63 protein-coding genes and 1 tRNA gene are annotated in these 55,189 nt (G+C 61.2%); 43 read left to right on the top strand and 21 right to left on the bottom strand.

Annotated features, from left to right (window positions below; all coding sequences use genetic code 11):
- Positions 1-1,916 (top strand): hypothetical protein (locus NCN05_RS09625; protein WP_250397908.1); only part of this gene is annotated, 1,916 nt, incomplete at its 5' end.
- A gap of 190 nt (positions 1,917-2,106) precedes the next feature.
- Positions 2,107-2,775, top strand: coding sequence for a hydantoin utilization protein A (locus NCN05_RS09630; RefSeq protein ID WP_250397909.1), 669 nt, complete (start codon positions 2,107-2,109; stop codon positions 2,773-2,775).
- Here the strand turns inward: NCN05_RS09630 and sodX are convergent.
- Genes sodX through NCN05_RS09650 form a run of 4 tightly spaced genes read right to left on the bottom strand, consistent with a single transcriptional unit; the run spans position 2,758 to position 4,637 of the window.
- Complete coding sequence (gene sodX, locus NCN05_RS09635) at positions 2,758-3,090, bottom strand: nickel-type superoxide dismutase maturation protease (RefSeq protein ID WP_250397910.1); 333 nt, start codon at positions 3,088-3,090, stop codon at positions 2,758-2,760. The two genes, NCN05_RS09630 and sodX, sit on opposite strands and share 18 nt — an antisense overlap.
- A gap of 50 nt (positions 3,091-3,140) precedes the next feature.
- Complete coding sequence (gene sodN / locus NCN05_RS09640; protein WP_250397911.1) at positions 3,141-3,614, bottom strand: superoxide dismutase, Ni; 474 nt, start codon at positions 3,612-3,614, stop codon at positions 3,141-3,143.
- A 42-nt stretch (positions 3,615-3,656) separates the two neighbouring features.
- Positions 3,657-4,256 carry an FKBP-type peptidyl-prolyl cis-trans isomerase gene (locus NCN05_RS09645; RefSeq protein WP_115008753.1) on the bottom strand — a complete coding sequence of 200 codons (600 nt, stop codon included), beginning with the start codon at positions 4,254-4,256 and terminating at the stop codon, positions 3,657-3,659.
- A 51-nt stretch (positions 4,257-4,307) separates the two neighbouring features.
- A complete protein-coding gene (locus NCN05_RS09650) occupies positions 4,308-4,637 on the bottom strand; it encodes a phasin family protein (RefSeq protein ID WP_006850663.1) in 330 nt (109 codons plus the stop codon).
- A 53-nt stretch (positions 4,638-4,690) separates the two neighbouring features.
- Between NCN05_RS09650 and lnt the strand changes: the two genes are divergently transcribed.
- Positions 4,691-6,106, top strand: a complete 1,416-nt coding sequence (lnt, locus tag NCN05_RS09655; RefSeq protein ID WP_250397912.1) for an apolipoprotein N-acyltransferase — start codon at positions 4,691-4,693, stop codon at positions 6,104-6,106.
- Here the strand turns inward: lnt and mnmA are convergent.
- A complete protein-coding gene (gene mnmA / locus NCN05_RS09660; protein WP_186495704.1) occupies positions 6,058-7,209 on the bottom strand; it encodes a tRNA 2-thiouridine(34) synthase MnmA in 1,152 nt (383 codons plus the stop codon). The two genes, lnt and mnmA, sit on opposite strands and share 49 nt — an antisense overlap.
- A gap of 50 nt (positions 7,210-7,259) precedes the next feature.
- On the opposite strand from mnmA, the gene NCN05_RS09665 reads away from it, so the two are divergent.
- Both NCN05_RS09665 and NCN05_RS09670 read left to right on the top strand, forming a co-directional pair.
- Positions 7,260-8,783 carry an NAD(P)H-hydrate dehydratase gene (locus NCN05_RS09665; RefSeq protein ID WP_250397913.1) on the top strand — a complete coding sequence of 508 codons (1,524 nt, stop codon included), beginning with the start codon at positions 7,260-7,262 and terminating at the stop codon, positions 8,781-8,783.
- Between the two features lie 178 nt (positions 8,784-8,961).
- Positions 8,962-9,900: an RpoD/SigA family RNA polymerase sigma factor gene (locus NCN05_RS09670; RefSeq protein WP_250397914.1), complete on the top strand. Its 939-nt coding sequence runs from the start codon at positions 8,962-8,964 to the stop codon at positions 9,898-9,900.
- 45 nt (positions 9,901-9,945) lie between these two features.
- Here NCN05_RS09670 and pdhA read toward each other — a convergent pair whose 3' ends face one another.
- Complete coding sequence (gene pdhA, locus NCN05_RS09675; RefSeq protein ID WP_250397915.1) at positions 9,946-11,031, bottom strand: pyruvate dehydrogenase (acetyl-transferring) E1 component subunit alpha; 1,086 nt, start codon at positions 11,029-11,031, stop codon at positions 9,946-9,948.
- A 101-nt stretch (positions 11,032-11,132) separates the two neighbouring features.
- On the opposite strand from pdhA, the gene NCN05_RS09680 reads away from it, so the two are divergent.
- The 5 genes from NCN05_RS09680 to NCN05_RS09700 all read left to right on the top strand — a co-directional run bounded on the left by NCN05_RS09680 (position 11,133) and on the right by NCN05_RS09700 (position 16,995).
- Entirely contained in the window at positions 11,133-13,148 is a 2,016-nt protein-coding gene (locus NCN05_RS09680) for an ARC6/PARC6 family protein (RefSeq protein ID WP_250397916.1), read from the top strand.
- 68 nt (positions 13,149-13,216) lie between these two features.
- On the top strand, positions 13,217-14,704 hold the full coding sequence (gene ffh / locus NCN05_RS09685; protein WP_250397917.1) for a signal recognition particle protein: 1,488 nt from the start codon (positions 13,217-13,219) through the stop codon (positions 14,702-14,704).
- A gap of 79 nt (positions 14,705-14,783) precedes the next feature.
- Positions 14,784-15,191, top strand: coding sequence for a 30S ribosomal protein S16 (rpsP, locus tag NCN05_RS09690; RefSeq protein ID WP_115133001.1), 408 nt, complete (start codon positions 14,784-14,786; stop codon positions 15,189-15,191).
- Between the two features lie 8 nt (positions 15,192-15,199).
- Positions 15,200-16,195, top strand: coding sequence for a PhoH family protein (locus NCN05_RS09695; RefSeq protein ID WP_186495699.1), 996 nt, complete (start codon positions 15,200-15,202; stop codon positions 16,193-16,195).
- Positions 16,196-16,263: 68 nt separating this feature from the next.
- Positions 16,264-16,995 (top strand): Bax inhibitor-1/YccA family protein, encoded by a 732-nt coding sequence (locus NCN05_RS09700; RefSeq protein WP_250397918.1) that lies wholly within the window; start codon positions 16,264-16,266, stop codon positions 16,993-16,995.
- An 85-nt stretch (positions 16,996-17,080) separates the two neighbouring features.
- Here the strand turns inward: NCN05_RS09700 and NCN05_RS09705 are convergent, their stop codons facing one another.
- On the bottom strand, positions 17,081-17,602 hold the full coding sequence (locus NCN05_RS09705; RefSeq protein WP_114988416.1) for a sll1618 family protein: 522 nt from the start codon (positions 17,600-17,602) through the stop codon (positions 17,081-17,083).
- A gap of 88 nt (positions 17,603-17,690) precedes the next feature.
- Between NCN05_RS09705 and era the strand changes: the two genes are divergently transcribed.
- Genes era through larB form a run of 5 tightly spaced genes read left to right on the top strand, consistent with a single transcriptional unit; the run spans position 17,691 to position 21,459 of the window.
- Complete coding sequence (gene era / locus NCN05_RS09710; protein ID WP_250397919.1) at positions 17,691-18,632, top strand: GTPase Era; 942 nt, start codon at positions 17,691-17,693, stop codon at positions 18,630-18,632.
- Between the two features lie 38 nt (positions 18,633-18,670).
- Positions 18,671-19,132, top strand: a complete 462-nt coding sequence (locus NCN05_RS09715) for a phycobiliprotein lyase (RefSeq protein WP_250397920.1) — start codon at positions 18,671-18,673, stop codon at positions 19,130-19,132.
- A 6-nt stretch (positions 19,133-19,138) separates the two neighbouring features.
- Positions 19,139-20,344, top strand: a complete 1,206-nt coding sequence (trmD, locus tag NCN05_RS09720; protein ID WP_250397921.1) for a tRNA (guanosine(37)-N1)-methyltransferase TrmD — start codon at positions 19,139-19,141, stop codon at positions 20,342-20,344.
- 48 nt (positions 20,345-20,392) lie between these two features.
- The gene (locus NCN05_RS09725) at positions 20,393-20,788 is read left to right on the top strand and encodes a TIGR03792 family protein (RefSeq protein WP_250397922.1); all 396 of its coding nucleotides are present in this window, start codon (positions 20,393-20,395) and stop codon (positions 20,786-20,788) included.
- Entirely contained in the window at positions 20,785-21,459 is a 675-nt protein-coding gene (larB, locus tag NCN05_RS09730) for a nickel pincer cofactor biosynthesis protein LarB (protein WP_250397923.1), read from the top strand. The genes NCN05_RS09725 and larB overlap by 4 nt, the downstream gene beginning before the upstream one ends.
- A gap of 4 nt (positions 21,460-21,463) precedes the next feature.
- Here the strand turns inward: larB and NCN05_RS09735 are convergent, their stop codons facing one another.
- The 5 genes from NCN05_RS09735 to NCN05_RS09755 all read right to left on the bottom strand — a co-directional run bounded on the left by NCN05_RS09735 (position 21,464) and on the right by NCN05_RS09755 (position 25,040).
- A complete protein-coding gene (locus tag NCN05_RS09735; protein ID WP_170951347.1) occupies positions 21,464-21,622 on the bottom strand; it encodes a DUF8633 family putative protein in 159 nt (52 codons plus the stop codon).
- Between the two features lie 98 nt (positions 21,623-21,720).
- Positions 21,721-22,665 (bottom strand): DUF1517 domain-containing protein, encoded by a 945-nt coding sequence (locus tag NCN05_RS09740; protein WP_250397924.1) that lies wholly within the window; start codon positions 22,663-22,665, stop codon positions 21,721-21,723.
- 18 nt (positions 22,666-22,683) lie between these two features.
- Positions 22,684-22,902 (bottom strand): sulfur carrier protein ThiS, encoded by a 219-nt coding sequence (gene thiS / locus NCN05_RS09745; protein ID WP_114988409.1) that lies wholly within the window; start codon positions 22,900-22,902, stop codon positions 22,684-22,686.
- 3 nt (positions 22,903-22,905) lie between these two features.
- Positions 22,906-23,964, bottom strand: coding sequence for a thiamine phosphate synthase (locus tag NCN05_RS09750; RefSeq protein WP_250397925.1), 1,059 nt, complete (start codon positions 23,962-23,964; stop codon positions 22,906-22,908).
- Between the two features lie 134 nt (positions 23,965-24,098).
- Complete coding sequence (locus NCN05_RS09755; protein WP_284500594.1) at positions 24,099-25,040, bottom strand: bifunctional riboflavin kinase/FAD synthetase; 942 nt, start codon at positions 25,038-25,040, stop codon at positions 24,099-24,101.
- Between the two features lie 54 nt (positions 25,041-25,094).
- On the opposite strand from NCN05_RS09755, the gene NCN05_RS09760 reads away from it, so the two are divergent.
- Positions 25,095-25,655, top strand: coding sequence for a DUF3611 family protein (locus NCN05_RS09760; RefSeq protein ID WP_006849623.1), 561 nt, complete (start codon positions 25,095-25,097; stop codon positions 25,653-25,655).
- Here the strand turns inward: NCN05_RS09760 and surE are convergent.
- Positions 25,640-26,449 (bottom strand): 5'/3'-nucleotidase SurE, encoded by an 810-nt coding sequence (surE, locus tag NCN05_RS09765; protein ID WP_250397927.1) that lies wholly within the window; start codon positions 26,447-26,449, stop codon positions 25,640-25,642. The two genes, NCN05_RS09760 and surE, sit on opposite strands and share 16 nt — an antisense overlap.
- A gap of 71 nt (positions 26,450-26,520) precedes the next feature.
- On the opposite strand from surE, the gene pheS reads away from it, so the two are divergent.
- The 4 genes from pheS (at position 26,521) to NCN05_RS09785 (ending at position 29,649) form a co-directional block, all read left to right on the top strand.
- On the top strand, positions 26,521-27,528 hold the full coding sequence (gene pheS, locus NCN05_RS09770) for a phenylalanine--tRNA ligase subunit alpha (protein ID WP_115081995.1): 1,008 nt from the start codon (positions 26,521-26,523) through the stop codon (positions 27,526-27,528).
- Positions 27,529-27,616: 88 nt separating this feature from the next.
- Entirely contained in the window at positions 27,617-28,525 is a 909-nt protein-coding gene (locus tag NCN05_RS09775) for an NAD(+) kinase (RefSeq protein ID WP_006851915.1), read from the top strand.
- Positions 28,522-29,199, top strand: a complete 678-nt coding sequence (locus tag NCN05_RS09780) for a winged helix-turn-helix domain-containing protein (RefSeq protein WP_250397928.1) — start codon at positions 28,522-28,524, stop codon at positions 29,197-29,199. Before NCN05_RS09775 ends, NCN05_RS09780 begins: the two co-directional genes overlap by 4 nt.
- 6 nt (positions 29,200-29,205) lie before the next feature.
- The gene (locus NCN05_RS09785) at positions 29,206-29,649 is read left to right on the top strand and encodes a DUF192 domain-containing protein (protein ID WP_250397929.1); all 444 of its coding nucleotides are present in this window, start codon (positions 29,206-29,208) and stop codon (positions 29,647-29,649) included.
- On the opposite strand, the gene cbiE is transcribed toward NCN05_RS09785, so the two are convergent.
- Positions 29,633-30,916: a precorrin-6y C5,15-methyltransferase (decarboxylating) subunit CbiE gene (gene cbiE / locus NCN05_RS09790; RefSeq protein WP_250397930.1), complete on the bottom strand. Its 1,284-nt coding sequence runs from the start codon at positions 30,914-30,916 to the stop codon at positions 29,633-29,635. The genes NCN05_RS09785 and cbiE overlap by 17 nt on opposite strands.
- Positions 30,917-30,948: 32 nt before the next feature.
- Between cbiE and NCN05_RS09795 the strand changes: the two genes are divergently transcribed.
- The 3 genes from NCN05_RS09795 (at position 30,949) to NCN05_RS09805 (ending at position 34,833) form a co-directional block, all read left to right on the top strand.
- On the top strand, positions 30,949-32,022 hold the full coding sequence (locus NCN05_RS09795; protein ID WP_250397931.1) for a sulfotransferase family protein: 1,074 nt from the start codon (positions 30,949-30,951) through the stop codon (positions 32,020-32,022).
- A complete protein-coding gene (locus tag NCN05_RS09800) occupies positions 32,019-32,261 on the top strand; it encodes a DUF8678 family protein (RefSeq protein ID WP_114988399.1) in 243 nt (80 codons plus the stop codon). The genes NCN05_RS09795 and NCN05_RS09800 overlap by 4 nt, the downstream gene beginning before the upstream one ends.
- A gap of 73 nt (positions 32,262-32,334) precedes the next feature.
- Positions 32,335-34,833 (top strand): GH116 family glycosyl hydrolase, encoded by a 2,499-nt coding sequence (locus NCN05_RS09805; protein WP_250397932.1) that lies wholly within the window; start codon positions 32,335-32,337, stop codon positions 34,831-34,833.
- Here NCN05_RS09805 and NCN05_RS12595 read toward each other — a convergent pair.
- Positions 34,752-35,174: a helix-turn-helix domain-containing protein gene (locus NCN05_RS12595; RefSeq protein WP_250397933.1), complete on the bottom strand. Its 423-nt coding sequence runs from the start codon at positions 35,172-35,174 to the stop codon at positions 34,752-34,754. The two genes, NCN05_RS09805 and NCN05_RS12595, sit on opposite strands and share 82 nt — an antisense overlap.
- Positions 35,175-35,301: 127 nt before the next feature.
- Between NCN05_RS12595 and NCN05_RS09815 the strand changes: the two genes are divergently transcribed.
- The 4 genes from NCN05_RS09815 to ribD all read left to right on the top strand — a co-directional run bounded on the left by NCN05_RS09815 (position 35,302) and on the right by ribD (position 37,357).
- Positions 35,302-35,472: a hypothetical protein gene (locus NCN05_RS09815; protein WP_250397934.1), complete on the top strand. Its 171-nt coding sequence runs from the start codon at positions 35,302-35,304 to the stop codon at positions 35,470-35,472.
- Between the two features lie 6 nt (positions 35,473-35,478).
- A complete protein-coding gene (locus NCN05_RS12540) occupies positions 35,479-35,613 on the top strand; it encodes a hypothetical protein (RefSeq protein WP_284500580.1) in 135 nt (44 codons plus the stop codon).
- A gap of 191 nt (positions 35,614-35,804) precedes the next feature.
- Entirely contained in the window at positions 35,805-36,293 is a 489-nt protein-coding gene (locus NCN05_RS09820; protein WP_115133018.1) for a DUF3122 domain-containing protein, read from the top strand.
- On the top strand, positions 36,293-37,357 hold the full coding sequence (ribD, locus tag NCN05_RS09825) for a bifunctional diaminohydroxyphosphoribosylaminopyrimidine deaminase/5-amino-6-(5-phosphoribosylamino)uracil reductase RibD (RefSeq protein ID WP_250397935.1): 1,065 nt from the start codon (positions 36,293-36,295) through the stop codon (positions 37,355-37,357). The genes NCN05_RS09820 and ribD overlap by 1 nt, the downstream gene beginning before the upstream one ends.
- Positions 37,358-37,359: 2 nt before the next feature.
- On the opposite strand, the gene NCN05_RS09830 is transcribed toward ribD, so the two are convergent.
- Both NCN05_RS09830 and NCN05_RS09835 read right to left on the bottom strand, forming a co-directional pair.
- Complete coding sequence (locus tag NCN05_RS09830) at positions 37,360-38,073, bottom strand: potassium channel family protein (protein ID WP_250397936.1); 714 nt, start codon at positions 38,071-38,073, stop codon at positions 37,360-37,362.
- A gap of 63 nt (positions 38,074-38,136) precedes the next feature.
- The gene (locus tag NCN05_RS09835; protein WP_250397937.1) at positions 38,137-38,793 is read right to left on the bottom strand and encodes an SOS response-associated peptidase; all 657 of its coding nucleotides are present in this window, start codon (positions 38,791-38,793) and stop codon (positions 38,137-38,139) included.
- An 84-nt stretch (positions 38,794-38,877) separates the two neighbouring features.
- On the opposite strand from NCN05_RS09835, the gene ftsH reads away from it, so the two are divergent.
- From ftsH to NCN05_RS09890, 11 genes are all read left to right on the top strand, one after another.
- Positions 38,878-40,752: an ATP-dependent zinc metalloprotease FtsH gene (gene ftsH / locus NCN05_RS09840; RefSeq protein ID WP_006851758.1), complete on the top strand. Its 1,875-nt coding sequence runs from the start codon at positions 38,878-38,880 to the stop codon at positions 40,750-40,752.
- Between the two features lie 45 nt (positions 40,753-40,797).
- Positions 40,798-41,754 (top strand): ornithine carbamoyltransferase, encoded by a 957-nt coding sequence (argF, locus tag NCN05_RS09845; RefSeq protein ID WP_250397938.1) that lies wholly within the window; start codon positions 40,798-40,800, stop codon positions 41,752-41,754.
- Complete coding sequence (locus NCN05_RS09850) at positions 41,751-42,074, top strand: hypothetical protein (protein WP_250397939.1); 324 nt, start codon at positions 41,751-41,753, stop codon at positions 42,072-42,074. Before argF ends, NCN05_RS09850 begins: the two co-directional genes overlap by 4 nt.
- A gap of 11 nt (positions 42,075-42,085) precedes the next feature.
- Complete coding sequence (locus tag NCN05_RS09855) at positions 42,086-42,310, top strand: hypothetical protein (protein ID WP_250397940.1); 225 nt, start codon at positions 42,086-42,088, stop codon at positions 42,308-42,310.
- 67 nt (positions 42,311-42,377) lie between these two features.
- A complete protein-coding gene (lexA, locus tag NCN05_RS09860; protein WP_186494920.1) occupies positions 42,378-43,001 on the top strand; it encodes a transcriptional repressor LexA in 624 nt (207 codons plus the stop codon).
- Positions 43,002-43,061: 60 nt separating this feature from the next.
- Positions 43,062-43,134: transfer RNA gene (locus NCN05_RS09865), tRNA-Ala, on the top strand.
- 408 nt (positions 43,135-43,542) lie between these two features.
- Positions 43,543-43,770 (top strand): hypothetical protein, encoded by a 228-nt coding sequence (locus NCN05_RS09870; protein WP_250397941.1) that lies wholly within the window; start codon positions 43,543-43,545, stop codon positions 43,768-43,770.
- A gap of 50 nt (positions 43,771-43,820) precedes the next feature.
- Positions 43,821-44,972: a VapE domain-containing protein gene (locus NCN05_RS09875; protein WP_250397942.1), complete on the top strand. Its 1,152-nt coding sequence runs from the start codon at positions 43,821-43,823 to the stop codon at positions 44,970-44,972.
- A gap of 1,140 nt (positions 44,973-46,112) precedes the next feature.
- Positions 46,113-46,358 carry a hypothetical protein gene (locus NCN05_RS09880; protein ID WP_186542099.1) on the top strand — a complete coding sequence of 82 codons (246 nt, stop codon included), beginning with the start codon at positions 46,113-46,115 and terminating at the stop codon, positions 46,356-46,358.
- Positions 46,358-47,542, top strand: coding sequence for a chromate efflux transporter (gene chrA / locus NCN05_RS09885; protein ID WP_250397953.1), 1,185 nt, complete (start codon positions 46,358-46,360; stop codon positions 47,540-47,542). Before NCN05_RS09880 ends, chrA begins: the two co-directional genes overlap by 1 nt.
- 208 nt (positions 47,543-47,750) lie before the next feature.
- A complete protein-coding gene (locus tag NCN05_RS09890) occupies positions 47,751-48,068 on the top strand; it encodes a DUF3303 domain-containing protein (protein ID WP_011364204.1) in 318 nt (105 codons plus the stop codon).
- Between the two features lie 843 nt (positions 48,069-48,911).
- On the opposite strand, the gene NCN05_RS09895 is transcribed toward NCN05_RS09890, so the two are convergent.
- Positions 48,912-49,334 carry a glycine zipper 2TM domain-containing protein gene (locus NCN05_RS09895; protein WP_250397943.1) on the bottom strand — a complete coding sequence of 141 codons (423 nt, stop codon included), beginning with the start codon at positions 49,332-49,334 and terminating at the stop codon, positions 48,912-48,914.
- Between the two features lie 290 nt (positions 49,335-49,624).
- On the opposite strand from NCN05_RS09895, the gene NCN05_RS09900 reads away from it, so the two are divergent.
- On the top strand, positions 49,625-49,897 hold the full coding sequence (locus NCN05_RS09900; protein WP_250397944.1) for a DUF1651 domain-containing protein: 273 nt from the start codon (positions 49,625-49,627) through the stop codon (positions 49,895-49,897).
- A gap of 39 nt (positions 49,898-49,936) precedes the next feature.
- Here the strand turns inward: NCN05_RS09900 and NCN05_RS09905 are convergent, their stop codons facing one another.
- Positions 49,937-50,101, bottom strand: a complete 165-nt coding sequence (locus NCN05_RS09905) for a DUF4278 domain-containing protein (protein WP_250397945.1) — start codon at positions 50,099-50,101, stop codon at positions 49,937-49,939.
- 229 nt (positions 50,102-50,330) lie between these two features.
- A complete protein-coding gene (locus NCN05_RS09910; RefSeq protein WP_250397946.1) occupies positions 50,331-51,545 on the bottom strand; it encodes a site-specific integrase in 1,215 nt (404 codons plus the stop codon).
- 527 nt (positions 51,546-52,072) lie between these two features.
- On the opposite strand from NCN05_RS09910, the gene NCN05_RS09915 reads away from it, so the two are divergent.
- The 4 genes from NCN05_RS09915 (at position 52,073) to NCN05_RS09930 (ending at position 54,715) form a co-directional block, all read left to right on the top strand.
- Positions 52,073-52,396 (top strand): hypothetical protein, encoded by a 324-nt coding sequence (locus NCN05_RS09915; protein ID WP_250397947.1) that lies wholly within the window; start codon positions 52,073-52,075, stop codon positions 52,394-52,396.
- Positions 52,397-52,405: 9 nt separating this feature from the next.
- On the top strand, positions 52,406-52,627 hold the full coding sequence (locus tag NCN05_RS09920) for a hypothetical protein (RefSeq protein WP_250397948.1): 222 nt from the start codon (positions 52,406-52,408) through the stop codon (positions 52,625-52,627).
- 274 nt (positions 52,628-52,901) lie between these two features.
- Positions 52,902-53,219, top strand: a complete 318-nt coding sequence (locus tag NCN05_RS09925) for a DUF3303 domain-containing protein (protein WP_250397954.1) — start codon at positions 52,902-52,904, stop codon at positions 53,217-53,219.
- A 659-nt stretch (positions 53,220-53,878) separates the two neighbouring features.
- Positions 53,879-54,715 carry a hypothetical protein gene (locus NCN05_RS09930; protein WP_250397949.1) on the top strand — a complete coding sequence of 279 codons (837 nt, stop codon included), beginning with the start codon at positions 53,879-53,881 and terminating at the stop codon, positions 54,713-54,715.
- Here the strand turns inward: NCN05_RS09930 and NCN05_RS09935 are convergent, their stop codons facing one another.
- Positions 54,716-55,072 (bottom strand): hypothetical protein, encoded by a 357-nt coding sequence (locus tag NCN05_RS09935; RefSeq protein ID WP_250397950.1) that lies wholly within the window; start codon positions 55,070-55,072, stop codon positions 54,716-54,718.
- Positions 55,073-55,189 lie beyond the last annotated feature (117 nt).

The raw sequence follows: 55,189 nt of genomic DNA on the forward strand, positions 1-55,189 counted from the left end.
ATCCAGAAGCTGCAGATATTACGATCACAAATAATGGATATGGAAATGGATTCGATTCTCTTGCCGAGGGTGAAACTGCTACTGCAACACTAAGCTTTGAATCAGTAGATGGAACAGCATCTGAATCCTATGAATATAAGATTGTAGGATTTAATGATGATGTTTCTATAATTAGTCTCGATCCAGGCGGAAAGATTCTTGATTCAGCATTTAGTAGTGAACTGCCAGATTCATATAAATATTCGCTTGAGGTTTTTGATGTTGATCGCTCGGACAACATTCAGATTACTAAGTCTGGTGGCGATCAGTACGGTCATCTTGATCTTCCTGGTCCAATTAGCTATGACAGTTCTTCTGGTACTAGAGACGGCTACTTAACTTATAATATCGATCAAGGAAATGTCCCGCTTTCAGCTAATTCAATAGAAGCTTATCAAATTTCTGCTTCTGATAATAATGGATCGGTTGCTACTCAATCTTTGGGTATCAATATTGTTGCCGCTGGTGCTTCCAACGTTCTTGTATCAGAAGGAGACGGTACTGGTTCAATAGACGAGGTTTCTTTCAATAATCTCTCAAATGTTGCTCTCCATGAAGGCGACGATATAGCCATAATCGATTTTGAGATTAATACTCAAGAAGACAAGTCATTTATAGACGGTGGTGATGGCTTCGATACTCTGAGTCTGAATGCTTTTGGATTGAAAGATGCCGCCTTGATGGCTCGCCAAGGTGAGTTGGGTGATTTTGTTGCCTTTGCGTCTTTCTCGGAGGATGGAGTTTGGGAATCTGATCTTTTCAACCTGACAGCTACTAATTTTGAAAATGTTGATTGGGAGAAAGCTTCACAAGACTCGAACGCAGTATCGGAGTCTAGTCTTGTCGGTGTTAGTGATGCAATTATCGATGTTGATGATGATCTTCTAGTTGATTTCGATGTTCTTGGAGACAGCGTTGCTGATGCAAAAGCGGTCTCTACTGGAGCATCTGCCTACAGTGAATTAATTACCGTTGGTGCCGAGATTTCTGAATTTAGTGCTGCGGATGAAGTCACCTTTCAACTTGATTTTGGTGGCCTGAGTTCTGCGGTCGGTAGCAGCTCGTCAGGTCTTTCCGATGCGGTTGCGGTTGGGTTCGACCTTGGTTTTGAGGGTGTCGAGGGAGTTGCTGATATCATGGGTAGTGAAGTTGACCTCGCAATTTCCAACATATCCAGTGTTATCGCCGATGCTCAGTCGGTAGTTAGTGACGTGATGGCAGTCAGCAGTAATGACATTGTTGATGCGACAGAACTTATGGTTCTTGCAGATGCAAGATTGATGGCTGAATTGAGCGCTGATGTTGAAACTATTGCGGTTGCTACAACAACGAATGGCAGTAGTGAAGCTGTGGGTTGGCAGGAACTTTCGGTGCTTGAGGAAAGTGCGTTCACAAGTAGTGGGCTTGGACTGATTGGAGTCGATGCGCAAGCAGTTAATAATGTTTCGTCAGAATCTGTTGGTCTTGGTATTGTCACAGCTGATGCCTTGTCTCATACAACTGGTATAAGTGAAACTGATTTCAACTTTGTTGATCCAAATAGCAGCATCAGTGCAGATCTAAGTGACAGCGCTACGGCATCTGCTGTATCGGTTCTCGGCAATGCTTTCTCTAACCTGACCTCTAGTATCAAAGGTATTTTTGGAGGTTCTAATGATAGTGAGCCAAACTCTATTGATAATGCCGAATCGATTAGTTCTGTTGTTAGTCAGCAAGGCTTTGCAGAGGCTTCGTCAGTCGGTGGTACGGCGCAGTCCATTGCTGACGAGTCTGCACAAGCAATTTCAACTTATAACATTACAACTACAGAGGATTTGGTTCTGCTTGGTCAAAGCAATCTCTCTTCGGCAGCGTCAAGTGGTGTTACCGAGGTGTGATTCATTTGTCCACGCTGTTAATGCGTCCTGCTAAGTTGTTCTGTTTAGAGCGTGTACTACATTTTGAGAAAAATTATTAGTTCGTTTTAGCGGATATTTACTTTGTCTTGGTTCTAGATTTTTGTGCATCGATTGTGACGCATGTATCTGCACGCTGTCGGGCAGAATTGAGGCACCTCGGGACAGCGACTTGTTCATAAGCCTTTTGACTGGTGTTGCAGCCGGGGCCGTGCATGTGGTGGGTGGTGCTGATCACCTTGTGGCGATGGCGCCATTCTCCTTGAACAAGCCATGGGCCTCCTTTCGTCACGCCTTGGCTTGGGGGGCCGGTCACTCCACCGGAGTTGTGGTTCTGGCCTCGATTGCTATTGGCCTGAAAGACCTTGCCCATGTGGAGGCCATGTCGTCTTGGGCGGAATTTTTGGTGGGTGTTGCCCTGCTGGTGGTGGGTGCCCTGGCCGTGCGCACGGCGTTCGGGTTGGAATTGCACACCCATGAGCACCGCCACGACGGTGCCGCAGAGCATCGTCATCTCCATCTGCATGTGCGTGGCGCCAGCAACCACCGTCGCCACGTCCATGCCTCCTCGGGCCTGGGCTTGCTGCATGGACTGGCGGGGGCCAGTCACCTGCTGGCTGTGATCCCTGCTTTGGCTCTGCCGCCCCACGCCGCTGTGGGTTATCTCGTGGCTTACTTGGTTGGATCCATCGGCGCCATGGTGGCTGTGGTGTCCGTGGTTTCGTTTCTCACACTCCGAAGCGGTGCCCGACTGATGCCCTTCCTTGTTGGCGGTACGGGTTCTCTCTCGATCATCACCGGGGCCATCTGGCTGCAGAAGACCTCACCGGCTCTGTTCTGATTCCCCGAGCGGAAGCCGGCCCACCACCTCGCCAATCAACAGGTTGGTTGGCACCGCTCCGAGTTGGCGGCTGTCGGTGCTCTCAGCTGGGTTGTCTCCCAACAACCAAAGTCCTGTGCTGTCCACTCGGCTGAGGCGTTTGATCAGGCGCAGCCCGCTTCGCTGTGGATGCCAGGTTACGACCACGGATCCCAGGCTGGGTGAGGCCTTCTGTTTCAGCCGTCTGACCAAAACCCGGTCTCCCGGTTCAAGGGTGGGTTGCATCGATCGTCCTTCGATGCGCAGCAGCAGACGTCGCCCACAAAAAAGCAGCAACAGGTCGCCAAGACCTGCTGCTGCGATGGGGGGATTGGTTCTGTTTGAACTCAGGATGCGGTGACCCAGGCGTCGGAACGGCCCTTGGACTGCCAGAACATGCCGTGGATTTTTTCAACCGCGGCCATCAGTTCCTCAGCCTTGGCCTGATCGATGTTCACCTTGCAGGCGCTGCAGAGCTTGGCTGCTTTCCAGAAGGTGTCGTGCAGGTCGGGGAAGGTGGCCAGGTGATCGGGCTTGAAGTAGTCGGTCCAGAGGATCAACAGTTCTTTCTTGGTCTTCTGTGCTTCCTCTTCCTTGATGGCCACGTAGCGGCCGAAGGTGTTGTTGTAAGCGGCCAGGGCAGCGGTGTCACCAGCTGCGGGAGCTTCCATCGCCTTCAGCTTCTTGGTCGTCGACAGCACGGCTTCGGCTGCCACGCGAGCGGAAGCCGGGTCGTACACGCCACAAGGACCGTCGCAGTGGGCTTCTGCCACAGGGGCAGGGAGGGCACATGCAAGGGCAGAAAGGGCCGAGCGCAGCATCGGTTTAGAGCGGAATTGGCTTGAGATGAGCCTAGCTTCCGCTTACTTCTTCACGTCGAGCAGTTCCACCTCGAAGATCAAGGTTGCGTTGGGGGGAATCACACCACCGGCGCCACGGCTTCCGTAGGCGAGGTCGGAAGGGATCACCAGCTTGCGCTTTCCGCCCACTTTCATCCCGGCGACGCCTTCATCCCAACCCTTGATCACCCGGCCAGCCCCGAGGGGGAAGCTGAAAGGGGTGCCCCGGTCGTAGCTGGCATCGAACTGCAGTCCATCTTCCAGGGTGCCGCGGTAGTGCACCACCACCGTTTGGCCGGGGGTGGCCTCGTCGCCGCTGCCCACCTCCAGCTCGATGATTTTCAGACCACTGGCGGTGATGGTGGTGTCTGGTGCATCGAGTGGGCCGCCGAGGGCTGAGGCGTCGGCGGGTGCGGAATCGTTGGCCATGGCGAAAAGAGTCGGGTTGGGGTCGTCAGGGTCGAGTTCGAAGCTCAACGCCTTCTGGGGTTTTGAAGCCTCGCTGCGAACGGCAGCAGGCTGCGCCGGGGCTGCGGAAACGGTGGAGGGGGCCACGATCTGGCTGACCAGGGCCAGGAGCAGGCAGGCCACACAGACCGTTGTGCTGATGATGATGTCGCGCACGGAAAGGCTTCTGTTGCTCTGATTCTGACCTCCGGTCCGCGGCGTCGGCGTTCATTCAGGCCGGTTCATCTGCCGCAGCTGTTGCTCGAGGCGATCAATGCGGCCGCGCAGCTCATCCACTTCCTTCTGGCTTGGAACGCCGAAGTCCTGGAGAAGGTTGTCGCGGTTGCGTTCCAGGTTGCGCCCCATCTGCTGTTCCAGTTCGGGGGTTTCCCCGCGCAGGGCCTTGAGCACGTCGTCCACCAATGCGGACGCTTCGTTCGGATCCAGCCGGCCACTGCTCACCCAGTTCTGGGTGACGCCGCGCAGACGCTCAGCAACGAGGGTGGTGGTGCCCAGGCCGCGGAGCAGCAGTTGCTGAAGAGGATTCGCGGCATCCATGGCGACAGGTGGGCGGGTCCGGTCCAGGATGCCTTTGGCCGGGACTGCTGACCATGGGCAATCACCAACTGCAGGCCGGATCGCGGGCCCTGTTGGGCGGCGTCCTGGCCGGCGTGGCTCCCTCCCTCGGTGGCCCCCTGCTGATGGTCCCTGCCCTGGCGCTGCTCTGGTCCGTGGTGGAGCGTCCCCGCTGGTCGGCGGCCTGGGGACTGTTGGCCGTTTTGTTCAGCCACCGTTGGTTGCTGGCCCTGCATCCACTCACCTGGATGGGCGTTCCCGCCTGGCTCAGCCTGCCGGTGGCGCTGGCCCTCTGGTTGGCCTGCGGGAGCCTTGCCGCTCTGCTCCTGGCCGGATGGTCTGTGCTGTCGCGGCGTCTGCCTCGCCGTTGGCCGCGTCCAGTGCGGCTGATGCTGCTGGCCGGGCTCTGGGCCATGGCTGAACTGGTGCTGTCGGGGTCGCCGTTGTTCTGGATCGGCGTCGGCGGCACCACCCTTCCCTGGGACCGCCCCCTGGCGGGATTGGCCCGCTGGTTCGGTTCAGGAGGGCTGACCTGGCTGCAGTTGTGCTGGGGCTGCTGCCTGCTGGCGCTGTTCGAGCAACCCGCAGCCTGGCGTCGCTGGGGCTTGCTCGGATTGGCCAGTGTGCTTCTGGCCCATGGCTTGGGCAGCTGGCTGTTGTTGGCGCCGCCGGCGCCGGTCGGTTCCGTGGCTCTGGGGGTTTGGCAACCCGCTGTTCCCACGCGAGAAAAGTTCGATCTGGAGCGTCAACAGGCGCTTCCCCAATCTCTGGTGGAGGCGATGCGTCAGCTGGAGCCCACCAGTCCGGCTGCTGTGGTGGCTCCGGAAGGAGCGCTGCCGGCGCGTTTTCAGCTGCCGGTTGAGGCTCCAGCCATTCCTCTGATCAGTGGCGGATTTCGTTGGGTGCGGGGTCAGCAGCGCAGTTCTCTGTTGCTGTTCGAGCCGCCGGCCCGCTTTCCTGTTCCCTTGGCTGACAAGCACCGTCTGGTGCCGATCGGGGAATGGATTCCGCCCTTGCCCGCCGGGCTGACGGCAGGACTGTCTGCGGTGGGTGGGTTGACCCCCGGTCCGGCCCCGAGAACGATGGAGGTCGTTGACCCCCCTGCGGCCGTTGCGATCTGCTACGAGATCGCCGATGGTTTGGCTCTGGCGCGCGCTGCTGCCGATGGCGCCACCTGGCTTCTGGCCATCGCCAATCTCGACCCCTATCCGCTGCAGCTGCAGAAGCAGTTCCTGGCCCTGGCGCAGTTACGGGCGATCGAGACAGGACGGGATCTGCTCAGCGTCGGCAACACGGGCCCCACGGCGCTGATTTCGGCCAACGGGTCGGTGCATTGGTTGCTTGCGCCTGAGGCTCCAGGCGTCGCTGAGGCCCTCGTTCAGGTGCGCCAGCGCGTCACGCCCTATTCCCGTTGGATCAGCCCCCCACCCAGAACGGTGTCGCCGTCGTAGAAGACCGCCGCCTGGCCTGGCGTGATCGAGAACTGCTCCTCCTCAAAGCTGAGGTGGCAGCGGTGGGGCCGCTGCCGCTGCTGATCGGCCTCGGTGGCTGGGAGGGGTGAAAGCTCCGCACGCACCGGCGCACTGCGGTAGCGCACTTGCACCTCAACGGTTCGTGGCGCCTCGATCGGGTCAATCGACACCCAGTTCACCGCACCCACCACGCAGCTGTCTCGGCCGGCTTCAGCCCGGGGTGCGACGACCACTCGATTCATCGCAGCGTCAAGGCGGATGACGTGAAGCGGTTCGCGCCAGGCCACACCGAGCCCTTTGCGTTGGCCAATGGTGAAGTGTTCGATGCCGTCGTGCTCGCCCACAACAGTCCCGTCCGAAAGCACGATTTCCCCCTGCCGTGGGGGCAGATAGGCATCCAGGAACGCCCGCATCGATCCGTGGTGGTCGGCCAGGCAAAGATCCTGGCTTTCCGGTTTTTCTGCGGTGCGCAGACCGTGGCGGGCGGCTTCGAGCCTTGTATCGGGTTTGGTCAGTTCCCCCAAGGGAAAAACGATGCGCCCCAGAACCTCCTGGGGCAGGTCGTAGAGGAAATAGCTCTGGTCCTTGCGGGTATCGAGGCCCCGCAACAGCTGATGGCGCCCTTGATCGCCGCCATGGCGGATCCGGGCGTAGTGGCCGGTGGCGATGCGGGGCAGCTTGCGCTCCTGCAGGGCCCAATCAAGCATCGGTCCGAATTTCACCGATCGATTGCATTGGGAGCAGGGCAATGGCGTGATCCCATCGCGATAACCATCCACCAGCCGTTGCACGATCTCCTGTTGGAACGTCTCCCGCGTGTCCACCACGTGGTGGGGAATGCCGAGCTGCTCACAGATGCCGGCTGCATCCACCAGCCCCTCGGCGCAACAGGCCCCTTTCCCGCTCATCAGCCAGAGCGTCAGGCCTTCCACCTGCCAGCCCGCCTCCACCAGCAGTGCCGCCGTCAGGGAACTGTCGACGCCTCCAGAAAGACCAACGGCCACGCGGTGCTCCCCTGGCCATTGCCGGAGGCGCTCAAGAGCAGCCTCTCCAGCGCGGGTTGTGGTGGATCCAACGGCCATGGGCGGCGCAGGGAGTTCTCTCCATAGTGAGGTCCCGGCAACCGCAACTGGTGTGGCCTTCCGCTGATTCCGATCATCTGCTTGTGGATGCCGCGTCCATGGCCGCCTTTGAACAGAGGTTGTTCGACAGCGGCATGCCTGTTGCGGCCTTGATGGAGAAGGTGGGGCTGGCCATGGCGGCTTGGCTGCTGGCGCGCCGGGATCTGCTGCGCCATGGCGTGGTTGTCCTGGTGGGCCCCGGTCACAACGGTGGCGATGGTCTCGTGGTGGCTCGGGAGTTGCACCTTGCTGGCGTTGAGGTGTCGTTGTGGTGTCCCCTGCCGATTCGCAAGCCCCTCACCGCTGACCATCTGCGCCATGGCGAGTGGCTTGGTCTGCAGCGCCTGGCTGACGAGCCCGACCCCGGCGGAGCCGCACTGTGGCTTGATGCGGTGTTCGGGCTCGGCCAGAGTCGGCCGCTGCCTGAGTTCTTGGCGGATTTGTTCCGGCGTCGGCAGCAGCTGCAGCCTGGGGCGTTGATCAGCCTGGATCTGCCGTCAGGCCTTTGTTCCGACCAAGGAACCGTGCTGGGCGAGCAGGCAGCCTGTGCCTCGGTCACCCTCAGCGTTGGCTGGATCAAGCGCGGGTTGTGTCTGGACCCGGCCCGTCCTTGGGTGGGTGCGCTGGTGCGGATCGATCTGGGCTTGCCGCCTTCGTTGATGGGCAATGCCGCTGCGGTCCTGCCCCGCCGCCTGCCGGTGACAGAGGCCTGCTCGGCCCCGTTACCGCCGCTGCCGCCCACGGCGATGAAGTACGAACGCGGCCGCTGCCTGGTGGTGGCGGGCAGTGATCGTTATCCCGGCGCAGCACATCTGGCGCTGCGGGGGGCAATGGCCAGTGGCTGCGGCTGTGTTCAGGCCGTTGTGCCGCCCCGTCTGCAATCCGGCTTATGGCAGGTGTTGCCGGAGGTGATGCAACTGGAGGACGGGGTGATTCCAGAGCGGCTGGATGCGGTTTTGGTCGGTCCTGGTCTGGGGGCGTCCAGCCATTGGTGGAACCAGTGGTCGGAGCAGATGCTCAGCGTCGCCGGTTTGCTGGTGCTCGATGCCGATGGCATCAATGGTCTGTCGGCCAGTCCGCAGGGGTGGCGTTGGTTGTTGAAGCGGCGGGGGCCGACCTGGCTCACGCCCCATGCCGCCGAGTTTGCGCGGTTGTTTCCAGACTGTGGTGCGGGTGACGCGCTGGAAAGGGCGATGTCCGCTGCCCGCTGCAGCGGTTGCTGCATTTTGCTGAAGGGGGCGCATTCGGTGCTGGTGGATCCATTAGGTGCAGCCGTGGTGTTGACCGGCACGACCCCTCGGGTGGCCCGCACCGGCCTGGGTGACGTGCTGGCCGGTTTTGCCACCGGTTGGGGCGCCCAGGCGGTGGCGGCACAGCAGCAGCCTGGGCTGGAAAGCTTCACTGCCGCTGCGGCTTTGCATGGTTTGGCGGCCGTTCATGCTCGCTCCAGTGATGCTTCTGCGATTGCGGATTGTCTGAAAATCAATACAGCGCGGTGTCAGAAAAAGCAAACAACGATGTTCAACGAAGTCTGAACAAATGATTCGTTTTGATTGCCTCGGCTGGCAGGTCCCAAAAGAGCTTTTCTTGGTTTTAAATCTTTCGCAAATCTGAAATGTTGCGATTTGCTGTTCTGAATCTGAAGGGTTGCTGAAAACACTTCGAGATTCTTTCTGTTCGTAGGAAAGTCAATTCACTTCCGCAGCACCCAAGGTGTCCACAGCTTCCAAGCCGCTGGAGACGCATCGCCGGCGCAGCAGCGACCCCGTCAGTTGGTATCTCGCCACGATCGGCAGGATTCCACTCCTCACCCCAGCTGAAGAAATCGAGCTGGGCAATCAGGTGCAGGCCATGATGGCCCTTACTGAAGACGGTTCCCGTGAGTTCGAGGATGGAGAACTCACCGCGGCACAGCGCCGTCTTCTGAGGATCGGTCGCCGCGCCAAAGAGCGGATGATGAAGGCCAACCTTCGTCTTGTGGTCAGCGTTGCCAAGAAATACCAAGGCAAAGGTCTGGAATTGCTCGACCTGATTCAGGAAGGCTCCCTGGGCCTGGAGCGCGCTGTCGAGAAGTTCGATCCCACCCGTGGGTACAAGTTCTCCACCTATGCCTTCTGGTGGATCCGCCAGAGCATGACCCGCGCCATTGCCTGCCAGTCGCGCACGATCCGGCTTCCCGTTCATCTCAGTGAGCGGCTCACCACGATCCGCAAGGTCAGTCTTGATCTGGCCCACAAGCTCGGCGCCATGCCCAGCCGTGTGGAGATCGCTGAAGCGATGGACATCCCTTTGGATGAGCTGGATTCGCTGCTGCGTCAGGCGCTCACCACAAGCAGCCTGGATGCTCCCGTCAATGGTGAGGAGGGGCGCAGCTTCCTTGGGGATCTGATCGCTGATTCATCCCTCGATGAACCGCTCGAGATCGTCGAACAGCGGATTCATCACGAGCAGCTGGGCCGCTGGTTGAGTCACCTCAGCGAACAGGAGCAGCACGTGCTGCGCATGCGCTTCGGGCTTGAGGGCAACGAGCGTCACACCCTGGCTGAAATCGGACGCCTGATGGAGGTGTCCCGCGAGCGGGTGCGCCAGGTTGAGCTCAAGGCGCTGCGCAAGCTGCGCAACCTCACCCGCCGACTCCCGAGCGGCATCTGAGCCGCCCCGGGAGACGTTGGTTTCAACGGATCCCGTTCGGTTGAATCAGTCTTCAGCCCAGATGTAGCGGGTGAGTTCTGCGGGGTCAGGCTCGGGTGCGGAGAGGGCGAAGTCAACGCAGTCCTGAACGATGCCGTCGATCTCCTTTTCGATGGCGCGCAGCTCTTCGCTGTTCACCAGACCCGCTTGGGTCAGGTCCCGCTCGAGGGCTTTGAGGGGATCACGCTTGGCCCAGAACTGCTTCTCTTCCTCCGCCCGCAATTCGTCCGGGTCGGCCAGGGAGTGACCGCGGAAGCGATAGGTGAGGCACTCCAGCAAGGTCGGACCTTCACCCGCCCTGGCCCGTTCCACCGCGCGTTGGGCCGCTGCCCGCACCGCCAGAACGTCCATGCCGTCCACTTCTTCTCCGGCCATGCCGAAGGAGCTGGCCTTGCGCCAGATCTCCGGGTCACTGGTGGACCGGTCGTGGGCCATGCCAATGGCCCACTTGTTGTTTTCGACCACGAAAATGATCGGGAGCTTCCACAGCTGCGCCATGTTCATGCACTCGAAGAACTGACCGTTGTTGCAGGTTCCATCGCCGAAGAACGCTGCTGTCACGGCGTTGCTGGAGGCATCACCGAGGGCGTCGCGCTTGTAGCGGCTGGTGAAGGCAGATCCAAGTGCCACGGGAATGCCCTCAGCGATGAAGGCAAACCCGCCCAGAAGGTGATGCTCCTTGGAGAACAGGTGCATTGAGCCGCCACGACCCTTGCTGCAACCGGTCTCCTTCCCGAAGAGTTCGCTCATCACTTCGCGGGCCGGCACGCCGGCACTCAAGGCATGCACGTGGTCGCGGTAGGTGCTGCAGAACCAGTCGTGCTGACGCTTCATCGCACCGATCACACCGGTGCTCACCGCTTCCTGACCGTTGTAGAGGTGCACGAAGCCAAACATCTTGCCCCGGTAGTACATCTCGGCGCATTTGTCCTCGAAGCGCCGGCCCAGGGTCATGTCCCGGTACAGCTCCAGACCGGTCTCCCGGTCCACGCTGGCCCGTTGTGCCGTCACCAATTTGGAGAGCCGTTCGGCATGGGGACCAGCAGTCGCAGTGCCAATCGGAGCGGAATCGACAGCGAGGTCCTGACCCATGTCCACCTAAGGGATTGAGATCAACTTTAAGGGCCAACCGACGAGCGATGGGCAAAACCCCTGACACTGACTAAGATCCGCGTCTCCTCGCAGCGGCGCTGTTGGATCTGCCCATCGATCATTTCCGACTTCTGGGCGTCAGTCCATCGGCAGCGCCAGAGTCGATTCTGCGCCGCTTGGAAACCCGCTGCGAGACTCCTCCGGATCAGGGCTTCACCCACGAGGTTCTGCTCCAGCGGGCCGATCTGCTGCGCCGCTCCGCCGATCTGCTGACCGATCCCGCCGACAGGGCCGAGTACGAAGCAGCCCTGTTGCGCCTCAGTGAATCCCATCCCAACGGCACGGTGGGCCTGGACCTTCCCACCAGCAGTGAAGTGGCGGGCCTGATGCTGCTCTGGGAGGCCAATGGCGCTCTCGAGGCCTTTCAGATGGCACGCCAGGGTCTCCAACCCCCTCAGGCCCCCGCCCTCGGCAGTGGCCGTGAAGCGGACCTGACGCTCCTGGCTGCCCTGGCCTGCCGCGATGCTGCCGTGGAGGAACAGGACCAACGGCGCTATGAGTCGGCGGCCCAACTTTTGATCGACGGCATTGAGCTGCAACAACGGATGGGCAAGCTCCCCGACCAGCAGCGCCAGTTGGAAGACGCCTTGCAAGGGCTGACTCCCTTCAGGATTTTGGATCTGCTCAGCCGTGATCTCGGCGATCAGGACTCCCATCAACGGGGGTTGACGCTGTTGGATGAGCTGGTTGTGGCCCGTGGTGGCCTGGAGGCCACCGATGCTGATGGTGATCAGCCCGGCAGCCTCAGCCAGGAGGATTTCGAATCCTTCTTCCATCAGATCCGCCGCTTCCTCACCGTTCAGGAGCAGATCGATCTGTTCAGCCGCTGGTTTGAGGGGGGCGCAGCCGATGCCGGTTTCCTCACGGTTCTGGCGCTCACCGCAGCGGGGTTCTCGCGGCGCAAGCCTGAGTTTCTCGAGCAGGCCCGCGACCGGCTGCAGACGCTTGCCAATGCCGACCTCGATCCCATGCCGCTGCTTGGCTGCCTGGATCTGCTGTTGGGCAACGTCAAGGATGCGGATCGGCATTTCGCCGTCCTGAGAGATCCGGATCTGCAGGCCTGGTTTTTGAACCACCCTGGTGATCGGTTGGCCGCGCAATGCGAATATTGCCGGGCCTGGCTTGAACGGGATGTTCTACCGGGATACCGCGACGTCGATGCCTCCGGTTCTGATCTGGATGCCTGGTTCGCTGATCGTGACGTGCAGGGTTTTGTCGATCGTCTCGATCGCAAGGCGTCGCGCCAGATCGGTGCTGAAGAGATCAGCCTGGCCTGGGCAACGGCAGGCGATGCATCCCTTGCGGCCTCGAGCGGCGCAGCTGAATCAGACCAGGACCTTGACGCCGAAGACGCGGATGCCACGCCGTTCTGGCAACAACGTTTCTGGCAGCAACGTTTTTGGCGGCAAAGTTGGTTCCGTCCCGCTGCTGCCGCTGTTGCCCTGGTCGGGATCACCGTTGCGGGTTTCGGCCTGGTTCGACGCAACTGGTATCCAGCCCCGCTGTTGCCGGAAACCGCTTCACTCTCCGCTGAGCAGCAGGCAGGCGACGAGGTTGACGAGACGCAGGAGCTCGATGCTGCTTCGTCTCCGGCGAATGACGAGCCGGTGGATGACGAGCCCATCGCGAGCCTGAAGCCCGACCTTGAGCCTTCAGCGCCCACAGAACCACTGCTCAGTGAGGCCCCCACCCAAGCTGAGCTTCAGGCTTTGCTCCAGGGATGGCTTGATGCCAAGGCGTTGATGCTCGCCGGTGAGCTGGCAGATCTTTCCGTCGTGGCGAGGGAGCCCCTGGTGAAGCGCGTGGAGCAGGAGAGGGAAGCTGATCAGGCTGCAGGGCGATCCAAGTCGATTGATGCCTCCATCACCAGCATCGAGGTGGTCGACCGCAAGCCTCAGAGGATTGAACTGCTGGCCCAGGTGGCCTACAGCGATCGCCTTCAGGCTGCTGATGGAACCGTCATTGATGAGACGGCACCGACTGATTTCAGCGTGACCTACGTGCTCGGCAGAGATGGAACCCAATGGCGTTTGCACGACTACATCCCGGGCTCCTGAGTTGCTTGCCCGGGTTGCTTGACCGTCGCTTTTTACGATCACCCCATTGATCCAGGGGCGTAACGCCGATGTTCGACGAGCTTTCAGCCCGTTTTGAGGATGCGGTCAAGGGGCTGCGTGGCCAAGACAGCATCAGCGAAACCAACGTCGATGGAGCCCTGAAGGACGTCCGTCGGGCCTTGCTTGAAGCCGACGTCAGCCTGCCGGTGGTGAAGGAGTTCGTGGCTGAGGTCCGCGACAAAGCCGTTGGTGCGGAGGTGGTGCGCGGGGTCAGCCCGGATCAGAAGTTCATTCAGGTGGTCCATGAACAGCTCGTGGAGGTCATGGGGGGCGATAACGCTCCTCTGGCCAAGGCAGCTGAAGCTCCCACCGTCGTGTTGATGGCCGGCCTTCAGGGTGCTGGTAAAACCACTGCAACGGCCAAGTTGGGCCTCCACCTCAAGGATCAGGGGCGACGAGCCCTGATGGTGGGCGCCGACGTTTACCGACCAGCCGCCATCGAGCAGTTGAAAACGCTCGGTGCTCAGATCGATGTGGAGGTGTTCAGCCTCGGTGCTGAGGCCAAACCGGAAGACATTGCAGCCGCTGGTCTGGCCAAGGCGAAAGAGGAAGGCTTCGACACGCTCCTGGTCGACACCGCCGGTCGCCTCCAGATCGACACCGAGATGATGGAGGAGATGGTGCGGATCCGCACTGCTGTGCAGCCCGATGAGGTGCTGCTGGTTGTGGATTCGATGATCGGTCAGGAAGCGGCCGAACTCACCCGCGCCTTCCACGACCAGGTGGGCATCACCGGAGCGGTGCTCACCAAGCTTGATGGTGATTCCCGCGGTGGTGCCGCCCTTTCGATCCGCAAGGTGAGCGGTCAGCCGATCAAGTTCATCGGCACCGGCGAGAAGGTGGAAGCCCTGCAGCCGTTCCATCCCGAACGGATGGCCAGCCGCATCCTCGGCATGGGTGATGTGCTGACGCTGGTGGAGAAGGCCCAGAAGGAGGTCGAACTCGCCGACGTCGAGAAGATGCAGAAGAAGCTGCAGGAGGCGACGTTTGATTTCTCGGACTTCGTGAAGCAGATGCGCTTGATCAAGCGCATGGGCTCGCTGGGGGGTCTGATGAAAATGATCCCGGGCATGAACAAGATCGATGACGGCATGCTCAAGCAGGGGGAGCAGCAGCTCAAGCGCATCGAGGCCATGATCGGCTCGATGACCCAGCAGGAGCGGGAAAATCCCGACCTCTTGGCGAGTCAACCCTCAAGGCGTCGCCGGATTGCCAGCGGCAGCGGCCATCAGGCCGCAGATGTGGACAAGGTGCTGGCCGACTTCCAGAAAATGCGCGGCTTCATGCAGCAGATGAGCCAGGGCAACATGCCCGGAATGGGAGGTATGCCCGGGATGGGTGGCATGCCTGGCATGGGAGGCATGCCGGGCATGGGCGGAATGCCAGGAATGCCTGGAATGGGTGGCATGCCCGGAGGTGGAGGTCGTCCCGGTCGCGGTGGACCACCGAAGCGGCAGCGACCCGCCAAGAAGAAAAAGGGCTTCGGTGATCTGTGAGGGCGGAACGGTATGGTGGTTCTTTGGCGGGCCTTTGGGCGTCGCCGGACCACCTCTTTTCCTTCATTCCAGGGCCACGATGATCAAGCTCCGCCTGAAGCGGTTTGGCAAGAAGCGGGAAGCGAGCTTCCGCCTCGTGGCCTGCAACAGCACCTCTCGTCGGGACGGTCGTCCCCTGCAGGAGCTGGGCTTCTACAACCCGCGGACGAAGGAAACGCGCCTCGACACCGAGGCCATCCGTGAGCGTCTGGGTCAGGGTGCCCAACCCACCGATGTGGTTCGCACGCTGCTCGAGCGCGGCGGTCTTCTGGAAAAGACCGTGCGTCCTGCAGAGACCGTGGGCAAGGCCAAGCAAGCGGCTAAGCGTGAAGCTGATGCCAAGCAAGCCGCCAAGGAGGCTGCTGAGGCCAAGGCTGCAGCTGCTGAGGAGAAGGCTGCAGAAGCTGAAGCTTCTGATTCCGCAGAATCCGAATCCACCGAGGGCTGATCATTCCGGTGTCTGACGACGGCGAACGCGGCCGTTTCGTTCTCGACCTGCCTGATCCCGATGCTGCACTGGCCCTCGCCGGTGAAGCGGAAACAACCCTGCATCGCCTGGAAGCTCTGACAGGAGCCTCCATGGTGTTGCGGGGTCTTCAACTGGTGATCACCGGGCGGCCAACGCAGATTGAGAGGGCTGCTGCGGTTGTGGAATTGGTGCGCCCGATCTGGCAGGACGGCCAGTCGGTGTCACCGGTGGACCTCCAGTCAGCGCTGGGAGCACTCAACACCGGCCGCGGCGATGACCATGCCGCCATGGGCGAGCAAGTGTTGGCGAAAAGCCAGAAGGGCAACCTGCTGCGCCCGCGCACTCTGCGCCAGAAGAAATACGTGGACGCCATGGAGCGCCACGACCTCACCTTTGCCCTCGGTCCTGCCGGCACCGGCAAAACCTTTCTCGCCACCGTTCTCGCGGTTCGGATGCTCACCGAACGCAAGGTGGAGCGTTTGATTCTCACCCGGCCGGCTGTTGAAGCCGGGGAGCGCCTGGGCTTCCTGCCGGGCGACCTGCAGCAGAAGGTGGACCCCTATCTGCGTCCGCTCTACGACGCTTTGCACTCCCTGCTCGGAGCGGAGAAAACCACTGTGCTGTTGGAGAAGGGCGTGATCGAGGTCGCTCCCCTGGCTTACATGCGAGGCCGCACCCTGAGCGATGCCTTTGTGATCCTGGATGAGGCGCAGAACACCACGCCGGCTCAGATGCGCATGGTGCTCACCCGCCTGGGGGAGCGTTCGCGAATGGTCGTGACTGGAGACATCACCCAGGTGGATCTTCCGTCCACCGTGCAGAGCGGTTTGGTGGAGGCGTCCGAGGTGTTGGAGGGCGTTGAAGGGGTTGCGGTCTGCCGCCTCACCGCTGCGGATGTGGTGCGCCATCCCCTCGTGCAGCGGGTGGTGGAGGCCTATGCCCGCCGGGACGAACGCAAAACGCCCAAAGTTCAGCGTCGATAGGGAGATCCACACCCCAATCCCTTGTCACCGCTGGCAGGATGTGATGAGTCTTTGGTGACCTGGTCGACATGCCAGCAAGCAGCAATTTCCAGGAGGCGATCCGCGAGGCGCAATCGAGCGCCCTCGTCGGCCCCAACGTCGTCAATAAAGCGCTGCCCTACGTCGGCGGCGGCATGGTGCTCACCTCAATCGGGGTGATTGGTGGTCTCTCGATGATGGCCACCCCGCTGTTCATGCCCCTTTTCTGGGTGGCTGTGATCGGCAACCTGGTGCTGTTCTTCGTGGCGCAGAACGTCGCCTTGAAGGGCAAAAACGCCACAGCCTTGCCGCTGCTGTCGGTCTACAGCCTGATCACCGGGTTCACCCTGAGTGGTCTCGTGGCTTTGGCGGGAGCCGTTGCGGGTGTGGGTGCGGTCGGCACCGCCGCGCTGGCCACCGGAATCACCTTCGTGATTGCCTCGATAGTTGGTCGTCGCATGAGCGATTCCGTTGGTCAGGCGCTCTCTGGAGTGGTGGGTCTTGGATTGATCGGCCTGATCCTGGCGATGGTCGTCCAGTTCATCGGCGGCATCTTTGCCCCTGCCATGTTCCATGGCACCAGCTTTGAGCTGATGATCGCCGGATTCGGCACCGTTCTCTTCGTGGGCGCTGCCTTTGTCGACTTCTACACGATGCCCCGCTCCTACCGGGATGATCAATTCCTGGCAGGTGCCCTGAGCATGTACCTCACCTACATCAACCTGTTCATCTTCATCCTGCGCCTGATCATCGTGCTCAACGGTGGTGGTCGTCGCGACTGACCGTTACGGGTGATCGTCGCGACTGACGATGCCAACGCAATCGAATCCACCTCCGCCCCGGCCTGTCCGGGGCTTTTTTTGTGGCTCAGCCCTCAGCCACGGCATAGACGCTGTCTCCGATGGCTTGTTTCTGCTCAGCGTCGTACCCCCATTTCTCCAGGAAGGCGACGTCTTCACCGCGGTTGTCGAGGGCTGCGGCAAGGAGTTGCTCCAGGCGCTCCTTCACCTCCGCTGGTTCCAGCAGTCTGAGCAGTTCAATGCAACGGCTGCTGACCCGCTCCGAGCCGGCCTGCTGGGCCTCATCTCCCGCGCGCCGGTGATGCACGGCCATGGCGGTGCTCATGGCCAGATTGCGAACGCTCAGATCCACAACGCCAGCACCGGCGCCCCGCAGTTGCCCCACGACGGCATCGGGCAAACGATCCATCAGCACGCTCTCGCCCGCCAGGCTCACCACGAAAAATCCCCGGGCACCATCGCGGCTGGCCACCATTTCACCGATGCGGTCGGCCAGCACCTCATCGCTGATCTCCTCGTTGTCCCACTGCTGCAGCCAGGCCGCTGTGATCTCCATGGCCTGCTGGAAGGTGGGCTGCTGATCCGCCATGGACCTGTTCAATTCCTGCCCTAAGGCTATGGGTCGATTCAACGGGCTGATTCAACGGGTTGATCCAATGGCGGCGCAGACTTAGAGCATGCATGCAACTCCCCTGCCAGAGGATTACCGCTCTGGCTTCATCGCACTGATCGGTCGCCCGAACGTGGGCAAATCCACGCTGGTGAATCAGCTGGTGGGGGAGAAGGTGGCCATCACATCGCCCGTGGCCCAGACCACCCGCAACCGCCTGCGGGCCATCCTCACCACGGACGTGGCCCAGATGGTTCTGGTGGATACGCCTGGCATCCACAAACCCCACCACTTGCTGGGGGAACGGCTGGTGAAGAGTGCCCGCAGCGCCATCGGTGAAGTGGACCTGGTGGTGTTGCTGTTGGAGGGCTGCGAGCGCCCTGGGCGCGGTGATGCCTTCATCGTGAATCTGCTGCAGCAGCAGTCCCTGCCGGTGCTGGTGGCCCTGAACAAGTGGGACAAGCTGGCGGAGGAGCACCGCTCTGAAGCGGAAGAGGCCTATGCCGCCCTGCTGCAGGAGACGAATTGGCCAGTGCACCGCTGCAGCGCCCTGTCAGGCGATGGCTGCGCGGAGCTCACAGCAGCGATGGCGGCTCAGTTGCCCTTGGGGCCACAGCTGTATCCGCCCGAGATGGTGAGTGATCAACCGGAGCGGGTGCTGCTGGGGGAACTCATTCGTGAGCAGGTGCTTCTGCACACGCGGGAGGAGGTGCCCCACAGCGTTGCCGTCACCATTGATCGCGTTGAGGAGTTGCCGGCCAAGGGCAAGGGTAAGGGTGCGGGTCGGACGGCCGTCTTGGCAACGGTTCTGGTGGAACGGAAGAGTCAGAAGGGGATCCTGATCGGCAAAGGCGGGGCGATGCTCAAGACGATCGGCCAGGGGGCGCGGCTGCAGATGCAGGTGCTGATCGATGGGCCGGTTTATCTGGAGCTGTTCGTCAAGGTGGTGCCTGATTGGCGCAGCAAACCCGCCCGCTTGGCGGAGCTGGGCTACACAGGGGATCAATAATCAAGAAGTGCCTGCCCTACGGCTGAGAGGATGGGCGCATGAGTGAACAAGCCTTTCCCCCGGAAGACCCTGGCTCCTTTCTGAGCCTCTGCGACGGGGAGTGGATGAGCCTGCGCAGTTGCTTTGAGCTGGCTGCCGGTGGTGATGACGAGTGGCACAGCAGTGAACGGGGTGAACTCACCGTTCGCTGCGTGAGCGAGCAGGGGGCTCTCGGCCAACTGCATGTGCAGGCCCCTGGTGGAACCAGCAGCACCCTCACCTTCGCCGCTGATGGACAGCTGATCCTCGATGGTGATTCCCCAGGCAACTGGAGGTTCTGGCCTGACGGCAGCATGGAGTTGAACCTCAGCCGGGCTGACGGCGTGCAGGTTCAGGAGCGGATCTGGTTCACGCGGGCCAACCTGCGCCTGCGCAGCACCACGGCGGTGGATGCCCAGGGAACACCGGTGCAGGGCAGTTTCTGCACGGACATCCGCAGGGTGTCCAAACCCGCGGCCTGAAGCGGCATGGCCCCCTACCGCCTTGATGTGGTGAGCCTGGCGCCGCAGGCGTTTGCTCCTCTGCTGGAGCTGGGGGTGATCGGTCGTGCCTTCAACGCGGGCATCGCCGAGTTGCATCTGCATAACCCGAGGGACTTCGCCACGGATCGCCATCGCAAGGTGGACGATGAGCCCTACGGAGGCGGTGCCGGCATGGTGCTCAAGCCCGAGCCGGTGTTCGCCGCGATGGAGGCGATTCCCCGCAGTCCCCGCAGCCGGGTGCTGTTGATGTCACCGCAGGGGCGTCCCCTGCAGCAGGCGGATCTGCAGCGTTGGTCCAGTGACCACGATCAACTGGTTTTCCTCTGCGGTCACTACGAGGGCTTCGACGAGCGGATTCGCGGCCTGGCCGATGAGGAGGTGTCGATGGGTGATTTCGTCCTCACCGGTGGTGAGCTGCCGGCGATGACGGTGATCAACGGTGTTGTGCGCCTGCTGCCCGGCACGGTGGGGACCGCCGATTCCCTGGTGGAGGAAAGCCACAGTGCACTCCTCCTGGAACACCCGCATTACACCCGCCCCGCTGACTTCCGCGGCATGACCGTTCCGGATGTGCTGCGCAGTGGCGACCACGGTGCCATCGCCCGGTGGCGCCAGGAGCAGCGGGAGCAGCGCACCCGCGAGCGGCGGCCCGATCTGTTTGCCCGCTGGCAGACCGCGACAATGGATGCCCCTTCAGATCCCGGCATGGAGCTGCGCATCGGCAACGGATACGACATCCATCGGCTGGTGCCCGGACGGGCCCTCATCCTGGGGGGTGTGACCCTGGACCATCCCGATGGTCTTGGCCTGGATGGCCACAGCGATGCAGATGTGCTTGTGCATGCGGTAATGGATGCGCTGCTCGGGGCCCTCGCCCTCGGTGACATCGGCAAGTATTTCCCCCCCACCGATCCCCAATGGAAAGGGGCCGACAGCTTGAAGCTGCTGGATCAGGTGGTGAAGCTGGTGAAGGAGCGAGGCTGGGCGGTGGTGAACATCGATGCGGTGGTGATCGCTGAGCGCCCCAAGCTCAAGCCGCATATCACCGAGATGAGCAGCCGAATGGCGTCTGCGATCGGCATCGCCCCCGATGCCGTGGGTGTGAAGGCCACCACCAATGAAGGCTTGGGTCCGGAGGGACGGGAAGAGGGCATCAGTTGCCAGGCTGTGGCCCTGCTGCAGCGGAGCTGAACCGTGCATCGCCTCCGGTCTGTTCTGCTTAGGGTCATCGCACCTTGTTTGGCGCTGGTTCTCTTGTTGGGCGGGCTTTCGGAGACAGAGGTGCGGGCAGAGTCCGATCCGATACGTGGTGACGTGGTGGCTGTGGTGGAGCACCTGAGGCTGCAGGTCCCCCGGGAGAGCCGTGAGCAGTGGATGGCGGCTGAACGCGGCAGCTGGGAGCCTTGGCTGAAGCAACAGCCGGGTTTTCTGGGCCGTGATCTGTTCTGGGATCCGGCCACCGAAGAGGGAACCTTGCTGATTCGTTGGAGCAGTCGTAAGGCATGGAAATCGATTTCCATGGCCGAGGTGGAGACGGTTCAGGAGCGCTTCGAGACCTTGGCCCGCGAGCAAACAGGACAGCGCCAGGGCAACCCATTCCCGCTGGTGTTTGAAGGGGAACTGTTGCCGCAGTGACCACCCCGGATGCTCGCCTCGATCTGCGGCGCCGTCAGCGCTTGGGCATGGTCGAGGCCGTGTGGGGGGAACACAAGACAGCCGATCAGATCATCGCCATCCTTGAAAGCTTTGCCGCTGCAGGAGAACTGGGTCTGGCGACCCGGGTGGATCCCGAAAAAGCGGCACGGGTGTGTGAGGCGTTGCCAGCGGTGGAGCTGCATGCCGACGCTCGCTGCCTCACCCTGGGTGCATTGCCTCCTGTGCCTGCGTCACCGGCTGCGGTGGCGGTGCTCAGCGGAGGCAGCAGTGATCGCACGGTGGTGGCGGAGGTCAGCTTGGCCCTGCGTTGCCACGGCATCGGCGTGGATCCTGTGATGGATGTGGGGGTGGCTGGATTGCACCGCTTGTTGGATCAACTGCCCCGTCTGGCCACGGCGCGGATCCTGATCGCCTGCGCGGGAATGGAGGGTGCGTTGCCGACGGTGCTGGCTGGTCTGGTGCCGCAACCGGTGATCGGCGTCCCGGTTTCGGTTGGCTATGGAATCAGTGCAGGGGGACGAACCGCTTTGGAAGGCATGCTCGCCAGCTGTGCCCCAGGCTTGACGGTGGTGAATATCGACAACGGCTACGGCGCAGCCATGGCTGCATTGCGGATGCTCAGGGGATGTGCCCCGGACGCTTCAAGCTGAGGCTTCAAGCCGCAGCGGAAGGATCGATCTGGCCGAGACGCTGCAGCTCAGCGCTGTTGTGATCGCACTCCACCTGCTGAAGCGCATGCACAAGAGCATCCAAATCAGCCCGCGCCAGCTCACCGTCCTGTTGCCATTGCATGGAGCGGGGGTCGGGAGCCAACGCTGTAGGTGCGCAATCTGATCCAGCCAAGCTAGGCCTGATCGCTGGGGAGAAATACTCAGAAAACCTGTAGATGAGCCATGAATGGCTCTGGCGTCTCAGAGGTGTTGGAGGTTGGGGTAAGCCGTCACCAGGTCGTTGGCGCTCAGCACATCTCCGCGGCCTTCCGGTTGCCAGATCACTTCCAGGGCCATGAGTTCACTGGAGGCTGTGGAACCAAGAATGCGAAGGGTCTGGCGCAGATCTTCTCCGGTGTCGGCTCCGGCGAGCTTGGCCGATGCCGTGGAGGCCACCAGCAAGGTCACAACGATGAATTCGTTGGTGGCATCCGCGTCTCCAGAGCTGTTGCTCGTGTCCGTGGTCCGCTGTCCGCCGACGTTGCTGGTGAGCTCAGCGTCCAACTTGCTGCGCTCGTTCATCGAGAGGCGATTGAACGTCGATTCAGCCGAACTGAAGGGAACACTGCCGCTCTCGGCATTGGCGTAAACCCAGAGGTCCGGTTGGCGCAGCAGGGCCAGGGTTGTCTCCTGCAGCAGTCTTTGCAGACCGGCGGAACTGCTGGTGTCTGAAGAGGCGGCCAAGGAGCGTAGATCCTCCTGCAGGGATTTGGCACTGGCCAGCAGGCCCACCTGCACCTGAATCATCTTCACGTTGCGCGGTATGGCCGGCGCTGCAGCAGCACCACCGATCGAGGGGGCATTGCCAACGCCACGAAGAGCGTTCACCAGCACGCCTGCGACCGCCATCAGGATCAGCAGACCAAACAGTCCCCCACCACCGAAGCCGAAGATGGGGATGAGGAAGGGGAAGCCCATCCCGCCTCCGCGGTAGCCACCGCCATAGCTGCCACCCCTGTAACTCCCACCGGATCGCGGCATCGAAGGAGCGCGGAAACTGCCCCCTCCCATGCGCCCACCGCGGGCGGCATCAGCCGGCTGTGCCTGGAACAGGCAGAGCCCCACAATCACCAGCGGCAACAGGAGCGATGCGAGCAGTCGTCGGGATCGTGTCAACAGTCGGGGAGTGGCCACAGCAGCGCCCACAGCATTGATCCGGCGACTCTAGGAACCACCACCAACGATGGTGACGATCTCAAGGGTGTCGTCATCCTTCACCACGATGCTGTCCCAGCGGCTGCGGGGTGCGATCACACCGTTGTGCTCGGCCACCACCAGCTGGGGGTTGTTGGCCAGCAAGGCAACTACGGCCGCCAGGCTGGCGGGGTCCGGTGCTGGATCCAGCACGCGGGTTTCACCGTTGACCATCAGGGTGAGAGGCATGGCTCAGAACGTGGCGTGGTCCAGCTGCTGGAGCAGTTGCCGCGAGGCCAGACCGCTGTCATCTGCGTGCATGATCGCGCCGATCACGGCCGCGCGCTGGCCCCCTGCCGTGAGCAGTGCCGGCAGGTTGGTCGAGGTGATTCCACCGATGGCGAAGACGGGGCGTTGGCTGATCGCAGTGGCCTGCGCCAGGAGCTCCACACCAACAGGCTTCCGCTCGGGTTTGACGGCCGTGCAATGGATCGGGCCGAATCCGAGATAATCGATTGGCTCCTGCTGAGCCTGATGAACCTGATCGATGCTGTGGGTGCTGCGGCCCAGCAGACGATCAACGCCCAACAGATCGCGGGCCACCTCGCTGGGCATGTCGTCCTGGCCCAGGTGCACCCCATCCGCATCCACCGCCAGGGCCAGGTCCACACGGTCATTGACGAACAACAGCGCCCCGAAGCGGTTGCAGAGCTGCCTGAGCTGCTGCGCTTCCCGCAGGCGTTCGCGGTCGTTCCCCGCTTTGCAGCGGTACTGCACCATCCCCACGCCGTTCCGCAGGGCGGCCTCCACCCGATCGGTCAGGTCATCGCAGGGGGTCGTGATCAGGCAGAGGCGAGCTTCCTTGAGTTTGTTGCGTCGCCGTGCTCCCAGGGTGGCGTGCAGGCAGGTCACCTCCAGGTCGTAAAGCCCGTAGCGGATCGCTGCGGCTTCAGCGGCCAGCGCAGGATCGATGGTGCGGCCGTACTCCTCCAGCACCCGCAACGCCTCCTGCACCCGGGCGCAGTTGGCCGCCACCACGTGGTCGGGGCTGTGGCGATCGAGTTGGGCCGGATGCTCCAGTCCGGCGCCGGTGTCGGTGCTGGTGGAGCGGGCCTGCTTGTAGCTGTCGTGATGGAGTCGACCCAGGCGTTGACGCCAGTCCTTGAGGCGCACCACCAGATCCTGTTGCTCCAGCCCGAAGCGGCACCAGTCCTCAACCACCCTCAGGCCTTCCCGGGCACGGTCGAGGTTGGCGTCGATCAGGCGTGCCACCCGTGGATCCAGTGATGTCTCGCTTGGGGTTGGATTCATGGCACCCTGTGGGCAACGGTTTCGGCGTCGGTCATGGAGAACGGTGGTTCTGAGAGCACCATGCACGTTCTGGTCTGGGGAATCGTCCTTCTCGGCGGCATCGGCGTGTTCATCGTCTGGGGGCTGGTGAATGCCTATCCGACCGTGGCCTGAGAGCCGGTCTGAAGAATCTCGCGGGCCTGGGCTGCGTCGCGGCCGATCTGGCTGCTGAGCTCCTCGAGGCCGCTGAATTTGGTCTGGCCGCGCAAGCGCTGCACCGGCTCGAGGCCCAGCTGCCGGCCTTCCAGTTCCAGGCTCTGATCCAGAAGGTGCACCTCCACGGCTGAAGGGGACGTGGGATCGATCGTGGGTTGGGGCCCGAGGTTCATCACGGCTGGCAGCCGATCGCCATCCCCATCCAGTTGGGCCCAGGCGGCGTAGACGCCAAGCCCTGGCAAGGCCTTACGGCCATCCACCTGGAGATTGGCGGTGGGCCAGCCCAGTTCACGCCCCAGGCCTCGGCCCCGCACCACCCGTCCCTGAAAGCGGTAGGCCCGGCCCAGCAAGGCTTTGGCGGTGGTGAGGTCGGCCTGGTCGAGGGCCGCGCGGATGCGGCTGCTGCTCATCCGGCCCTCTTGGTCTTCAACGATCGGCACCACCTTCACTTCAACGCCGCTGCGAGCCGCCAGCCGTTCCAGCATCTCGGCGTCACCGCGCCGCTGATGACCGAAGCGGAAGTTGGTGCCCACGGCAATGCGCCGGGCCTGAAGTGTATTCAGCAGCACGCTGGTGACGAAGTCCTCCGCACTGAGCTGAGCCAGCTCGCGGGTGAAGGGCACCAGCACGAGCTGCTGAATCCCCAGCGGTTCCAGCAGAGCGAGTTTTTCGCTGGGTAGATCCAGCCTCAGGCGTGCCTCCCCGAACAGCACCTCACGGGGATGCGGCCAGAAGCTCACCACCGAGGCAACGGCATCGTCCGGGCTGTTCTGGATGGCCTCGGCGATCACGCGGCGATGGCCGGCATGCAGGCCATCGAAACTCCCCAGCGCCAGGGCAGTGGGCCGACGGGCTTCCTCTGGAGAGCAGAGCGGAATCAAAGAGGTGCAGAAGGGGCGCTTTGGTGGCAAGTTTGAACGACCGAGCACCAGGGCATGCCAGACCGCCTCGATTTCCAGAAGTTGTCGTTCGGCGTGCGTCGGATGGGATGGATCCGGTTCTGGATCCAGGTGGTTCTCGGCATCGTTGTGGTGGGCGTTCTGCTGTTCAACAACATCGGCGGCAGCCTGGCCCGCAATTCCGAACGTGCCGTGGGCCTGGGGCCTGGCCTTTCGCTCACATCCCTGGCCTTCCTCGTGCTGCTATTCAGCCTCTGGCAGGGCTGGCTGATCGTTCGGACCGGTCGGGCCATCGACAGCGCGGCCCGTCCCAGTCGGGGCGAGGTGGCGCGGCTGATCAAACGGGGACTGTTGGCGGATCTTCTGGGTCTCACCTTCGCCACCATCGGCTATCAGGCCCTCGCCGGCAGCCTGTTCGTGCAGGCCTCGATGCAGACTCCCGGCATTGCCATCGGCGGCCGCGGCATGGCCGACAACCTGGCGATCACCTCCCTGGAAATGCTGTCTGTGCTCAGCAACACCCAGGTGCTGTTCGCCCACCTGATCGGGGTGTTGTTCTCCCTTTGGTTGCTGCAGCGGGTTTACCGCACCAGTTGATCCTTGAGCTTGAGCTGCGGCAGTCTGCTGAGGGGGCCCCGCCAGAACAGGTCGGGCTGGATCGGTGTGAGTGAGGGGGAATTGGCATGGATCTGGGCCACATCACTGGGCCAATCCCTTGGGCCTTCTCCGGCTGATTCGAGATCCTGCACGGCTTCTCCGGCCAGCCAGTAGTAGGCGCGGCCACGGGGGTCTTCCCGACGGCTGAATTGCTCGTCGTAGCGCCGGATCGAGAGACGGGTCCAGCGCAGGGCTCCCATCTCCTCCTGGGCACAAGGGGGGATGTTGAGGTTGAGCAGCAGGTTGTCGGGCCACTGGTCGGCGATGGCCTGTTCACTCACCTCAAGGGCAAGGTCGGCGGCCGCCTGAAACTGACGCCACTGGAAGCAGGCGCTGCTCACCGCCAGGGAACGAATGCCCTCAAGGGTGCCTTCCATCGCTGCGGCAACGGTGCCGGAGCAGAACACATCTGTTCCCAGGTTGGGGCCGTGATTGATGCCGGAGAGCACCAGGTCTGGCTTCTCCTTCACCAGTTCGAACAAGGCCAGCTTCATGCAGTCGGCGGGGGTGCCACTGCAGGCCCAGGCGGTGACCCCTGGGGCGAACAGTTCATCGGCCCGCTCGGCGCGGATGGGGGTCTGCAGGGTGAGGCCATGGCCTGTGGCCGACCGTTCCTGATCCGGGCAGACCACCGTCACCTCATGGCCGCGGGCTGCCGCTGCGGCGGCCAGGGTTCGGATGCCGTCGGCGAAGACCCCATCGTCATTGCTGATCAGGATCCGCAGCGGGGCCATGGGGTCATACGCACTGAGGTGAACCTAAGCGGCACGGCTGCTTACAGTCAGCAGCTGTCTGTTCCATCCCTGTGAGCGCACCGGTCACCCTGCAGCAGCTCACCGATCAACTCGATGCCCTCGAGCAGCAGGCCGCGGCGGAGATCGCCGAGGCGGCCGATGCCGCTGCGCTGGAGCAACTGAGGGTCGGGCTGCTGGGCAAGAAGGGCCGCATCTCCGGTGTGCTCGGGGCGATGGGCAAGTTGCCCGGTGAGGAGCGTCCCCTGGTGGGTCAGCGCGCCAACGTGCTGAAAACGCAGGTGCAGTCGCTGTTGGGAGAGCGGCTCCAGGCCGTGAAGCAGGCGGCCATGGCGGAGCGCATCGCCAGGGAAAGCCTCGATGTCACCGCCCCGGCTTCCGGGGTGCCGATGGGGCATCGCCATCCCCTGATCACCACCACTGAAGAGATCGTCGATCTGTTCCTGGGCCTCGGCTACAGCGTGGCCGAGGGGCCTGAGGTGGAACGGGACCACTACAACTTCACTGCGCTGAACATCCCCGAGGATCATCCAGCCCGGGACATGCAGGACACCTTTTATCTAGGTGGTGATCTGCTGATGCGGACCCACACCTCCCCGGTGCAGATCCGTCACCTCGAAGAGAACCCGCCGCCGGTGCGGATCGTGGCTCCCGGACGGGTGTATCGCCGTGATGCCGTTGATGCCACCCACTCGCCGGTGTTCCACCAGGTGGAGGTGCTGGCCATTGATGAAGGGCTCGATTTCAGCCACCTGCGCGGCACGGTGATGGCCTTCCTCAAGGCCTTCTTCGGTGACCTGCCGGTGCGTTTCCGGGCCAGTTATTTCCCCTTCACCGAGCCCTCCGCTGAGGTGGATGTGCAGTGGCGCGGCCGCTGGCTTGAGGTGATGGGCTGTGGCATGGTCGATCCCGCCGTGCTGGAAGGGCTGGGTCTCGATCCGGAGCGCTACAGCGGTTTCGCCGCGGGCCTGGGGGTGGAGCGCTTCTGCATGGTGCGCCATGGCATCGACGACATCCGCCGGCTGTACACCAGCGATCTGCGTTTCCTTGAGCAGTTTTGATCGGGAACCTTCGTTACTTCGTTACTGAGCGTCGTTCAGTTCTCGCGCGTCCCATAGGCTGAGGCTGACCTCTACCCGTCGTGGATCAGTGCCCCGGATCGGACTGATCGTCAATGACGGCAAGCCGCTGGCGGTGCAGACGGCGGACACGATTCAGCAGCGCCTGGAGGCTGCCGGCCATGCCGTGGAGCGGGCCAGCAGTTCCGGGGGCATGGTGGGCTTTGCCAACCCCGATCAGCACCTGCGGCTGCGCGGATACAGCGCCTGTGTGCCCAAGGGCTTCGATCAATCGATGGTTTTGGCCATCGTGCTGGGGGGTGACGGCACGGTGCTTTCCGCCGCGCGGCAGACCGCCCCTGTGGGGATTCCGATTCTCACGATCAACACCGGCCACCTGGGATTCCTGGCCGAGGCCTATCTCGATGATCTGGATCGCGCCCTCGATGTGGTGCTCACCCAGCAATGGACGATCGAGGAACGCAGCAACCTTGTGGTGAGCGTGATGCGGGGCGATCAGCGCCGCTGGGAGGCGCTGTCCCTCAACGAGATGGCCCTGCACCGTGAGCCGCTCACGAGCATGTGTCACTTCGAGATCGCCATCGGCCGCCACGCCCCTGTGGACATCGCCGCCGATGGTGTGATCCTCTCCACGCCGACGGGATCAACGGCCTACGCCCTCAGCTCCGGTGGGCCGGTGATCACGCCGGATTGTCCGGTGCTGCAACTCACCCCGATCGCGCCCCATTCCCTGGCCTCCCGCGCCCTGGTGTTCAGCGACCGTGAACCCGTCACGATTTTTCCAGCCACGCCGGAGCGGCTGATGATGGTGGTGGACGGCAGTGCCGGTTGCTATGTCTGGCCGGAAGATCGGGTGCTGATCCGTCGCAGCGATCACCCTGTGCGCTTTGTGCGCCTCGCCGACCATGAGTTCTTCCAGGTGCTGCGCAACAAATTGGGTTGGGGCCTGCCCCACATCGCCAAGCCCGAGCGGGAATGAACGCTGATCCCCTGTTGCTGTTGGCAGGCCCTTCGGCGGTGTCGCTGGCGCCCCGTCTGGCTGCATCGGGCTACGCCACCCTCGACTGGCTCAGTGCCGGGCCCTCGGCCCATGCCCCTGAACCGGGTGAATCTCCAGTGGCCGCTGTGCTGGCGGCCGATCAGGCCGCATTGATTCAAGACCTGCGCAGCCGTTTCGGGGCCATGCCGATCCTGTTGGATCTGGAACGCGACAGCGTTGAGGCTCGCGCCGCCTGCCTGGGAAGCGGTGCCGATGATTTCTGGCTCTCGGAGATCGGGCCCAGCGATCTGTTGTTGCGTCTGCGCCTGCACCGCACGATTCAACAGCGCTCGGGGCAGCGACCGGCGCTGCTTGAGCTGGACGATCTCAGTGTCGATCCCACCAACCGAACGGTGCGGCGGGGAGACCGTGTGGTGGCGTTGACGGCCCGGGAATTCGTGCTGTTGCAGGTGCTCTTGCGGCGGCGCGGCCAGGTGTTGAGCCGCGAGCTGCTGCTTCAGGAGGTGTGGCAGGGGGAGCGTTCCAGCAGCAATGTTGTGGAGGTGTACGTGCGCTATCTCCGCCAGAAGCTGGAGGCCGGTGGAGAACGCCGTTTGCTGCACACCGTGCGCGGCCGGGGCTATTGCCTCGGGCAGGTGTTGCCGGAGGCTTGAGCGGCCATGGATGCTCTGCCCCCTGAGTCACCGCCGCAATGGCTGCCGGTTGAGGCCCGCTGGTGCGTGGCCCAGCAGCGTTGCCTTGATCTCGAGGTGGCCCGCAGTCCGGAGCAGCAGCGGCTGGGCTTGATGCAGAGGCCGGCTCTGCCGCCCTTGCGCGGGATGTGGTTTCCCTTTGCCACCCCCCAGCCGCAGCGCTTCTGGATGTTCAACACCCTTGCGCCACTGGACATGATCTTTGTGCGCGATGGGCGGGTGCTCGATCTGGTGGCTGCCGTTCCCACCTGTGCTGCCCTGCCCTGCCGCTCCTACGCCGCCGATGCCGATGGCAATGGACGGGCTGATTTCGTTGATGCGGTGATTGAGATCGGTGCCGGTGAGGCGCAGCGGCTTGGCATTGGCATCGGCGATCCGGTTCGGATCACCCCGCTCAAGTCTTCCCCGTGAAGCCGGCTTGAGCCGGCTTCGTTCCCGTCACGATCAAGGTGGGGTTCATCGGAGCCAGGCGGGTGCCATCCCCCAGCGGTTGTCCCCGCCAGGCCTGCAGTTGCTGAATGCGCACGGCCAACCCAGCGTTCTCGAGCAGCGGCCGAATGCTGGCCAAGGCCTCGATGCTCGCCAGGGGGATCACCACAACACCGCCACACCGCAGCCGCGTCAGCACCTCCTGCAGCAGGCGTTCCCGTTGGGCGCCCCCGCCCCCGAGCAGAACCCGGTCGGGCTTGCTGAGCTGGCTCGGGAGCCCGCCGTTCAGCACCGTGGTGGCGTCGGCCTCCAGCACCGCCGCAGGGCTGACGCCGAGCCGTTGTGCATTGCGTTGGATCAGTTGCGCGCCACCGGCGCGGCGTTCCACCGCCAGCAGTTGCAGCCCTGGGCGCAGGCGCAGCGCCTCGAGACCAACGCTACCGGTGCCGGCCCCCAGATCCCAGAGCACGCCCTGCTGCGGCAGGGCGAGTTCGGCCAGCAGTTGGATGCGCACCTCCCGCTTGGTCATCAATCCGGGGTGATCGCTGTGCTGCAGGTAGAGCCCGTCATCGAGCCCGAACAACGGCAGTTGCTGCGGATCCGGTGCGGCGGGTTCGCGGGCGATCAGCAGTGCAATCAGCAGCGGCTGCAGATCTGTTGGTAGTGCGGCGTGTGGGGTGATCAGCTGCACCCGCTCATCGGGGTGCCCGAGGTTTTCGCAGAGCCACAGGTCCGTGCTGGTCTCCAGCCCGCTGCTGCGCAACATCTGCTGCACGGTGCCGGCGCCACCCTGGTTCGGGTCCGTCAGCACCGCCAGGGCCGCCGGTCTCTTCTGCAGGGTGCTGGCCAGGATTTCGGGGTCCCGTCCATGCAGGCTTACCCAGTCGGCGTCCTGCCAGTGGCGCCCGATGCGGGCGAAGGCCAGCTGCAGCGATGTGGGGGCGGGATGAAACCGCAGCCGCTCTGCCCCGATGCGGTCGCAAAGGATGCGCCCCAGGCCGAACCAAAGCGGATCGCCGCTTGCCAGCACCACCACAGCTTGATCAGCCGCCTTTGATTGCAGGTTGTCCACCAGAGCCCGCGGGTCATCGCTGCTGATCAGTTCGGGCTTGGCGTCCCCCAGCCAGTCCTGCAGAGCAGCTTGTAACCGCTGTGGTGCTGCAATCACGGCGGCTGCTCGCAGCAGCGTCTGCTGTGGAGCGGGCAACGAGGCGGGCGCCCCGGCGTCGGTGCCTATCACATCGATCATCCCGTCATTCTGGTGTGAGGGTTTGTGGGGCCATGGCAGGGGGTGATCTGCTGGTGGATCGCTTGGTGGTTGGTGGCTTCCTGCGTCCTGCGGTGCTGCTTCGAGGCTTGCAGCTGCGTCGCCCGGCCCTCTCCTGCTGGAGGGTGGGCCTTTTGATGGGACTCAGTGGCCTGCTGGTGGAGCCCCTGGCTTGGCTGCAGTCGTGGCTGTGGGCTCGCCGCTTGCGGAAGGCTGAACTGCCGGACGATCCGATTGTGGTGATTGGCCACTGGCGCAGTGGCACCACCTATCTGCATCAGTTGCTGGCCTGTGACCCCACGCTGGCCACGGCCCGCAATTCGCTCACCACGGCGCCGCAGGTGGCCTTGCTGCTCAAACCCTGGATTCGCTGGGCACTCCAAGCGTGGATGACGCGGAAGCGGCCGATCGACGCGGTGCCCTGGGGTCCGAATGACCCCCAGGAGGATGAGCTCGGTCTGGCCCGACTCAGCATCGACACCAACATGGCGGGCATGGCCTTCCCCCTGGCCTATCCCTGGTTTTTCCGGCGCAATGTTCTGGGTTCCTCCGCTGCCTTCGAGCGGCAGTGGCTGCACTTCACCAAGCTCACCTGGCTCCATGACGGGCATGGGAAGGCGGGACTGCTGATCAAGAACAGCGCCCATTCCGCCTGGGTGGAGTTGGTGCTGCGCCACTTCCCCCGGGCGCGCTTTGTGCTCCTGCGGCCTGATCGGCAGGATTCGATCCGCTCGCTGGTTCAGGTGAAGCAGCGGTTGGGTTCACTGGTGGGGCTTCAGCCCCTGCCCGATGCCGTCACCCAGGTGGAGGAAACGGTGGCGGCCCATCGCCAGCTGCTTGAGGCCTTTGGGGCGTCTCGGCACCGGATTCCTGCGGAGCAGTTGGTTGAATTGCCTTATGAAGAGTTGATCCGCCAACCCCTCGCTGCGCTGAAACGGATCTATGACGAACTCGAGCTCAGCAGCTGGCCAGTGGCGCAGGCCCCGCTGCAGGCTCGGATTGCCCAGGCCCGCAGCTACACCGCTGATCGGGTGACCCTGCCCTTGGCGGCGGAACAGCGCCTGAACGACCTGATGGAGGAGGCATGACCCCAGCCCACGATCGTCGCCAACGCTTGCACGAGCTTGTGATTGCCTTGATTGCTCAGCAGGACGATCTGCCCCTGCTCGATCCCGATCAGCCCGACCTGGAGGGGACGGCCCCCGGCCGTTGGCTGGATCAGAACCGCCGCAGCCTGCATCGCTATCAAGCCCTGGTCCGCACGGCGGTCACCTTGGATGCCCTGCTGGATGCCGAAGACAATCCCTCACCACTGTCTGCAGGTTGATGTCTGCAGGCTGATCGCAACGGCTGGCTGATAGCGTCAAACCTGGCAATCTGGGGCGACTCTCGGCCCCTGCATGGCTTCGTTCGGTTGGTCCGCTCTGAACTCCCTGCTGGGTCGCGGCAAGCAAGCCAAGGGCTGGCAGCCACCGGAGGCCTCCTGGAGCCGACCCTTTGGCCTGGGCTGGGACAAGCCCTACACGGTTCGCTATGCCAGCAACCTCGACGACGGCCCCAACCACGGCATGCCACTGGGGGGCTTTGGAGCTGGCTGCTTTGGGCGGGCGCCCGACGGCAACATCAACCTCTGGCACCTCGATGGCGGCGAGCACTGGTTTGGGGTGCTGCCCGATTGCCAGTTCGCTCTGTTTGAAGGGAATGGCCGCGGCAAGCGTGCCCACGCCCTGGCGGTTCAGCCGGATCAGGATGCCTCGCGGCCGGAGGCTGGCCAGCCGCTAAAGGCCTGGGAGTGGTATCCGGCCAGCACGCCGGATCGCAGCACCGGCACTTATTCCGCCCGTTATCCTCTCAGCTGGACCAGCTATGAGGGCGTGTATGACGCCGAGGTGCGTTGTGAGGCCTTCAGCCCGATCCTGCCGGGTGATTACCAGCGCACCAGCTACCCGGTGGCGGTGTTCGTCTGGACGCTGCGCAATCCCACGGATCAGCCTCTTGATTTGTCGTTGCTGCTGAGTTGGCGCAACACCACCGGCTGGTTCACCAACACCGATGCCTCGGCGGAGGTTCACTTCCGCGATGACGGCAGCCCCGAGCACAACTACGCCCCGGCCATCGGCAACACCACCGGCCAGCGCAACCGTTGCATTGACGATGGCTCCCTCAAGGGAGTGGTGCTGGAGGGCAACGTCTCCAACCCCGTTGCCGAAGGTGAGGGCCAGTGGTGCATTGCCACAGCCGAGCAGCCCGCTGTCACGATCCAGCGCTGCAGCCGCTGGAATCCCAGCGGTGATGGGCGTGAGCTGTGGGACAGCTTCAGTGCTGATGGCTCCATCCCTGAAAGCAACAACGACCGACGCAGTGGTTCCGACGATCCCCTCAGTGCTGCGCTGGCGGTGCAGTGTCAGCTGGCCCCCGGGCAGAGCATTGAGATTCCGCTGGTGATCAGCTGGGATCTGCCTGTGACGGCTTTTGCCACCGGCAGCCAGGCGCTGCGCCGCTACACCGATTTCTTCGCTGCGGATGCCAACCAGGCGGTTGCCATTGCCGCTGAAGCGCTGCGTGACTGGCGCAGTTGGCGACAGCAGATCGAGGCCTGGCAGCAGCCGGTGCTGCAACGCCAGGACCTGCCGGAACCGCTGCGGATGGCTCTGTTCAATGAGCTCTACGACCTCTGCAGTGGCGGCAGTCTCTGGAGTGCGGCATCACCGGAGGATCCCTACGGTCGTTTCGGCGTTCTCGAGTGCCTCGACTACGCCTGGTACGAAAGTCTTGACGTTCGTCTCTACGGATCCCTGGCCCTGCTGCAGCTCTGGCCGGAACTCGACAAGGCCGTGCTGCGCAGCTTTGCCCGGGCGATTCCAGCCGCAGATGCCACCCAGCGCCCGATCGGTTGGTACTTCACCCAGGGCAAGGGCCGGGTGGAGGCTGACCGCAAGGTGAAAGGAGCCACCCCCCACGACCTGGGGGCTCCCAACGAGATCCCCTGGGATGCGACCAACTACACCGCTTATCAGGACTGCAACCTCTGGAAGGACCTCGGCAGTGATTTTGTGCTGCAGGTGTGGCGCACGTTCAAGCTCGCCCCCAGTGGTGAAGACATCCGCTTCCTCGCCGATTGCTGGCCGGCGGCCGTGGAGGCGCTGCGCTACCTCAAGACGTTCGACGTCAACAACGACGGCCTGCCCGACAACGGCGGTGCTCCGGATCAGACCTTCGACGACTGGCCCCTCAAAGGGGTGAGTGCCTACTGCGGTGCCCTCTGGATTGCTGCGCTTGAGGCTGCCCTGGCCATTGCCCAGACGCTTCAGCTCAGCACTGGGCTCGATACCTCCGCTGAGCAAAGGGAATTCAGCGGTTGGCTGGAGCAATCCCAAGGCAATTTCGACAAGCTGCTCTGGAACGGCGAGTACTACGACATTGATGCCGAGAGCGGCACGCCGGTGGTGATGGCCGATCAGCTCTGCGGCGATTTCTACGCACGGCTCCTGGGCCTGCCGCCGGTGGTGAGTGACAACAACAGCCGCAGCACCTTGAAGGCCGTGAAGGAGTCCTGCTTCGAGGCTTTCGATGGTGGATCCCTCGGTGTGGCCAACGGCCTGCGCCGCGATGGCACGCCCTTGGATCCCAATGGCACCCACCCGCTCGAGGTGTGGACGGGGATCAACTTCGGGATCGCCAGCTACTACCGCCTGATGGGAGACAAGCAGACGGCGCAAGCGATCTGCTCAGCGGTTGTCGAGCAGGTGTATTCCGGTGGTCTGCAGTTCCGCACCCCTGAGGCGATCACTGCGGTGAACACCTTCCGGGCCTGTCACTACCTGAGGGCCATGGCCATCTGGGGGCTCTGGGCCACGGAGACCGATTGGATGCTCATCCCCGGAGCGGATGCCCGTTGAAGCGTGGCGCTGGGGGATTCACCGAACTGGTTGCGGTAATCCCTGGCGAAGTGATTGCGGCTCTGGAAGCCGTAATGGCAGGCGATTTCATCTACGGTGCTGCCGCCAATGGCCTGCTGCACCTCTGGTGAGGTGAGGGCGTGATGCACCTGGCTGAGCCGGATCTGTTTCAGCAACGCCATGGGGCCGGTGCCAAAGCTCTGGCGGCAGTGGTGAACGATCGAAGACCGCGAGGCGAAGATCGTGGCTCTGAGATCGTTGAGCGTGATCGCTTGGCCGGTGTTCTTGAACCCCCAAGCCACCAGATCCTTCATCAGTCCTGCCCCCCACCCCGAGTTCACCACTGGCTGTTCCCTGCAGCTGATGGGGTGACAACGCCTCCAGCGCCGCCACTTCCACCAGATCCTCCTGGCCCCCTCCCATCAGCTGGGCCTGGATCAAGCTGCTGATCTCTGCTAACCGCTGGGGGTGGAGGTTGGCGGAGTTGGACCTGTGGATCACCTCGAGCGTCTGGTGATCACCGGTGGCGGTGGCGAGCTGTTCAAATCGTGTCTGGGAGACGAGGGCAACTTGGATGTGGGCCCCTGCCGGAAGCTGAACAAAAGCGTCGCTCAGGCCGGCATGAAAACCATGCAGTGAGCAGCGTTGTATTTCCTTCCCGCGAACCACCGGCTGCTGATCGTTGGTGTTCAAGCTGAGGGGCATCACCCCAGGGCGTCGGTTGCCCTGAAGCAGCAGGTCTTGATTGGTCTGTATGGATACAACCGGGAGCTGCTGTGAACCACCCAGCCGGAACGTCCCTTCGAGTCGGCCCCGGCTCAATTGGGCGACATCCATCTCAAAGCCCACCGCCTGCAGGCTCTTGCTGAGGCACGGAGCAGAGTGGAATGCAACCTCCATGGGCTGATTGTTGGCGTGAATCGCCTTCTGTGCAGGTTTGTTGTGAGAATTCACTCACTCACCTCCTGCCCATGCGCCGTTTGCTCTGCTGTTTGTTGGCCGCTCTGGGGCTGCTGCTGCTCACGCCAGGTCTGGCATGGGCCCAGGTTCATCAGCACGAAAACGAGGATGGCGTCGCCATGGTCCGTTCGCTGGAGAGCCTGCGGGACCTCGATTACGACAGCTGGCAGGCGGTGGCCTACCGCGAAGGCCCTCCGGGCCAGCCGGTGGTGCTGCGCGTGGTGGGCTATCCCGGGAAACTGCGGCTCGATCATCCGGTGAGCCTCCAGGTGTTGGCGGGTCGGCGCGAATGGCAGCTGGACGACATCACCCTGGCCAACCCGGTGCTGGCCACCGATGGCCGCGACGCAGCGGCTGAATTTGCCCTCGATCCTCTGCTGGACGATCTCAGCAACAACCGACCGCTGCGTTTGGCGTTGCCGGGTGTCTTCACCGAGTTGCCGATCCCTCCCTACGTCGTCGGTGAATGGCGGTCCCTGCAGGAGCTGCCCCTCAGCTGATGTGGGAGCTCTGGATGCGGCGGGCCCTGGCCCTGGCTGCCCTTGCTGAAGGTCACACCAGCCCCAATCCTCTCGTGGGGGCCGTGGTTCTTGATCGCGAAGGGCGCCTTGTGGGCGAAGGCTTTCACGCGAGGGCCGGAGATGCCCATGCCGAGGTGGGTGCGTTGCGGCAGGCCGGGGATGCGGCCCGGGGCGGAACCCTTGTGGTCACCCTTGAACCCTGCTGCCACCACGGCCGTACGCCCCCCTGCAGTGAGGCGGTGCTTCGCGCGGGCATTGGCCGCGTTGTGATCGCCTTGGAGGATCCCGATCCCCGGGTGGATGGGGGCGGCATCCGTCAGCTGAGGCAGGCGGGGCTGGAGGTGATCAGTGGTGTGCTTCGCGAGGAGGCCCGCCAGCAGAACCGGGCCTTTCTTCACCGCGTTCGCACCGGCCGCCCGTTCGGGGTTCTGAAGTGGGCCATGAGCCTGGATGGCCGCACCGCTTTGCCCAATGGCGCCAGCCAATGGATCAGCGGTCCACCCGCCCGCGATTGGGTGCATCGGCTGCGCAGCGGCATGGATGCCGTAGTGGTTGGGGGCGGCACGGTGCGCGGCGATGATCCGCTGCTCACCAGCAGGGGCCGGCGTTCACCGGAACCGCTGCGGGTGGTGCTGAGCCGCAGTTTGGATCTGCCGGATCAGGCCCAGCTCTGGGATACCGCGGTGGCACCGACCCTCGTGGCCCATGGCCCAGATGCCGACCTCCGGCGTTTGCCATCCGGCCCTGAAGACCTTCGGCTTTCGGCCTGTGAACCGCAGCAGCTGATGGAGGCCCTGGCGGAACGCGGTTGCAACCAGGTCCTTTGGGAGTGCGGCCCTGAGCTGGCGGCCGCGGCGATCCAGCAGGGCTGCGTGCAGGAGATTGCAGCGGTGGTGGCTCCGAAGTTGATGGGGGGTATGGCGGCCCGCACCCCCCTTGGAGATCTGAACTTCAGCGCCATGGATCAGGTGCTGCAGGGGCAGTGGCATCAGAGCAAGCCCATGGGAAACGACTGGTTGCTGCGTTGGCGCAGCGGCAGCTGAGCTCAGCGCTCCCGGCTTTGCCGATCGAGGCTGCTGGCGAAGCGGCCGATCAGCACCCCCATCACGGCAGCGAGGTAGAGCGGTCCGGCAACGCTGGTGGCCACACTCACCATCCGTGACAGGGGGAGCATCGGGCTGATGTCCCCGAAGCCGACGGTGGTGAGGCAAACGAAGGCGTAGTAGTTGATTGCCGAAAAGAGGCGGGCGCGGGCCAGAACGCTCGAATCGCCGACGTTGGCCATCTCCAGGGGTTGAAAGCTGCCCGGCTGGATGGTTTCCAGAGCACTCATCACCAGGCCGGCGGCGAGGCCGATGTGCAGGTACCCGGCCGTGGCACCCATCAGCAGCGCTTCGGTGACGCGTTTTGTGCTGGCGAAGCGGGTTACCAGGCGGATCACGCTCCAGCCCACCAGCACGCTCCAGCTCAGGGCCAGCGGCATGCCGCTGTAGATCAGCTCCAGGGGCGTGAGCAGCCAGAGCCACATGGTCACCACGGCCATCAGCCCAAGACCCCGATACAGCGCATCACTCCAGTTCGGAGCGTTGCTGCTCCCCACCATCACCTGGGTCAGCAGTAAGGCAATCAGGCTGTAGCCGATGTAGGTCGCCCACACCAAGCGGGGAAAGGCGAAGCCCACTGTGGCAATCACAGTGCAGAGCAGCAGCAGCTTCAGCTGGGTGTCATCCCGCCGCAGGAGCCGCTGAACCAGTCCCACCAGCACCTTGGCCACTGTCGCTGCCCCCAGGTTCGGCAGTGAGCTGCTGCTGTCAAGCCTTGCTCAATCGAGCAAGGAGAGCTGCTGGTGCTTGTTGGCAGGGGCCGCTGGCTTGAGTGCTCTGCAGTCCCATGGCTCCGCTGGCGCTGGCGTGAGCATCGGCTCGAGGGCGCGTCGGTGGGCTCCATCACCCGGTTCCAGCCAGATGCTCTCCAATCCCTCGGGAATGATCACCGGCATCCGATCGTGCAATGGGGCCACCAGGCTGTTGGGCTTCGTCGTGATCACGCAGCAGGTCTCCACTTCACTGCCATCGGGGCCGATCCAGCGGTCCCAGACACCGGCCAGCCAGAACAGCTGCCGGTCTTTGCGCTGGATCAGATGACCCTTTTCAAAAAAGCCGGTGCTGGGCAGAAGGCAGCGGTGATGACGCCATGGCCCGCGAAAGGAGGCTTTCTCCGCGATGGTTTCGGCGCGGGCATTGATCGGTCGCGGCGCCTGCAGCGGGTCCTTGACCCAGCCCGGCAGGAGGCCCCAGAGCATGTGGGACAGACGGTCTTCATCGTGCTCACGCCGCACAGCCAGCACCGGCTCATGGGGGCGGATCAGCTCGCGGGGGGCGTAATGCTCCAGCCAAGCGCTGTCCTCCGGCCGCAACCAGCTGCGCAGCAGCTGCTGCAATTTCGCGCGAGGCGTGTCGAGGCAGTAGCGACCACACATGGGCAGAAGCTAGGCGCCGTTCGGTTCTTACACCCGTTGTTTGCCTGAGATCCCACGTAGCGTGTCTGGACTTTCGGGCCCTCCATGCCGATCCGCCAGGACGACAACCAGCCGAACCGTCGCTTCGGGATCATCAATCTGGTGCTGATTGGCTTCGGGGTGTTGCTGCTGGCCAGCAGCTTCCTCCCCAGCAACGGCATGCAGCAGGTGCCGCGGGTGCCCTACTCCCTGTTCATCGACCAGGTGAATGACGGTGCGGTGAAGCGGGCCTTCATCACGCAGGATCAGATTCGCTACGAGCTGAGCGATCCCGAGGAGGGCACGCCTCCGGTGCTGGCCACCACGCCGATCTTCGACATGGATCTGCCCCAACGCCTCGAGACCAAGGGCGTTGAATTCGCGGCAGCTCCCCCGAAGAAGCCGAACATTTTCACCACCATCCTCAGCTGGGTGGTGCCGCCCCTGATCTTCATCCTGGTGCTGCAGTTCTTTGCTCGCCGCTCGATGGGCGGTGGTGCTCAGGGGGCGTTGAGCTTCACCAAGAGCAAGGCCAAGGTGTATGTGCCCGATGAGGAGTCGCGGATCACCTTCGCCGACGTGGCGGGCGTGGATGAGGCGAAGCAGGAACTGACGGAGATCGTCGACTTCCTTAAGCGCCCTGAGCGCTATGCCGAGATCGGTGCGCGCATTCCTAAAGGTGTGCTGCTGGTCGGCCCTCCCGGCACCGGTAAGACCCTGCTGTCCAAGGCCGTGGCCGGCGAAGCCGAGGTGCCCTTCTTCATCATTTCCGGCTCGGAGTTCGTGGAACTCTTCGTTGGTGCCGGTGCCGCTCGCGTGCGCGACCTGTTTGAAGAAGCCAAGAAAAAAGCGCCCTGTATCATCTTCATCGACGAACTGGACGCCATCGGCAAGAGCCGTTCGGGCTCCATGGGCGTTGTCGGCGGCAACGACGAACGGGAGCAGACCCTCAACCAGCTGCTCACGGAGATGGATGGCTTCACCGCCCAGGACAAGCCGGTGATCGTTCTGGCGGCCACCAACCAGCCCGAGGTGCTCGATGCAGCCCTGCTGCGTCCCGGCCGTTTCGACCGGCAAGTGCTGGTGGACCGTCCGGACCTCTCCGGCCGCAAGACCATCCTCGAGATCTACGCCAAGAAGGTGAAGCTCGCTGCAGGTGTTGACCTCGACAGCGTCGCCCAGGCCACTAGTGGTTTTGCCGGCGCTGATCTCGCCAACCTGGTGAATGAAGCTGCCCTGCTCGCAGCGCGTGCCCAGCGCACCAGCGTTGAGCAGCAGGACCTCGGTGAAGCGATCGAGCGGGTTGTGGCCGGTCTGGAGAAGAAGAGCCGCGTCCTTCAGGACGATGAAAAGAAGGTGGTGGCGTATCACGAGGTGGGCCACGCGATCGTGGGCCACCTCATGCCTGGCGGCAGCAAGGTGGCCAAGATCTCGATCGTGCCCCGTGGCATGAGCGCCCTGGGCTACACCCTGCAGCTGCCCACCGAAGAGCGCTTCCTCAATTCCAAGGAGGAACTCCAGGGTCAGATCGCCACGCTTCTGGGTGGTCGCTCGGCTGAGGAGATCGTCTTCGGCAAGATCACCACAGGCGCTGCCAACGACCTGCAGCGGGCCACCGATCTGGCTGAGCAGATGGTGGGCACCTACGGCATGAGCGACACCCTGGGCCCCTTGGCCTACGACAAGCAGGGCGGTGGCCGTTTCCTTGGTGGAGGCAATAACCCCCGCCGCTCGGTGAGTGATGCCACGGCTCAGGCCATTGATAAGGAGGTGCGCGGGCTGGTGGACCAGGCCCACGACGACGCCCTCGCAATCCTGCGGGAGAACATGGCGCTGCTCGAGACGATCGCCCAGAAGATCCTCGAAAAAGAGGTGATCGAGGGGGATGACCTCAAGCAGATGCTCGAGGCGAGTGTGCTGCCGTCCGGTGTGACCGCTTGACGGCAGCGGGCCTCATCCCCGATAACAGTCCTTTGAACCGTCGCGATGGCTACCGCTTCTGCGGGCGTTGCTGCTGTCCTCTCTCCGCTGTGCGGACGTGACTACCTTTCCTCTGCGGATTATTCCGCCGGGGAAACAGCAGCGTTGCTGGATCTGGCTGCACAACTGAAGAGCGGCGATCGTCGGATCGATCTCGGCAACCGTGTGCTGGGTCTGATCTTCAGCAAGGCCTCCACCCGAACCCGTGTGAGTTTTCAGGTGGCCATGGCCCGTCTCGGCGGCCAGACGGTGGATCTCAATCCTTCCGTCACCCAGCTCGGCCGCGGCGAGCCGCTGGAAGACACGGCCCGGGTTCTGAGCCGTTACTGCGATGTGCTGGCGATTCGCACCTTCGCCCAGCAGGAACTGGTGGACTACGCCCACTGGGCCTCGGTTCCGGTGATCAATGCCCTCACCGATCTGGAGCATCCCTGTCAGGCCCTCGCCGACTTCCTCACCATGCAGGAAGCCCATGGGGCGCTTCCTGGCCAGACCCTGGCCTATGTGGGCGATGGCAACAACGTGGCCCATTCCCTGATGCTCTGCGGCGCGTTGCTTGGGGTGAATGTGCGGATCGGTTGTCCTGAGGGGTTCGAGCCTCTGCCAGGCGTTCTTGAGCAGGCCCAAACCCTGGCGCAATACGGTGCCTCCATCGATGTGATGACGGATCCCCGTGAGGCGGTGGCCGGTGCCCAGGCCATCTACACCGATGTCTGGGCTTCCATGGGGCAGGAAGCCGAGCAAGCCCAGCGGGAGCAGGCCTTCGCTGGGTTCTGTGTGGATCAAGGCCTGATGGAGCAGGCGGCAGCCGATGCGGTTGTTCTGCACTGCTTGCCGGCCCACCGCGGTGAGGAGATCAGCGCTGAGGTGATGGAGGGCAAGGCAAGCCGCATCTTTGATCAGGCGGAAAACCGCCTGCATGCGCAGCAGGCGCTGTTGGCGGTGTTGATGGGTGGTCTGTGACGGTGATCCACCGCTGGTTGGTGCCGTTGATCGTCACCGCCCATGCGGTGGCAGCGTCAGCGGATCAGGCCACCGACAAACAACAGCAGAGCACCATCGCCCGATGGACGGCCGAGAAGATCTGTGAAATGGGTGTGGATGCTTTTTACGCCTTGCCGGATCCTGAGCTCAAAACCATGTTTGAGCGCGACACCTCGATGCGTTACGAGGATGTTCCCAACGCACCAACCGATCAGGAAAAGTCCCGTATTACCGGGCAGTTGATGGGATATCTGATGGCGGCCTGTCCGCAACAGCTTGAGAACTACAAAAACCGCTGAAGAGCATCGCGATGCGTAAGGAACGCTGCTGGGTTTGGTTCAAAGGTGGCCTCTCGGAGGAGGGGCACTGGATGTCGGGCTGGGCGGCCAGCACAACCGAGCAGCCGGGGCTGCTGATTGAGCATCCCGGATACGTTTCCTGCCGGGTTCCCGAATGGCGTGTGGTGTTTAAGGAGCCGAAAGACCTGAACCTTGCGCCGAGCATTCCCGAGGCTGCGGTGTGGAAGCTGGTTTGAACTGAGCCTGCGCTTGCGGCACACGGCAAGGAACGGTACAAATGTATTGCCCGAACCTTTTCTTGCGGTGACCCGTGCCCCCCAGGAGCCCCTCACCACTGCTCAGCAAGAGCTTTACGACTGGCTGGCGGACTACATCGGCACCCATCGCCACAGCCCTTCGATTCGCCAGATGATGCAGGCGATGGGACTGCGCTCTCCTGCGCCGATTCAGAGCCGGTTGCGCCATCTTCAGCAGAAGGGATGGATCACCTGGCAGGAAGGCCAGGCGCGCACGCTGCAGCTCTTGGGCGACATGGTGGGTGCTGCCGGGATTCCCGTGCTGGGCGCCGTTGCCGCCGGTGGCCTGGTGACGGCTTTCGATGATGTTCAGGAGCATCTCGACCTGGCGCCCGTGCTGGAGACCCGTGGCCTGTTTGCCCTGACGGTGAATGGTGACTCGATGGTCGACTCCCACATCGCCGATGGGGATGTGGTGTTGATGGAGCCGGTGCAGGATCCGCAGAGGCTGCGCAACGGCACGGTGGTGAGTGCTCTGGTGGCTGGCAGTGGCACCACGCTCAAGCATTTCCATCGCCAGGGGGCGACGGTGGTGCTGGAAGCTGCCAACCCCGCTTACCAACCGATTGAGCTTCCCGCCGAACAGGTGGAGGTGCAGGGTCGCTTGGTTGCGGTGTGGCGGCAGGTCTGAGGCTCCCGCGGTGTAAGCTGTGACACGACGACGGCGGCTCTGAAGCCACCACGTCGACATGGGGCCATAGCTCAGCTGGTAGAGCACCTGCATGGCATGCAGGGGGTCAGGAGTTCGAGTCTCCTTGGCTCCATTGAAATCTCAGACACCGTCTCACGACGGTAAGTCTGATTTCTGAGTCTGATTTCCGCATTGAGTCCGATTGGCTCATGCGGAATCCACACACCACCTGTGGTGAAGAGCCGACGCTTGCTGTGGCTAGACGCTGCGTGTAGCGTTTAACCAAGCGAACTCTGGATCTCCTCCAAAGTGACTCGTTCGGCCAAGGCTTAGTGCTCACCCACTCCTTGGTCACCTAAAGCAAACCCTGGCAAGCGGATTGTGATGGGGTTTCGCCAGGTGAGTGGTTAGTGGACAACCGCGCTACGGGGTAAAGGCTGCTCACCTCCCGGGCACCTAGAGCATGGAGGAGTGAAAGGGATCAACCAACCGGCTTAGGACAAGGGGTCGGTGGCTGGAGTCGCGAAACCACAGACATGTCATGTCTTGGATGCGTACGGGCGATGCCGCCCATCACTTAGGGATCAGCACGGACACCCTGAAGCGAAAGATGGAATCCAAGGGTGGATTCTTAGAAAACACAGTCCACTACAACCTGGGCCCCAGCAAGAACAGCGCCATCCTCTGGGACGTTGATCGCATTCGTGCTGCGTTCAATCAGCGCGGCCTTCAGGCTCGCTCTCAGCACGGGGGGTGTCTTGAGCGATGAGACATCTCACTAAAAACTTGGTGCCTTGCGCCGAAGCCAAAAAGCGGCAGTTGAAACCTGCTGAACTGTGTGCGCTTTGGCGAAATGCCCCGTATCGGCTGGCTTTCAATGAGCTCACTCAGGAGGTTGAGCTTGATGGCAGACCTCTACCAGTTGCGGACATTGAGGAGGCGTACATCGGGCTGTCTGAGGTTGGTTATGAGTCCAATCCCAAAACAGCTGCTGACACGGTTCTGAAAGTTGCACGGGAGCGTCGCTATCACCCGGTGCAGAGGTATTTCGAGGAGCTCGAACAGGACGAATCAATTCGACCTGTCGACCTATCGACTTTCTCCGCGGATTACTTCGGAACTTCAGACCCGCTGTATGACGCGATGTGGGCCGCGGTATTGCGTGGCGCTGTCTGGAGGGTGTTTGAACCAGGGTGTCAGTTCGACTTTGTTCTGACGCTGAAAGGGGATCAAGGGGTCCGTAAAAGCTCAAGCTTCCAGGCGCTTGTACCTGACCCTGATTGGTTTTCTTCCTCTACGCATGATCAGCCGAAAGACATGACAGTGGCTTTGCACCGTGTCTTTATCACGGAGCTTGCAGAGCTGGAACACATCACGGGCAAGCGATCAACAGGGGCTCTCAAAAACCACATCACCACCAGGACAGACCTCTGCCGTGTGCCTTACGGGAGGTCCTATGAGCGCCTTAAGAGACGTTCAATCATGGTCGCCTCCGTCAATGGCGATGAGTTCCTCAAGGACCAAACGGGTGATCGCCGTTTTTGGGTCGTTGATGTTGGTCGGCATGTCATCGACACCCACAAGCTGAGCCACGATCGGGATCGCATCTGGAAGGCTGCCATTGCCCAATACAGGGCGGGGAAGCGTCCTTGCTTGGAGCAGGCTGAGCAAGCCCTGAGCGATCAGCGGAATCAAGCCTTCCGCAGCGAGAACATCTATCTCTCAGCTGTGGAGGAGAGATGCCTCGGGAAGCTCAAGGCGCTGTCCTGTGGTTTCGATACTCGTTACGCCATTGATGAGTCAGGTGTCTGCGAAGGTCGCCCGATAGGCCAGCGGGAGATGCGACAGATGGCTCAATGCCTCAGGGAGTTGGGCTTTGTTCAGGATCGAAATGCCACCAGAGGTCCTGGCTTAAGTCGAACTCGTAAATGGCGTTGGCCTGGCACGGGAGACACAGGCGCCGCCAGGTAAGCCTGTGTCGAGCTTGCCCTGTCAAGGCAAGGGTTTTGAGCGACTTGGCACTCAGCACATGTGTTTTTGGCAAATGTGCTGAGCTTTCTCTGGATGTGATTAGAGGACCTGGATTCCTGCTGTGTTGGTGTGCCGCCAAAGTGACCAGACAGGTGAGGCAAAAATCCTTGTAATCCATACGGGCAATGCGAGAGGCTTGCAGCTTGTACGTCGCCTTTGAGTCACTTCGTCCCCAGGGTCTGAGTTGAGCCGATAAGGTCCGCTGACTCTTAGACCTGCCTCTCGTGAAGTGTCATCCGAACATTGCCTTCTTCGGTGGCACCGTGATCATCGCGATCATTGTCATGGCTGCATTCGCCAACGTCGCCAACGCTTGCCATCACAACGCTGAGACAGCCGAGCAAACCTCCACAGAGGCTCCTCGGAAGGATGACCAAAAGACTGAAGTCGAGGCTTGAGGGAGAAGCGGGCCGAGGGGTGGCCTTACTCTTTCCGTGAATGCAGTACTACAGCCAGACAACACGTGGAAACAGCTCCTGCCAGTCGGTTCTCTTAATCAGTCTGAAATCCAGTCTTGACCTTTAAGCCGTAGAAATTCAAATCGAAAAGCGCAGGCACTTTGCAAGACCTTCTCTTGAGATCTCCCTTTTGGTCCTGGCTTTTTGCTGCAGGCATAGTTTGGGGACCAGGTTTGTTGGCGCTGCACTTGCAGAAAAATCACATGTTGCCGATACCCCCTGATCAGTCCCTAGCGGTGCAACAGAAAAGCGAGGATGTATCCGACCATTAAACCTTTACCAAAAGTCAGCCAAAGGTACTGATACTTGCTCAAGCCAAGCTTCTTCCTAAACCGCTTAATGAAGCGCTTGTGCCAGAGAACCATTGACCTGCTCGATTGTGCTCTGTATCTATCCTTACATCAAGGCGAAGCTGATCTACTTCGGTGAATACGAATGGTCATTCACGTTAATCGCTTGACTTAGATCACATTACCCACTCTCTTATCTATTCTTTTACATGCCATTAACCAAGTGATGGCATCATCTTTTCGGCTGTCAACAGGGCCTCAATTCCCCTGCACAATCAATGCCGCCAGACTTTAGTGACGAGGCACTTCAGGACTCTCTTGCGGTCCGATTAGTGAGCATTCGCCGCAGCCGTTACTGGATGAACATCACAGATATCGGCGAGGCACTACATGATTTGCGTCCCGCGGTCATCGACCTTATTGCTCTGTTGGAGGAGGTGCAACAACAAAAGCCAGAGACCCTCCCCCACGATCCCAGCTACGACTCCGACATTGCTCTTCTAGAAGACACCACCGACCTCCTCGCCCGCCTCGGAAAACTTATGAAACAACAGGACGAAATACACCCAACCAAGTGATCTCCCGGACGTTGCAGGTATTTGTCCAGTTCTTCGTGTTGGGGCTGACCTCCTTTGGTGGCCCCGTGGCGCACCTCGGTTATTTCCATGAGCGTTTTGTGCAGCGGGAGCGTTGGATCACCGCTGATGCCTATGCCGATCTCGTTGCGCTCTGCCAGTTGTTGCCTGGACCCTCGAGTTCCCAGGTAGGCATGGGTTTGGGACTGATTCGGGCCGGGTGGCTTGGCGGGTTGGCCGCCTGGGCAGGGTTCACCTTGCCCTCGGCTGTGTTGATGCTGCTGGCGGCGTCGCTGCTCTCAGCCCATCCCAGTTGGATCGACGGTGGCTGGGTGCATGGCTTGATGGTGGCGGCTGTGGCCGTGGTGGCCCAGGCCGCTCTGGGCCTGCAGCGAAAGCTGGCTCCCGACCGGCAGCGGGTCAGCTTGATGGTGGCGGCTGCTGTGCTGGTGCTATTGGTGCCTCGCGTCTGGTCCCAGCTGTTGGCCCTGCTGCTCGGTGGGTTGGTGGGGTTGTGTGCTCTGACGCCACCTGAGCTGGAGCCATCGGCACCGGAACGTCTTGTGGTTCCGCTGCGGCGTTCGGTGTCGGTGGTTTTGCTTGGTTTCGCTGTGCTGCTGTTCGTGGCTATGCCCTGGCTGTCTGCTGAGGCCAGACCGCTGCTGGTGCAGCAGCTCAGTGGTTTCTTGCGCACCGGTGCCTTGGTGTTCGGTGGTGGTCATGTGGTGCTCCCCTTGCTGGAACAAGCCTTGGTACCCAACGGTTGGATCGACCTGCAGCAGTTTCTCGCGGGGTATGGCGCAGCCCAGGCGGTGCCAGGGCCGATGTTCAGTTTCGCGGCTTTTCTTGGCTTTGATATGCAGCCTGGCCTTCAGGGCATCGCCGGTTCTGTATTGGCGCTCTTTGCTCTCTTTTCCCCTTCATTCTTGTTGGTTGGCGGGCTGTTGCCTTTCTGGAGTGACCTGGGCCGATTGGCTCCGATGCGTCGAGCCCTAATTGGCATCAATGCATCGGTGTTGGGAATCCTGCTGGCGGCGTTGTTTCAGCCCGTTTGGCAGACAGGCATCCGCGGTGGTGCTGAGTTCAGTCTGGCTTTGGTGGCGTTTGTGTTGTTGGTGTGTTGGCGCCAACCGGCTTGGCGGGTGGTGCTGTTCTGCGCCGGAGTGGGAGGTTTGACCCTGGCCTAATCCATGCCTCTACAGAATCACTGCATTTATGGGAAGCATGGTGGCTGGAGCTGGTCTGAATCCTGCTGTGTTGGCGTGCCGCATAAAAGATCCATTCGTTGTGATGCAGGACCCGATCGCGTATCTCTTTTGTCACGACGCGAGCACCTGATGAGTTGAGAGCAACGGTGGTGGCTACGACGTGGCTGTCCCCTGGTTTTGGCTTGCCATGCAGATGTATCTCGCAGATTGCGTGTTTCCTGAGATTGAAGGCCAACTGGCTGCCTACAAGAGCTTCTGTGAGCTGTGGGATTCAGGCGAAATGGCAAAGCTGGACAACTTTGATGGCTTTGAAATGTTGTTCCGCGTGCACGCTCCTGGCGCAGGCCGAGTGACGATCCTCTTCAAAGCTGAAAGTGATGCTCAAATCTTTGAGCACTTCGCACCATGGCGTGCTCAGTTCGGCATTGAAATGGACTTCACTCCTGTTATCGGCTGTCAGGACGTGGTTGATTACCACAAGAAGCTCTTCGCCAAAATGTCCTGATCTTTTGAAAGGACAATGAACTTAGGGTCGGCGTCAGGCTGGCCCTTTTTCTATGTCGTACTTCCGAGTCAGGACAAGCTTTCTGCCCGTTCCGCTGCAGTAGCTGCAGACGTGCATGTAGCCGTCATATCTGCTCTTCTTGTAACCACTACCTCCGCAGTGCTTGCACCTGTGACTTGTGATCTTGGTGTTGAACAGAGGCAGCGCCATTTGTAGTGCTGTTGCTTCTGAAGTCATGTCTTATTTCCAACGACAACTCACCACTAGCTCTGGTCAATCAACCATTTCAATAGACATAGACTTAGTAATAAATATCAGTGTCAACAGTGCAGCTTATTGATGACGACTCCCCGAAGGTGCCTAACCCTGCGGATGACTCATTGAGCAGTCCTCAGTCACGGCGCTATTAGCGCGAACAGGGTCCTTTTGAGCCAAATCAACGTGGGTCATCCGAAGGCGCGTTGTTTATCTAGCCTGTGGTTGTCAAAACAGTAGACAGATAGGGACAGCTAGATGGAGTTAATGACGATTAGCGAGGCTGCAAGACGCCTCGGATATAAGTCCAGATCTCAGCTCTACAGACTGATCAACGACGGCTATCTGAACGAACATGTCCATGTGCAGCAGCACACTGGACAGCGTTTGGTTGACATAGAGGGGCTGCGGGAGAAGCTGCAGTACATCTGCCAGTGGCGTCCCGACAGCGTGTTCCTAAGGAAGCCTCTTTAACGCCTGCGTCTTGCTTTGACTTTCAAGGCTCGCTTATTGCGCCACACGGCGAGATAACCCCCGAGACCTAAGCCAACCAGCAGGAGTAGTGGGCTCATGCGTGTTCAGAGAGCATCAACCACCATCTACCTGACAGCCAACCACCGCTCCTGCCGCAGCCCCAACAGGGACTCCCACCCAGCGTCCCTCTTTTCTGGATAGTGCCGCTCCAAGACCAGCTCCAAGCAATCCACCGATCACACTCCCTTCGACGCAGCTGTTGTTGTCAACATCCACTGCTTGGGTTTCTTGCGTAGGAATCTGATTTGGCTTGTTAGCGCAAGCTATCTCTACTTTTTCAGTCCAGTTACGTACGTATCCGGGACTGTCTTTTGTGCCCGGGATGTATTCCTCCCTGTATTCATCCCGGAAGCACTGAGTGGTGCGCGAATAACCAGGCTGCGAGACCGTTTGAGCTTTGGCTCCTGCAAGGCCAATGGATGGCACTGTCGCGGTGCCAATCAGCAGGGAAGCAAGAACAGGCTTAAGCGCAGGCATCAAGTTCGTTCCATAAAGGCTCGGTATGCCACCCAGTCTGGCTTGTACTTCAGGTATGCCCAACATGGACCGCAGCTTTCTAGCGGTGAAACAGAAACGCCAAGACGTAACCAACTACTAGCCCTTTAGCGAAGGTCAGGGTCAAGTACTGGTACTTGCTGAGGCCAAAACGCTTCCGCATCCGTTTGTGGAAGGTCTTGTCCCAGGCGATGGCTCTAGCGATCGGGCCAGTGGTTTTGGTTTTGCTACCCATGCTTCGAAGGCTGGGAATAGGTGGTTAGACCATCTTCATGCCCAACAAGGACCGCAGCTTTCACGAGTCGCCAGAAAAGGCTGTTGGTGAAGGGTGGCTGTATTCCGAGCAGCAACAGAAGCTCTGTCACTTCAAGCCCGACACGGCGACGGTGCACGCTCAGTGGGTCGCCATCAGGACCTACAGCTACGTTCCGCCCCGCCCACCAGAACCGATGACTCGGCGGCGGATGCTGCGGCACAACGCCATTGAGGCTTGGGAGACGATGCAGAAGACGGGCTGGAGACGCTGCCCCCCGCCTGTGCGCTGAAGCCATTAAGGGCGGAAGCATCCGCCCAATCCACTTGACTTAGTTGGAGTAGCTCACCCCGCGGTATGTGAGAACGGTGAGAGCGCGAGAGGCATTGCCCATTGATGGCTTGTAAGCCTTGCCCATGTATTTGAGCTGAATAATGGATTTTTCCTTTGGCTCATTGCTTTTGGTGTACTTGTTGCCGAGAAAACTGAGTTCCATTGAGGGGATGGCGGAAGCGATTAGATCTCAGCCAAAAAGTCCAACGTGAACAATGTTCCAACGGATACTTCATGTTTTAGTGATAATTTTTTGTTGACTAGCCGATACATTCAGTTGCCTGAGTGTGTCTTCATGCACCTTTTTTTGCTAACAGCCCTGCTTGTTCATCTTGATTTACAGATGAAGTGAAGTGACTACTGCTGTTGCTGCATCTTCTACTGACGCTTGGTCAACTCGCTCCTACCAGGGACTGGATCGAGGCTTCGACCGCCGACTTTGTTGAGGCGTCGTCAGTCCACTGCCCGTAGTGGCGAATGTGCGTTTTGAGATCGTGCCCCATGAGCTTCGCGGTGTCCCTCAGGGGCAGCGGTTGCGGGTAGTACTTGGCGGCTCGCCATGCGTAGCCATGCCGCAGTGAGTAAGGCGTCAGCTCAGGATTGGATGCCTTCAGCGACTGCCAGGTGGCATTGCGGTCGAGATATTGCCGGAAGGTGTGGCCGCAAGCCTTGAACGCACCAGCCTCAAGGTTTCTGATGCTCTTTGGCAGCTTCACCAGGCCGGAGTGAAAGAGCTGCACCAGTCGCGCCCCTTCGCCTTGCAGTTCTTTCAGAGGCAGCTCCTGAACAGTTCTTGGTGGCTTGGGTGTTCCGGAGCTGTGAGCGTTGCGCTTCACGTTGCCGATTTTCAGGTTGCCATCGTCAACAGAGAGCACCATCAGCTCTGCGGGCCTCAGCCCGAACAGTGCAACAAGCCCGACGGCAAGCCGGAGGGAAGGGTCTGACTCAAGACCGTTCAACAGTGTGATCAGCTCTTCCGGCTTGATCGGCACCGTGGGCTTGGGGGCGGTTTGACGATGACCAATCAGTTCTTTGAGGTCGTCAGCCTCTAAGGGCAGCCATTTCCTGTCTGCACCGCATTTATTGACGGCAAATTTCAGGAAACGGGCAACGTCCAGCAGGTTGCGTTTACGACCTGAAGACCCTGGCTCGACTTCCATTAGGTGCTTGCGGGCATAAAGCCGCATGAGCACCCCACCATCGTGCGCAGCACCAGTGCGAGCCGTGATCAAGGCAAAGGCTCGGTTGATCCGATATTCCTCGTGCTCGGCGTAGTTGCTGGCCTTGACCGTGCCCGAATCAACCCTGCTGGCCTTGTAGCGCGAACGAACTTCCTCCCAGTTGATGGCGGCGCCAGTGACTTCGGTGCTGCCCCTGACAAGTTCGTAAGCCTCGGCCAGGCCGACGTTCAATTCTTGGTCCTGCATCTTGGCGACCATCTCTCCGATGAGGTTCAGGACCTTGCGGTGGCTGCCACGAGCGAACGGCAGGTCGGTTGAGACGAATTGGGTTTTGCCGTGTCTGGCATTGCCAGCCTCAGCTCTGCCGATCTTGAAGCGGTCGTACTGCTCTTTGAGGATCCAGCCCGGCCCGTAGTCACCCTTCACGGCCTGGCGCAGCGTCTTCAGCCATAGCTGTGCCTGAGCCATGAACCCCTTCTTGTCGTGCAGGTGGTCAGAGCTTGCCGAAATTGAGTCTGATTTTCAAGTCTGATTTCTGCCCTTTCTTGCCATAGCAAGTTGTCGCAAGTGAGGGAGTGGTCCGCCAAAAGCACTAGTGCCACTGGGGTTAGAGCTAGTCGTCGCAGCCGATCTCGGCTTTGCCAGTATTTTCATGGCATGCAGGGGGTCAGGAGTTCGAGTCTCCTTGGCTCCATTCTTTGAAGCCCAGTCCCTGACTGGGTTTTCTTGTTTCTGGGGTTAGTCGTGCAGCGGTGTGATTCCGCTAGTTGGTGTGATTTCTGGTGTGATTTGCACGCCACTGGTGGTGGTGCGCACGACTTGCCACTGAATAGTGGTCCCAGTAGGTTTGTTCTACGAACACCGGCGGGACTGGGTCGACCAATACGGCGGCCCGGATGTGACCAGAGTCACCACGGATCCCGGAGTTCTTCCACTTATTGGGAGCAACTCCTATGGGCAAATCCAACGCAGAAAAAAGGCGAACTCACAAGTTCGCCCAGACGTCGCCGGCGACCAGAAATTTTGTTCAACACGCTCTCTGGCAGCACCATCGGCTGCTTGAGCAGCTCATAAACAACCCCTACGCGCCCAACCATCTCGATCGGGTCGCTGATGGCGACCCTGTGCTTCGTGAATCTCTCCGGAAGGCTGGCGTTGCTGGCCTGACCCGCGAGCAGCTCTGGGCCAAGCGTGATGAATACGTTGCGCGCCTAGAGGCTGGCGAAGAGCCCTGCAGCAGCAAGCTGTACGGCGTCGAGTGGATCCCCGCTAACTGAGGTCGGGGCATGAAAACTGAACTCTGGCTGCCCACCAAGGCAGCAGCGGATGCTCTTGGCATCTCGACGGACACGCTCAAACGCAAGCGTGAAATTTGCGGCGGTTTTCTCGAAGCCGGTCGCGATTGGTGCTCGGGTTCTACCCGCAACAGCTCGATGACATGGTGCGTTGAGAGATGCCGCAAGGCACTTCATCAACGCGGCATGCAGGCTCGCGGAGGGCAGAGCTGATGCCTGAAATCGCATGGGACATTCAACGAATTGAGGCCCAAGCCAAGAGATGGCAGGAGATGGCCTCTGTCCTGCCAAATGACAGTGATCGCGTGGCTTGGTTGATCGAACAGATCTCGTACCTATGCGCCTCGCACATGCAGCTGCAGCAGCTCTGCAGGGTCCACAGCGATGCAGGACGCAATCGCGTAACCCTCCTGTCACGAGCTGAGCACCTGAGCAGTTGCAACCCTTGGGGATGGCTACGACATGGCTGTCCCCTTTCTCACTTTCTGTGCAGCACTACCTAATCGTTTGGAGCTTCCCCACTGTTGAAGGCGCATGGGAGTCATGTCCAGGTTTTGCCGACTACATCAATGCTGGAGGGCCTGGCGACAAGTTTGACGGATTTGAACTGAAGTACCGAGTTTGTGAGCCAGTGAGCGGTAGTGGTGTGGCAATTGCTGAGGCAAGTGATATCGGGAAGGTTTGGGCTCATCTTGGCCCTTGGATTAAGGGATATGGGATTGAATTTGACGTAACTGCTGTTGTCTCTGATGCCCAGTTTGCAGCAATGTGGCCTGGTGTTGAAGCGGCTGCAGCAGTTGAATAAGACCTACAATTAGCTTGGTTCAGATGGGGGGCCACCTGTTGGGGGTTGGCCCTTTTTCTATGTCGTACTTCCGAGTCAGGACAAGCTTTCGGCCCGTTCCGCTGCAGTAGCTGCAGACGTGCATATAGCTGTCATACCTGCTCTTCTTGTAACCACTACCTCCGCAGTGCTTGCACCTGTGACTTGTGATCTTGGTGTTGAACAAAGGCAGCGCCATTTGTAGTGCTGTTGCTTCTGATGTCATGTCTTATTTCCAACGACAACTCACCACTAGCTCTGGTAAATCAGCCATTTCAATAGACATAGACTTAGTAATAACTATCAGTGTCAACAGTGCAGCTTATTGATGACGATTGCCCGAGGGTGCCTAACCCTGCCGATGACTCATTAAGCAGTCCGCAGTCACGGCGCTATTGGCGCGAACAGCTACCCCCACCCCCATCAGCGGCTCCCTTTTCGGCCTTTGGCTGTGGGTCATCCGAAGGCGCGTTGTTTGCCTAGGCAGCGCAATTTTTTGAAAACACACCTTGTTTTGCGATGGCGATCGTCAACCTGCGTCAGGCCAGATCGGGTCCAGCGGCCACGGGTCTCAGCTCGAAATTGAGATCGCGATGGGACTGGCACAGCTGAGGCAAAATGCATGAAGCGGTAATCGATCAATGAAACCCGTCGTTTCTCTCCTCGCTGCCAGCACAGTTGGACTGAACTTTGTATTTGCTGATGCCAATCAGGCATCAAATGCAGAGGCATTCTTGATGGCACGGACAGATCCGCGCGATAAGAGTGATAACGATCGTGATCTAATAGATCGCTCTCAAGTCAACGACGGATCTGGAAAAAACACTTGGATTCCCTTCGGCTACAACAATGAACGCGTGGCTGTGTTCTGGGGTCGCGTATCTACATATAAACCACTCAATGAAAATTCATTTCGCATACAAGTTCAATACAACACTAATAACGGACGCCAAATGGAGGGGAGAATGGATGTCAACTGCAAGAACAAGGATTACTACATAAGGCCAAATGGCGTATTTGCGCAGAATGCACCCTGGGCTGTCATACCGAAAGGTTCAGGCGTTCAAGTGGCAGCCACGTTCTTTTGCAGAAGAACGGCGGCAAAGGCGGAGTGGGGGTATACGGAATCAACAAAATATATCTGGGATGCCCCTGCTCCTATTTATTCCCCAGATCAATCTTCCGGGGAATGGGTCCAGTTCCTGGATAGAGCAGATGGCCAGGGTTATTACAACGACGATGTAAAAAAAGAAGGTGATGTGATTACATTCGCAATGTGGACGGAAACAATTAAAGGTGACATGTCGACAGACAATCAAGATGTGCAGCGGTATGACTGGATTCGATCAAGCTGCAAGAAAAACCTGGGATCCAGTTGGTTTGTCTTAGATCCATCTGTTGAAGGCATTTGGCTGCCGCCCCAGCCAGGCAGGCCAGGTGGTGCAGGAATGACAGTCAGGAAACGATTCTGTAATTAACTAACGCCCGTAAGAACGGCTCGGGGGGCGCCGATTGTGCACACCGATGCCCAACATCGCGCTCAGCTCACGTGCAGCGGCAACAGCGGCACCAATGTTGTTCGATTCCATCCCTCGGGCCATGCATTCCTGCAGGTTGTGGATCAAAACCGTGGCCATTTGAGGGTTCTCTACGTTCGTTGCCTCTAAGTCCCGATGGACGAGATCCATTGCCTTGCCTGCGATCCGCCGGGCCGTACGCCTGCTGACCCCCTCGGATTCGGCCAATCTGGCCACAACGTGGCTGACGGAGTGCCCCTGCAGGATCCATCCAGCAGCCTTACGGATGCGGATCTTGTTTTCGGTCTGGGTGGTCATGGCTACCTACAGGGAAGTGACTGCGTTGATATGGACGATGGCTCGAGTGCAGTGGAAGCATTCATGGCGGTGTTCGCCGCTCTTGTTTTCCTTATGTGGATCCCGTGTGGGATCTAT

Source organism: Synechococcus sp. MU1651 (assembly GCF_023630635.1).
Classification (GTDB): Bacteria; Cyanobacteriota; Cyanobacteriia; order PCC-6307; family Cyanobiaceae; genus Parasynechococcus.

Coding starts and splice junctions, on each gene's coding strand:
- trmD (WP_250397921.1), top strand. CDS start 19,139: ATGGCCCCCTACCGCCTTGATGTGGTGAGCCTGGCGCCGCAGGCGTTT.
- ribD (WP_250397935.1), top strand. CDS start 36,293: ATGTGGGAGCTCTGGATGCGGCGGGCCCTGGCCCTGGCTGCCCTTGCT.
- NCN05_RS09715 (WP_250397920.1), top strand. CDS start 18,671: ATGAGTGAACAAGCCTTTCCCCCGGAAGACCCTGGCTCCTTTCTGAGC.
- NCN05_RS09650 (WP_006850663.1), bottom strand. CDS start 4,637: ATGGATGCCGCGAATCCTCTTCAGCAACTGCTGCTCCGCGGCCTGGGC.
- NCN05_RS09900 (WP_250397944.1), top strand. CDS start 49,625: ATGCCCAACAAGGACCGCAGCTTTCACGAGTCGCCAGAAAAGGCTGTT.
- surE (WP_250397927.1), bottom strand. CDS start 26,449: ATGGCCCCGCTGCGGATCCTGATCAGCAATGACGATGGGGTCTTCGCC.
- NCN05_RS09705 (WP_114988416.1), bottom strand. CDS start 17,602: ATGGCGGATCAGCAGCCCACCTTCCAGCAGGCCATGGAGATCACAGCG.
- NCN05_RS09780 (WP_250397928.1), top strand. CDS start 28,522: ATGAACGCTGATCCCCTGTTGCTGTTGGCAGGCCCTTCGGCGGTGTCG.
- ftsH (WP_006851758.1), top strand. CDS start 38,878: ATGCCGATCCGCCAGGACGACAACCAGCCGAACCGTCGCTTCGGGATC.
- NCN05_RS09805 (WP_250397932.1), top strand. CDS start 32,335: ATGGCTTCGTTCGGTTGGTCCGCTCTGAACTCCCTGCTGGGTCGCGGC.
- NCN05_RS09835 (WP_250397937.1), bottom strand. CDS start 38,793: ATGTGTGGTCGCTACTGCCTCGACACGCCTCGCGCGAAATTGCAGCAG.
- NCN05_RS09895 (WP_250397943.1), bottom strand. CDS start 49,334: ATGCCTGCGCTTAAGCCTGTTCTTGCTTCCCTGCTGATTGGCACCGCG.
- pdhA (WP_250397915.1), bottom strand. CDS start 11,031: ATGGGTCAGGACCTCGCTGTCGATTCCGCTCCGATTGGCACTGCGACT.
- lnt (WP_250397912.1), top strand. CDS start 4,691: ATGGGCAATCACCAACTGCAGGCCGGATCGCGGGCCCTGTTGGGCGGC.
- NCN05_RS09920 (WP_250397948.1), top strand. CDS start 52,406: ATGAAAACTGAACTCTGGCTGCCCACCAAGGCAGCAGCGGATGCTCTT.
- NCN05_RS09870 (WP_250397941.1), top strand. CDS start 43,543: ATGTCTTGGATGCGTACGGGCGATGCCGCCCATCACTTAGGGATCAGC.
- NCN05_RS09785 (WP_250397929.1), top strand. CDS start 29,206: ATGGATGCTCTGCCCCCTGAGTCACCGCCGCAATGGCTGCCGGTTGAG.
- sodN (WP_250397911.1), bottom strand. CDS start 3,614: ATGCTGCGCTCGGCCCTTTCTGCCCTTGCATGTGCCCTCCCTGCCCCT.
- NCN05_RS09750 (WP_250397925.1), bottom strand. CDS start 23,964: ATGAATCCAACCCCAAGCGAGACATCACTGGATCCACGGGTGGCACGC.
- NCN05_RS09890 (WP_011364204.1), top strand. CDS start 47,751: ATGCAGATGTATCTCGCAGATTGCGTGTTTCCTGAGATTGAAGGCCAA.
- NCN05_RS09855 (WP_250397940.1), top strand. CDS start 42,086: ATGCGTAAGGAACGCTGCTGGGTTTGGTTCAAAGGTGGCCTCTCGGAG.
- era (WP_250397919.1), top strand. CDS start 17,691: ATGCATGCAACTCCCCTGCCAGAGGATTACCGCTCTGGCTTCATCGCA.
- ffh (WP_250397917.1), top strand. CDS start 13,217: ATGTTCGACGAGCTTTCAGCCCGTTTTGAGGATGCGGTCAAGGGGCTG.
- NCN05_RS09800 (WP_114988399.1), top strand. CDS start 32,019: ATGACCCCAGCCCACGATCGTCGCCAACGCTTGCACGAGCTTGTGATT.
- NCN05_RS09915 (WP_250397947.1), top strand. CDS start 52,073: ATGGGCAAATCCAACGCAGAAAAAAGGCGAACTCACAAGTTCGCCCAG.
- mnmA (WP_186495704.1), bottom strand. CDS start 7,209: ATGGCCGTTGGATCCACCACAACCCGCGCTGGAGAGGCTGCTCTTGAG.
- NCN05_RS09905 (WP_250397945.1), bottom strand. CDS start 50,101: ATGGAACTCAGTTTTCTCGGCAACAAGTACACCAAAAGCAATGAGCCA.
- NCN05_RS09935 (WP_250397950.1), bottom strand. CDS start 55,072: ATGACCACCCAGACCGAAAACAAGATCCGCATCCGTAAGGCTGCTGGA.
- NCN05_RS09760 (WP_006849623.1), top strand. CDS start 25,095: ATGCCAGACCGCCTCGATTTCCAGAAGTTGTCGTTCGGCGTGCGTCGG.
- thiS (WP_114988409.1), bottom strand. CDS start 22,902: ATGCCTCTCACCCTGATGGTCAACGGTGAAACCCGCGTGCTGGATCCA.
- NCN05_RS09795 (WP_250397931.1), top strand. CDS start 30,949: ATGGCAGGGGGTGATCTGCTGGTGGATCGCTTGGTGGTTGGTGGCTTC.
- NCN05_RS09930 (WP_250397949.1), top strand. CDS start 53,879: ATGAAACCCGTCGTTTCTCTCCTCGCTGCCAGCACAGTTGGACTGAAC.
- NCN05_RS09820 (WP_115133018.1), top strand. CDS start 35,805: ATGCGCCGTTTGCTCTGCTGTTTGTTGGCCGCTCTGGGGCTGCTGCTG.
- argF (WP_250397938.1), top strand. CDS start 40,798: ATGGCTACCGCTTCTGCGGGCGTTGCTGCTGTCCTCTCTCCGCTGTGC.
- cbiE (WP_250397930.1), bottom strand. CDS start 30,916: ATGATCGATGTGATAGGCACCGACGCCGGGGCGCCCGCCTCGTTGCCC.
- rpsP (WP_115133001.1), top strand. CDS start 14,784: ATGATCAAGCTCCGCCTGAAGCGGTTTGGCAAGAAGCGGGAAGCGAGC.
- NCN05_RS09700 (WP_250397918.1), top strand. CDS start 16,264: ATGCCAGCAAGCAGCAATTTCCAGGAGGCGATCCGCGAGGCGCAATCG.